This is a genomic window from Mesorhizobium sp. B2-5-3 (assembly GCF_006441005.1).
GTDB lineage: Bacteria > Pseudomonadota > Alphaproteobacteria > Rhizobiales > Rhizobiaceae > Mesorhizobium.
In genome coordinates this window covers 56,937-114,135 of record NZ_VFUS01000005.1, presented here as the reverse complement: position 1 = coordinate 114,135, position 57,199 = coordinate 56,937, and the positions used below count along the sequence as shown (strand labels likewise).

General features: G+C 65.0%; 49 protein-coding genes (2 of these 49 only partly in view). 24 read left to right on the top strand and 25 right to left on the bottom strand.

The genetic code is table 11. The features are described 5' to 3' along the window. The 5 genes from FJ867_RS13475 to FJ867_RS13450 form a co-directional block, all read right to left on the bottom strand. Positions 1–194, bottom strand: partial view of an ABC transporter permease gene (locus FJ867_RS13475; protein ID WP_140523673.1) — the 5' portion only. 622 nt of this gene lie to the left of the window's left edge; the window shows 194 of its 816 coding nt (coding positions 1–194); it begins with the start codon at positions 192–194; the stop codon falls past the left edge of the window. Continuing rightward, a complete protein-coding gene (locus tag FJ867_RS13470) occupies positions 184–1,149 on the bottom strand; it encodes an ABC transporter permease (RefSeq protein ID WP_140817619.1) in 966 nt (321 codons plus the stop codon). Before FJ867_RS13470 ends, FJ867_RS13475 begins: the two co-directional genes overlap by 11 nt. 223 nt (positions 1,150–1,372) lie before the next feature. Next, positions 1,373–2,371: an ABC transporter ATP-binding protein gene (locus tag FJ867_RS13460; RefSeq protein ID WP_140817617.1), complete on the bottom strand. Its 999-nt coding sequence runs from the start codon at positions 2,369–2,371 to the stop codon at positions 1,373–1,375. Between the two features lie 199 nt (positions 2,372–2,570). Next, entirely contained in the window at positions 2,571–3,725 is a 1,155-nt protein-coding gene (locus FJ867_RS13455) for an ABC transporter substrate-binding protein (RefSeq protein WP_140513012.1), read from the bottom strand. 125 nt (positions 3,726–3,850) lie between these two features. After that, the gene (locus tag FJ867_RS13450) at positions 3,851–4,777 is read right to left on the bottom strand and encodes a LysR substrate-binding domain-containing protein (protein WP_140513010.1); all 927 of its coding nucleotides are present in this window, start codon (positions 4,775–4,777) and stop codon (positions 3,851–3,853) included. A gap of 89 nt (positions 4,778–4,866) precedes the next feature. Between FJ867_RS13450 and FJ867_RS13445 the strand changes: the two genes are divergently transcribed. Continuing rightward, entirely contained in the window at positions 4,867–5,316 is a 450-nt protein-coding gene (locus FJ867_RS13445; RefSeq protein ID WP_140497064.1) for an Rrf2 family transcriptional regulator, read from the top strand. Then, positions 5,306–6,205 (top strand): NAD(P)/FAD-dependent oxidoreductase, encoded by a 900-nt coding sequence (locus FJ867_RS13440; RefSeq protein ID WP_140817615.1) that lies wholly within the window; start codon positions 5,306–5,308, stop codon positions 6,203–6,205. The genes FJ867_RS13445 and FJ867_RS13440 overlap by 11 nt, the downstream gene beginning before the upstream one ends. Position 6,206: 1 nt before the next feature. On the opposite strand, the gene FJ867_RS13435 is transcribed toward FJ867_RS13440, so the two are convergent. Continuing rightward, the gene (locus tag FJ867_RS13435; protein WP_140556827.1) at positions 6,207–6,977 is read right to left on the bottom strand and encodes a DeoR/GlpR family DNA-binding transcription regulator; all 771 of its coding nucleotides are present in this window, start codon (positions 6,975–6,977) and stop codon (positions 6,207–6,209) included. A 443-nt stretch (positions 6,978–7,420) separates the two neighbouring features. On the opposite strand from FJ867_RS13435, the gene FJ867_RS13430 reads away from it, so the two are divergent. Next, the gene (locus tag FJ867_RS13430) at positions 7,421–8,299 is read left to right on the top strand and encodes a phosphotransferase family protein (protein WP_140497071.1); all 879 of its coding nucleotides are present in this window, start codon (positions 7,421–7,423) and stop codon (positions 8,297–8,299) included. 4 nt (positions 8,300–8,303) lie between these two features. Next, on the top strand, positions 8,304–10,757 hold the full coding sequence (locus FJ867_RS13425; RefSeq protein WP_140817613.1) for an FAD-dependent oxidoreductase: 2,454 nt from the start codon (positions 8,304–8,306) through the stop codon (positions 10,755–10,757). Here the strand turns inward: FJ867_RS13425 and FJ867_RS13420 are convergent, their stop codons facing one another. After that, entirely contained in the window at positions 10,758–11,390 is a 633-nt protein-coding gene (locus tag FJ867_RS13420; protein WP_181165288.1) for a class I SAM-dependent methyltransferase, read from the bottom strand. Between the two features lie 104 nt (positions 11,391–11,494). Here FJ867_RS13420 and FJ867_RS13415 point away from each other — a divergent pair, with 104 nt between their 5' ends. Further along, positions 11,495–12,397: a phosphotransferase family protein gene (locus tag FJ867_RS13415; protein ID WP_140497077.1), complete on the top strand. Its 903-nt coding sequence runs from the start codon at positions 11,495–11,497 to the stop codon at positions 12,395–12,397. On the opposite strand, the gene FJ867_RS13410 is transcribed toward FJ867_RS13415, so the two are convergent. From FJ867_RS13410 to ilvD, 3 genes are all read right to left on the bottom strand, one after another. Beyond that, complete coding sequence (locus tag FJ867_RS13410; RefSeq protein WP_140497079.1) at positions 12,394–13,317, bottom strand: DMT family transporter; 924 nt, start codon at positions 13,315–13,317, stop codon at positions 12,394–12,396. The two genes, FJ867_RS13415 and FJ867_RS13410, sit on opposite strands and share 4 nt — an antisense overlap. Before the next feature lie 207 nt (positions 13,318–13,524). Beyond that, positions 13,525–14,805 (bottom strand): amidohydrolase family protein, encoded by a 1,281-nt coding sequence (locus FJ867_RS13405; protein WP_140817611.1) that lies wholly within the window; start codon positions 14,803–14,805, stop codon positions 13,525–13,527. A gap of 273 nt (positions 14,806–15,078) precedes the next feature. Next, positions 15,079–16,923 carry a dihydroxy-acid dehydratase gene (ilvD, locus tag FJ867_RS13395; protein WP_140559734.1) on the bottom strand — a complete coding sequence of 615 codons (1,845 nt, stop codon included), beginning with the start codon at positions 16,921–16,923 and terminating at the stop codon, positions 15,079–15,081. 270 nt (positions 16,924–17,193) lie between these two features. On the opposite strand from ilvD, the gene FJ867_RS13390 reads away from it, so the two are divergent. Continuing rightward, entirely contained in the window at positions 17,194–17,661 is a 468-nt protein-coding gene (locus FJ867_RS13390) for a VOC family protein (RefSeq protein ID WP_140497085.1), read from the top strand. Positions 17,662–17,839: 178 nt separating this feature from the next. Here FJ867_RS13390 and FJ867_RS13385 read toward each other — a convergent pair whose 3' ends face one another. After that, complete coding sequence (locus FJ867_RS13385; RefSeq protein ID WP_140497087.1) at positions 17,840–19,432, bottom strand: peptide chain release factor 3; 1,593 nt, start codon at positions 19,430–19,432, stop codon at positions 17,840–17,842. A gap of 140 nt (positions 19,433–19,572) precedes the next feature. Here FJ867_RS13385 and FJ867_RS13380 point away from each other — a divergent pair, with 140 nt between their 5' ends. Continuing rightward, entirely contained in the window at positions 19,573–20,640 is a 1,068-nt protein-coding gene (locus FJ867_RS13380) for an FAD-binding oxidoreductase (protein WP_140817609.1), read from the top strand. A gap of 41 nt (positions 20,641–20,681) precedes the next feature. Here the strand turns inward: FJ867_RS13380 and FJ867_RS13375 are convergent, their stop codons facing one another. Both FJ867_RS13375 and FJ867_RS13370 read right to left on the bottom strand, forming a co-directional pair. After that, a complete protein-coding gene (locus FJ867_RS13375) occupies positions 20,682–21,476 on the bottom strand; it encodes a class II glutamine amidotransferase (protein ID WP_140817607.1) in 795 nt (264 codons plus the stop codon). 14 nt (positions 21,477–21,490) lie between these two features. Further along, positions 21,491–21,739, bottom strand: coding sequence for a DUF6356 family protein (locus tag FJ867_RS13370; RefSeq protein ID WP_140523640.1), 249 nt, complete (start codon positions 21,737–21,739; stop codon positions 21,491–21,493). Between the two features lie 115 nt (positions 21,740–21,854). Here FJ867_RS13370 and FJ867_RS13365 point away from each other — a divergent pair, with 115 nt between their 5' ends. The 5 genes from FJ867_RS13365 (at position 21,855) to FJ867_RS13345 (ending at position 25,532) form a co-directional block, all read left to right on the top strand. Further along, positions 21,855–22,325, top strand: a complete 471-nt coding sequence (locus FJ867_RS13365) for an Lrp/AsnC family transcriptional regulator (RefSeq protein WP_140817605.1) — start codon at positions 21,855–21,857, stop codon at positions 22,323–22,325. A gap of 97 nt (positions 22,326–22,422) precedes the next feature. Beyond that, positions 22,423–22,908, top strand: a complete 486-nt coding sequence (gene dut / locus FJ867_RS13360; RefSeq protein WP_140624875.1) for a dUTP diphosphatase — start codon at positions 22,423–22,425, stop codon at positions 22,906–22,908. After that, positions 22,908–23,567 (top strand): HAD family phosphatase, encoded by a 660-nt coding sequence (locus tag FJ867_RS13355; RefSeq protein WP_181167621.1) that lies wholly within the window; start codon positions 22,908–22,910, stop codon positions 23,565–23,567. The genes dut and FJ867_RS13355 overlap by 1 nt, the downstream gene beginning before the upstream one ends. Before the next feature lie 152 nt (positions 23,568–23,719). Next, complete coding sequence (locus tag FJ867_RS13350) at positions 23,720–24,520, top strand: oxaloacetate decarboxylase (RefSeq protein ID WP_140523629.1); 801 nt, start codon at positions 23,720–23,722, stop codon at positions 24,518–24,520. A gap of 13 nt (positions 24,521–24,533) precedes the next feature. Further along, entirely contained in the window at positions 24,534–25,532 is a 999-nt protein-coding gene (locus FJ867_RS13345; protein WP_140564931.1) for a proline racemase family protein, read from the top strand. Positions 25,533–25,543: 11 nt separating this feature from the next. Here FJ867_RS13345 and FJ867_RS13340 read toward each other — a convergent pair whose 3' ends face one another. Beyond that, a complete protein-coding gene (locus FJ867_RS13340; RefSeq protein WP_140564932.1) occupies positions 25,544–26,257 on the bottom strand; it encodes a sulfate transporter family protein in 714 nt (237 codons plus the stop codon). 416 nt (positions 26,258–26,673) lie between these two features. Next, positions 26,674–27,576, bottom strand: coding sequence for an EamA family transporter (locus tag FJ867_RS13335; protein WP_140497107.1), 903 nt, complete (start codon positions 27,574–27,576; stop codon positions 26,674–26,676). Positions 27,577–27,775: 199 nt separating this feature from the next. On the opposite strand from FJ867_RS13335, the gene FJ867_RS13330 reads away from it, so the two are divergent. Both FJ867_RS13330 and FJ867_RS13325 read left to right on the top strand, forming a co-directional pair. Beyond that, positions 27,776–28,768, top strand: coding sequence for an adenosine kinase (locus FJ867_RS13330; protein WP_140523618.1), 993 nt, complete (start codon positions 27,776–27,778; stop codon positions 28,766–28,768). Positions 28,769–29,238: 470 nt separating this feature from the next. Beyond that, positions 29,239–29,934: a hypothetical protein gene (locus FJ867_RS13325; protein WP_140564934.1), complete on the top strand. Its 696-nt coding sequence runs from the start codon at positions 29,239–29,241 to the stop codon at positions 29,932–29,934. Between the two features lie 48 nt (positions 29,935–29,982). Here FJ867_RS13325 and FJ867_RS13320 read toward each other — a convergent pair whose 3' ends face one another. Next, positions 29,983–32,262, bottom strand: a complete 2,280-nt coding sequence (locus tag FJ867_RS13320; protein WP_140497115.1) for an NADP-dependent malic enzyme — start codon at positions 32,260–32,262, stop codon at positions 29,983–29,985. Positions 32,263–32,479: 217 nt separating this feature from the next. On the opposite strand from FJ867_RS13320, the gene mutS reads away from it, so the two are divergent. Next, complete coding sequence (gene mutS / locus FJ867_RS13315) at positions 32,480–35,242, top strand: DNA mismatch repair protein MutS (protein WP_140523612.1); 2,763 nt, start codon at positions 32,480–32,482, stop codon at positions 35,240–35,242. A gap of 255 nt (positions 35,243–35,497) precedes the next feature. On the opposite strand, the gene FJ867_RS13305 is transcribed toward mutS, so the two are convergent. The 3 genes from FJ867_RS13305 to FJ867_RS13295 form a co-directional block, all read right to left on the bottom strand. Further along, on the bottom strand, positions 35,498–36,343 hold the full coding sequence (locus FJ867_RS13305) for an aldo/keto reductase (RefSeq protein ID WP_140512968.1): 846 nt from the start codon (positions 36,341–36,343) through the stop codon (positions 35,498–35,500). Between the two features lie 78 nt (positions 36,344–36,421). Continuing rightward, on the bottom strand, positions 36,422–36,814 hold the full coding sequence (locus FJ867_RS13300) for a DUF305 domain-containing protein (protein WP_140523609.1): 393 nt from the start codon (positions 36,812–36,814) through the stop codon (positions 36,422–36,424). Positions 36,815–36,857: 43 nt separating this feature from the next. Further along, positions 36,858–39,362, bottom strand: coding sequence for a heavy metal translocating P-type ATPase (locus FJ867_RS13295; RefSeq protein WP_140817603.1), 2,505 nt, complete (start codon positions 39,360–39,362; stop codon positions 36,858–36,860). A gap of 187 nt (positions 39,363–39,549) precedes the next feature. On the opposite strand from FJ867_RS13295, the gene FJ867_RS13290 reads away from it, so the two are divergent. The 5 genes from FJ867_RS13290 to FJ867_RS13270 all read left to right on the top strand — a co-directional run bounded on the left by FJ867_RS13290 (position 39,550) and on the right by FJ867_RS13270 (position 46,688). Then, complete coding sequence (locus FJ867_RS13290; RefSeq protein WP_140559740.1) at positions 39,550–42,351, top strand: [protein-PII] uridylyltransferase; 2,802 nt, start codon at positions 39,550–39,552, stop codon at positions 42,349–42,351. A 46-nt stretch (positions 42,352–42,397) separates the two neighbouring features. Then, positions 42,398–44,005: a murein biosynthesis integral membrane protein MurJ gene (gene murJ, locus FJ867_RS13285; RefSeq protein ID WP_140556847.1), complete on the top strand. Its 1,608-nt coding sequence runs from the start codon at positions 42,398–42,400 to the stop codon at positions 44,003–44,005. 172 nt (positions 44,006–44,177) lie between these two features. Next, positions 44,178–45,245 carry a tryptophan--tRNA ligase gene (trpS, locus tag FJ867_RS13280; RefSeq protein WP_140497129.1) on the top strand — a complete coding sequence of 356 codons (1,068 nt, stop codon included), beginning with the start codon at positions 44,178–44,180 and terminating at the stop codon, positions 45,243–45,245. Positions 45,246–45,348: 103 nt separating this feature from the next. Further along, positions 45,349–45,840, top strand: coding sequence for a universal stress protein (locus FJ867_RS13275; RefSeq protein WP_140497131.1), 492 nt, complete (start codon positions 45,349–45,351; stop codon positions 45,838–45,840). 278 nt (positions 45,841–46,118) lie between these two features. Beyond that, positions 46,119–46,688 carry a NifU family protein gene (locus FJ867_RS13270; RefSeq protein WP_140497133.1) on the top strand — a complete coding sequence of 190 codons (570 nt, stop codon included), beginning with the start codon at positions 46,119–46,121 and terminating at the stop codon, positions 46,686–46,688. Between the two features lie 148 nt (positions 46,689–46,836). On the opposite strand, the gene FJ867_RS13265 is transcribed toward FJ867_RS13270, so the two are convergent. Then, positions 46,837–47,454, bottom strand: coding sequence for a L,D-transpeptidase (locus FJ867_RS13265; RefSeq protein ID WP_140624882.1), 618 nt, complete (start codon positions 47,452–47,454; stop codon positions 46,837–46,839). 223 nt (positions 47,455–47,677) lie between these two features. On the opposite strand from FJ867_RS13265, the gene cueR reads away from it, so the two are divergent. The 3 genes from cueR (at position 47,678) to FJ867_RS13250 (ending at position 49,245) form a co-directional block, all read left to right on the top strand. After that, positions 47,678–48,097, top strand: a complete 420-nt coding sequence (cueR, locus tag FJ867_RS13260; protein ID WP_140497137.1) for a Cu(I)-responsive transcriptional regulator — start codon at positions 47,678–47,680, stop codon at positions 48,095–48,097. Between the two features lie 50 nt (positions 48,098–48,147). Next, a complete protein-coding gene (locus tag FJ867_RS13255; protein WP_140817601.1) occupies positions 48,148–48,567 on the top strand; it encodes an OsmC family protein in 420 nt (139 codons plus the stop codon). 177 nt (positions 48,568–48,744) lie between these two features. Then, positions 48,745–49,245 carry an MmcB family DNA repair protein gene (locus FJ867_RS13250; RefSeq protein ID WP_140497303.1) on the top strand — a complete coding sequence of 167 codons (501 nt, stop codon included), beginning with the start codon at positions 48,745–48,747 and terminating at the stop codon, positions 49,243–49,245. Between the two features lie 242 nt (positions 49,246–49,487). Here the strand turns inward: FJ867_RS13250 and nhaA are convergent, their stop codons facing one another. The 5 genes from nhaA to FJ867_RS13215 all read right to left on the bottom strand — a co-directional run bounded on the left by nhaA (position 49,488) and on the right by FJ867_RS13215 (position 56,543). Further along, positions 49,488–50,684: a Na+/H+ antiporter NhaA gene (gene nhaA, locus FJ867_RS13240; RefSeq protein ID WP_140817599.1), complete on the bottom strand. Its 1,197-nt coding sequence runs from the start codon at positions 50,682–50,684 to the stop codon at positions 49,488–49,490. A 298-nt stretch (positions 50,685–50,982) separates the two neighbouring features. Further along, positions 50,983–51,546, bottom strand: a complete 564-nt coding sequence (locus FJ867_RS13230) for an ActR/PrrA/RegA family redox response regulator transcription factor (protein ID WP_140497143.1) — start codon at positions 51,544–51,546, stop codon at positions 50,983–50,985. 63 nt (positions 51,547–51,609) lie between these two features. Continuing rightward, on the bottom strand, positions 51,610–52,941 hold the full coding sequence (locus FJ867_RS13225) for an ActS/PrrB/RegB family redox-sensitive histidine kinase (RefSeq protein WP_140817806.1): 1,332 nt from the start codon (positions 52,939–52,941) through the stop codon (positions 51,610–51,612). Positions 52,942–53,013: 72 nt separating this feature from the next. After that, positions 53,014–55,605, bottom strand: coding sequence for an ATP-dependent helicase HrpB (gene hrpB / locus FJ867_RS13220; RefSeq protein WP_140817597.1), 2,592 nt, complete (start codon positions 55,603–55,605; stop codon positions 53,014–53,016). A gap of 47 nt (positions 55,606–55,652) precedes the next feature. Next, the gene (locus FJ867_RS13215) at positions 55,653–56,543 is read right to left on the bottom strand and encodes a DMT family transporter (protein WP_140564946.1); all 891 of its coding nucleotides are present in this window, start codon (positions 56,541–56,543) and stop codon (positions 55,653–55,655) included. Between the two features lie 27 nt (positions 56,544–56,570). Here FJ867_RS13215 and FJ867_RS13210 point away from each other — a divergent pair, with 27 nt between their 5' ends. Further along, positions 56,571–57,199: the 5' portion of a PIG-L deacetylase family protein gene (locus FJ867_RS13210; RefSeq protein ID WP_140649460.1), read on the top strand. The gene runs 61 nt beyond the window's last position; the window shows 629 of its 690 coding nt (coding positions 1–629); it begins with the start codon at positions 56,571–56,573; its stop codon lies off the right edge, out of view.

Genomic DNA, 57,199 nt, shown 5'->3' with positions numbered 1-57,199 from the left:
CACACGTCCGGCCGGTTCCAGGTGACGGCGAACCACTGCGTGGTGAGCCCCGGCGGCGGCCAGACGAAGCTCTTCTCTTCGGTCGTGAAGGCATAGACGAAGATCAGCAGGATCGGTAGATGCAGGAACAGCAACCCGCAGGCCGCAGCGATCTTCAGGCCAAGCGGAGCCGATTGGGCACGGTCAGAGCGCATCGAAGGCCCCCATGCGCTTGGCGCCCCAGAGATAGAAGCCCATGATGACGATCGGCACCACCGTGAAGGCGGCGGCGAGCGGGATGTTGCCGGCCGTGCCTTGCTGCGAATAGACGGCCTGGCCGATGAACAGGCGCGACGTGCCGATGATCTGCGGGATGATGTAGTCGCCCAATGTCAGCGAAAAGGTGAAGATCGAGCCGGCGACGATGCCGGGCAGCGCCAGCGGGAACAGCACATTGCGAAAAGTCTGGCCGGGCGACGCGCCAAGGTCGGAAGAGGCTTCGACCAGATTGCCGGGCACGCGCTCGAGGGCTGCCTGCACCGGCAGGATCATGAAGGGCAGCCAGACATAGACGAAGACGATGAAGGTGCCGGTGAACGACACCGACAGCGAGTTGCCGCCGACGACCGGCAGCGACAGCCACGCATCGAGCAACCCCAACAGCTTCAGCTTGGCGAGCAGCCAGGTGAGAATGCCTTCCTTGGCCAGGATCAATTTCCAGGCGTAGATCTTGACCAGGTAGCTCGACCACAGCGGCAGCATGACGCCGAGATAGAACAGCGCTTTCCAGCGGCCGCGCGCATAGCGCGCCGCGTAATAGGCAATGGGGAAAGCGACGACAGCCGAGGCCAGCGTCACCAGGGCCGCCATCGTCACCGTGCGCAGAATGATGTCCAGATTGGCGGCCTGCAACAGGTCGCCATAGGTCTTCAACGTGAACTCACGGTTGATAAGCCCGGAGAACTCGTCGATCGAGAAAAAGCTCTGCGCCAAAAGAGCGAACAACGAGCCGATATAGACGATGCCGAGCCACAGGACCGGCGGCAGCAGCATAAGCAGAAGGAGCAGTTGCGGCCTGCGCCAGAAGAGGTCGGAGAGCGCGCCGCGTATGCCGCCGCTGCCGGGCAGGATGGCAGGGGCTGGGCTGGGGTTGAGCGCGGCAATGGTCATGGGGCCGCCGTGTGCTGAAGAGAATTATATGAGAGGCCGCGTTCTGCGTCGCCCCCCTCTGTCCTGCCGGACATCTCCCCCTCACGGGGGGAGATTGGCAATTTCTCAGCCTCGCCAATTCTGCGACGTTGGAAATTGGCGAAACCCGAAAGGGCAGCCAATCTCCCCCCTTGCGGGGGAGATGTCCGGCAGGACAGAGGGGGGTGCTTCGCGCAAGCCTTCATCACACCGCCTCGTCCATCAAATGCAGGCTCTCCCGGTTGAAGGTGAGCACCACCGCCTCGCCTTCCCTGGGCAAGGCCGTGCCGGCAGGCACGATGGCGTGCAATTTCAGACCGTCGGCATCGAGCGCCAGCCTGGTGGTCGCCCCGAGATAGTTAGTTGAGACGAGGCGCGCGGCGACGCCCTCGCCTTTCGCGGCGCGGCCGACGCGGATGGATTCGGGTCGCAGGCTGCCCCAGCGGCGCTGGCCGCAATAGCGCTGGACGAAATCCGGCGGCAGCACGTTGGAGGAACCGACGAAATCGGCGACGAAGCGAGTGCTCGGCCGCTGGTAGATATCTTCCGGCGTGCCGATCTGCATGATCCTGCCGTCGTTGAAGACGGCGACGCGATCGGCCATCGACAGCGCCTCGCCCTGATCGTGGGTGACGAAGACGAACGTTATGCCGAGCGCCTTTTGCAGCGACTTCAGCTCTTCCTGCATGTTCTCGCGCAATTTGAGGTCGAGCGCGCCGAGCGGCTCGTCGAGCAGCAGCACCTTGGGCTGGTTGACCAGTGCGCGGGCCAGCGCGACGCGCTGGCGCTGACCGCCGGAAAGCTGGCCAGGGCGGCGGGCGCCGTAGCCGGGCAGCCTGACCAGCGACAGCGCCTCTTCCGCTGCCTTGTGCCGCCCGGCCTTGCCGACGCCCTTGACCATCAAACCATAGGCGACATTGTCGAGCACATCGAGATGCGGGAACAGCGCATAGTCCTGGAAGACGGTGTTGACGTTGCGGCGATAAGGCGGAACGCCCTCGGCGCGCTCGCCGAAGATCGAAATCGAACCCGCCGTCGGCTGCTCGAAGCCGGCAATGAGGCGCAGGCAGGTCGTCTTGCCGGAACCGGACGGCCCGAGCATGGCGAAGAACTCGCCAGGCACGATTTCGAGGTCGACCGTGTCGACGGCGCGCACGCTGCCGAAATGGCGCGAGACTTTTTGAAAGGAAACGGCTGAGGTCATGGGGTGTCAGTCTCTTGCCGATTGGGTTCTCTTCGGTCGCCCGCAATCGTGGCTGGACGGCGAACGCGCGCCACTTACCTCCTCTCGATGCGGGAGGTCGCGGCGAAGTCGCGGGTGGGGGTGCTCTGGCACAGACCGCCGCGACGCCCCGCCCCGACGCTGCGCGTCGACCCTCCCCACAAGGGGAGGGTGAAGAAAATCATCGCCCGCCGATGACGCCGATATAGTCCGACACCCAGCGGTAATAGGGCACGCACTGGTCGTTCTGGGTGGCGCATTTGGTCACCGGCGTCTTCCAGAACTTGATCTTGTCGAAGTTTTCGTAGCCGTTGGTCTTGCAGCCTTCGTCGGTCAGGAGCTCGTTGCCCTTGCAGGCGGCGGGGACGACCGGCAGCGAGCCGAACCAGGCCGAGACGTCGCCCTGCACCTTGGGCGAAAGCGAGTGTTCGAGCCACATATAGGCGCAGTTCGGATGTGCCGCGTCGGCCTCCATCATAGTGGTGTCGGCCCAGCCGGTGACGCCTTCCTCCGGCACGGTCGAGGCGATGGGCTTCTTGGCCGCGATCAGCGTGTTGACCTGGTATGGCCACGAGCCGGAGGCAACCACGCCTTCGTTCTGGAAATCGTCGACCTGGATGGCGGCGTCGTGCCAGTAGCGGCCGACCAGCGTGCGCTGGACGCGCAGCAACTCAAGCGCGGCCTTGTACTGGTCCTCGTTCAACTCATAGGGGTCCTTGATGCCGAGCTCCGGCTTGTGGAACATCAGGTAGTTGGCGGCATCGGCAATGTGGATCGGGCCGTCATAGGCCTGGACGCGGCCCTTGTTGGACTTGCCGTCCGGCAGCTTCATCTCCTCGAAGACGATGTTCCAGCTCTTGGGCGCTTCCTTGAAGACATCGGTATTGTACATCAGCACGTTCGGCCCCCACTGGTAGGGAACGCCGTAATGCACCTTGTCGACGGTGAACCAGGGGGCGTCCTTGATGCGGTCGTCGACCGTCTTCCAACTCGGGATGAGATCGGTATTGATCGGCTGCACGCGCTTGCCGGCAACGAGGCGCAGCGATGCATCGCCCGAAGCGGTGACGAGGTCGAAGCCGCCCTCGTTCATCAGCGAGACCATCTCGTCCGACGTGTTGGCGGTCTTGACGTTGACCTTGCAGCCGCTTTCCTTCTCGAAGGCGGTGACCCAGTCATAGCCCTTGTCGGTTTCGCCACGCTCGATATAGCCCGGCCAGGCGACGATATCGACCTCGCCTTCACCCTTGCCGAGTTCCGTGACCTGAGCGATGGCCTGGCCGGAGAAGGTCAGCGCGACCGTCAATGCAGTGCATGACTTCAGGAATGAATTCATCATCGATCTCCCATTGATAGGCCCGCGCTTCGGCGGCGGCTTTGTTCCCTGAAGCGAAGTTGCTGTGAAAATCCCGGTTTCGCAAATTCATTTATCAGAAGGGGGATATCGGTTTTTCCGATAGATTAGCGGCCGTTCTTGTCGGGGCGCTGGCGAACCATGCGCTGCGACTGCGCCAGACCGATGAAATCGCGCGCAGCCTGCGGCAGGCCGGAGCCGCGGCGCCAGACCATCCCGACCTGGACGACGGGTAGGGCACCGGAGACGTCGCGCGACTCGATGCGGTCGCCTTCCAGCGACCACGGCCGGTAGACGAGGTCGGGCAGCAGCGCCACGCCCGCGCCGGTGGCGACGAGGCTGCGCACCGCTTCGACCGAACGGGTGCGGAAGGCGACATGCGGCTTGGCGCCGATTGCCGTCAGCAACTTGCCGGTGTTCTCCTCGATCTCGTCGACGGTCAGCATGATCAGCGGCTCCGAAGCGATGTCGCCGATGCCGATGATGTCGGCGCCGGCGAGCGGATGCCCGAGCGGCAGCCACAGGCGGTAAGCCGAGACTTCAAGGATTTCCGATTGCAGCGCGGTTCGGTCGCGCAGATTGGACGTGACCATCACGGCGATGTCCAGCTTGCCGCCGATCAGCAGATGCTCGAGATAGTCGCCATTGTCCTCGATTGCCGAGACCTCGACGCCGGGATAGGCACGACGGTAGCGGGAAAGCAGGTCCGACAGCACATAGCCGGCGACCAGCGAGGTGACGCCGAGCTGCAGCCGGCCGCCCGCTGTCGCCTGCTCGCCGAGGAAGGCGCGGCGCGCATCGGACACATCGGCCAGGATCTTGGTGGCATGACGCAGGAACTGGTGGCCCTTGTGGGTGATGTTGAGGCCGCGCGGATGGCGGTCGAACAATTCGACGCCGAGATCGCCTTCGAGCTCCTTGATCGCTTCGGTGACCGAGGATTGCGAAATGGAGAGGTTCTGCGCGGCACCCGACACCGTGCCCTGCTCGGCGACGGCGATGAAGAACTGCAACTGGCGGATGGTGAAAGCCATGGCCGGACTAAACACGGCGGGGACGACACTGGGAAGTGGAAACGGATCGGCAACTTGACGGCCCCCAGAATTGTAACTAAATAAGTTACATGAAACGCAACAGCCGGCTGTCTTCCACCTTGCACATTCTGGTCCACATGGCCGAGAAGCCCGAGCGGGCGCTGACCTCGGAGCAGCTTGCCACCTTCATCCATACCAATCCGGTCGTGGTGCGCCGCAACATCGCCGGGTTGCGGGATGCCGGCATCGTCACCTCTTCACGCGGACATGGCGGCGGCTGGCTGCTCGGGCGCCCGCCCGACGAGATCTCGCTGGCCGAAATCAGCGCCGCGCTTGGCGAGACGCTGCTGCCGTTCGGCACCGAGCCGGAGAGCCCCGGCTGCCTTGTCGAGCAGGCCGTGATCGCCGTCCTCGACGATTTTCGGATCGCGGCGGAGAAGCTGCTGGCGGAGAAGCTCAGCCGTATCACGCTGGCCGACCTGACCGCCGACTTCCGCCGCCGTTACGACCTCATCGGAGTCTCCAGCCATGCAGTATGATCTTGCCGTCGTCGGCGGCAGCTTTGCCGGCTTGTCCGCCGCCATCCAGGCGGCCCGGGCCCGGCGCAACGTCCTGGTGATCGACGCCGGCCAGCCCCGAAATCGGTTCGCCGCGCATTCGCACGGCTTCCTCGGCCAGGACGGGCGCACGCCAGGCGCCATCCTGGAGGAGGCAAGACGGCAGTTGCTAGCCTATCCGACGGCTCGCCTTGTCAACGGACGTGCGGACAAGGCGGTCGCCAATAGCAGCAGCGACTTCGAAATCAGCACAGAGGGCGGCGAGACCTTTGGCGCCGCGCGGCTGGTTCTGGCCACCGGCGTGCGCGACATCCTGCCGGAAGTTCCCGGGCTTGCCGAGCAGTGGGGCAAGACCGTGCTGCACTGCCCCTATTGCCACGGCTACGAGGTTTCCGGCGGGCCGCTTGGCGTGCTGGCGACCGGGCCCATGTCCCTGCATCAGGCGCAGTTGATCGCCGACTGGGGCGACGTCACGCTGTTCGGCAATCGCCTGATCGAGCCCGATGCCGAACAGATGTCTGCCCTGGAAGGCAAGAATGTGAGGTTCGAACCCGCTGCGGTCGCCGAACTGCGGGAGGATGGCACGGGCGGCTTGACGGTGATCCTCGACGGCGGCCGAAAGGCCGGGGTTCGCGCGATATTCACCGCCCCGCGCAATAGCATGGCGAGCCCGATGGCCGAACAGCTCGGTTGCGGCTTCACGGACGGTCCACTCGGCCCGGTGATATCAATCGATGACAGGCAGCAGACGACGGTCCCCGGCGTCTTCGCCGCCGGGGACGCATCACGCGCGATGCACAACATCGCCTTCGCCGTATCGGGCGGCGCCTTCGCCGGCATATGCGCCCACCAGTCACTGGTATTCGGTTAGCTCAGGCTGCGTTGCCCGCGACGCTGAGCCGCGCGCCGGCCTGCGCCAGGCCAGCAGCGATGTCGCGCGGCGGCGGCCGGTCGGTGGCGAGCTCGGAAAAGCCATCGAAGCCGCAGACCTGGACCAAGCCCTGGCGCCCGAACTTGGAATGATCGGTGACGACGAGCGAACGCTGGCCGCGCGACAGCACCATGCGGGCGAACTCGGCCTCGTCGAGATCGTAGTCCATGACACCCGTCACCGCATCGACGGCACCCGTCGAGATCACCGCATGGCTGACCGAGAAGCGGCTGACGAAGTCGATGGCCGAGGCGCCGAAGGCTGCGCCGGAATCGCTGCGCAGCTCACCGCCGGCCATGTAGACCTTGTTGCCGTTGACGGTGGCCAGCGTGCGGGCGATGTCGGATGAGTTGGTGACGACCGTCAGCCGCCGATGGCCGAGCAGTTCACGCGCCAGGAACGAGGTGGTCGTTCCCGTGTCGAGCATGATCGATTCGCCGTCGCGGATGGTGGCGGCGACCATGCGGGCGATGAGGCGCTTGGCCTCGGCGTTCTCTCGCATGCGCCGTTCGAACGGCGCTTCGCCGATCGTCGACGGCAGGCCGACGGCGCCATGCATCTTCAGGAGCGAGCCGTCGCTGGTGAGGGGCTTGACGTCGCGGCGCACGGTCTCCAGCGAAACGCCCAGCCGGTCGGCCAGGCTGGCGATGGTGACGGTGCCTTCCTCCTGCAGAAACCGCAGGATTTCGCCGTGCCGCTTGGAATGGCTCATCGGGTCATTTCCAGTCGCGCCATGATGCAGTGACCGCTTCTATGGCAAATCTGCCGCATATTACAAGGAATCTCGAAAGAATACGGGCAGGAAAGCAGAAAAAGCCACAGAATCTCGTTGACAACGTGGCTTACCCGGCGTGACACTGATGCCGTGTCAGGCTCGCACTGCCACGGAAAAGCGATAGCGGAGCCTGATCCGAATTTGTGTGCCCCAAGGTCTGGAAACTGCCTGACGCGAGGGCGACTGGAAGAATTTTCTCATCCGCGGGGGCGGATGCCGGCCTCGAAGAGCCCGGCACGTGGGGCTCGTCGGTGCGGCGCGGGATACCGATCCCGAATGCCGCGCCGGCGAGGTCTTTGCCAGAACGAGCGTCCGGACAAACGGCGGGTCGCCACGGCGGCGCCGCCCCGTCGGCGCCTTGCCGTACGAAGGGCGAATTCATGACGGCCGAGGACCGCATCCGCGCCCTGCCTTGCTGGACAGGCAGCGTCGAGATCGAGCCGCTGCCCGGCGGGCTGAGCAATGCCAATTATCGGGTTAAGGACGCCGCCGGGAGGCATGTCGTGCGTTTCGGCAGGGACTATCCCTTCCACCACGTCTTTCGCGAGCGTGAGGTGATGACCGCACGCGCCGCGCATGCCGCCGGTTTCGCGCCGGCGGTCCGCCATGCCGAACCCGGCATTCTCGTGACGGAGTATCTCGGCGCCAAGACCTGTCTGGCTGAGGACGTGCGCGCCAATCTCGGCCGTGTCGCCGCCCTGATGCGCGGCTTCCACCGCGAGATGCCCAACCACGTCTCCGGTGCCGGCTTCATGTTCTGGGTGTTCCACGTCATCCGCGACTATGCGCGCACGCTGGAGGACGCCGGCAGCCGCAAGGCGAGCGACCTGCCGCGTCTGCTGATGCTGGCCGACGAGCTCGAACGCGCCCAGAAACTGCTGCCGATCGTGTTCGGCCACAATGATCTTTTGCCGGCGAATATTCTCGACGACGGCAGCAGGCTATGGCTGATCGACTTCGAATATGCCGGCTTCAATACCGCGATGTTCGACCTTGCCGGCGTCGCCTCGAACGCGGGCATGAGCGACGAGGAATCCTTCGCCTTCCTGACCGCTTATTTCATGAAGGAGCCGGACGAGGCGATCCGCCGCTCGCATGCAGCCATGCAATGCGCCTCGCTGCTGCGCGAGGCGATGTGGAGCATGGTTTCGGAACTCTACCTCGACGTGCCCGGCATCGACTACGTCGCCTACACGGAAGAGAACCTGACGCGGCTCGATGCCGCGCTGGAAAACTACCGGACAAAATACGGGACCTGAATTCATGACCTTGCCAACCCAGGCAGCGATCGTCGTCATCGGCGGCGGCATTATCGGCTGCTCGACGGCCTACCATCTGGCCCGCGACCACAAGGCAGATGTGGTGCTGCTCGAACAGGGCAAGCTGACTTCGGGCTCGACCTGGCACGCCGCCGGCCTGGTCGGGCAGCTGCGCTCGTCGGCCTCGATCACCCGCGTGCTCAAATATTCGGTCAACCTCTACAAGGGGCTGGAGGCCGAGACCGGCCTCGCCACCGGCTGGAAGATGAGCGGGTGCCTGCGCCTTGCCACCAATGCCGACCGCTGGACCGAGTACGAGAGGCTGGCGACGACAGCGAAGAGCTTTGGCATGGACATGCAGTTGCTGTCGCCGGCGGAGGTCAAGAACATGTGGCCGCTGATGGAAACCGGCGATCTCGTCGGCGCTTCCTGGCTGCCGACCGACGGTCAGGCGAGCCCATCCGACGTCACCCAGTCGCTGGCCAAGGGCGCGCGCATGCATGGCGCAAGGCTTTACGAGGAAGTGCGCGTCACCGGCTTCGAGATCAAAGGCGGCCGCATCATTGCGGTGAAGACCAACATGGGCGACATCGCCTGCGACAAGGTGGTGAACTGCGCAGGACAATGGGCACGGCAGGTTGGCGCCATGGCCGGCATCAACGTGCCGCTGCAGCCGGTGAAGCACCAGTTTATCGTCACCGAGAAGATCGACGGGCTGGCGACCGATGTCCCGACCATCCGCGACCCGGACCGGCGCACCTATTTCAAGGAAGAGGTCGGCGGGCTGGTGATGGGCGGCTATGAGCCAAACCCGCAGGCCTGGACGCCTGATCTCCCCGGAGGCGACGTGCCCAATGACTGGGAGTTTCGGCTGTTCGACGACGACTATGATCATTTCGAACAACATATGAGCCAGGCGATCGCGCGCGTGCCGGCGCTGGAAACCGTCGGCGTCAAGCAGATGATCAACGGGGCCGAGAGTTTCACGCCGGACGGCAATTTCATCCTCGGCGTGGCGCCCGAATGCGCCAACATGTTCGTCGGCGCCGGCTTCAACGCCTTCGGCATCGCTTCGGGCGGCGGCGCCGGCTGGGTGCTGGCGCAATGGGTGGTCGATGGCGAGGCGCCGTTCGATCTGTGGGTCGTCGACATCAGGCGCTTTTCCAGCCTGCACCGCGACCGGCATTGGGTCCGCGAGCGCACGCTGGAAGCCTATGGCAAGCACTACACGATCGGCTTTCCACATGAGGAGTATCTCTCCGGCAGGCCGCGCATCGTTTCGCCGCTGTACAATAGGCTGAAACAGCATCGCGCCGTGTTCGGTTCGAAGCTCGGCTGGGAGCGGCCGAACTGGTTCGCCCCCGAAGGCGTCGAGCCGCGTGACGTCTATTCCATGGGCCGGCAGAATTGGTTTTCAGCCGTCGGCGACGAACATCGCCATGTGCGCGAGAAGGTCGGCATCTTCGACCAGTCGTCCTTCGCCAAATACGAGCTGACCGGGCCCGACGCGCCGAAGGCGCTGGACTGGATTTGCGCCAATGACGTCAACAAGCCGGCCGGCCGGCTGACCTATACGCAGCTTCTCAACACGCGCGGCGGCATAGAGGCCGATCTCACCGTGTCGCGGTTCGGCGAGGACAGGTTCTATATCGTTACCGGCACGGGCTTCCGCACCCATGACCTGTCCTGGATCAGCGACCATGTCGAAAAGGAGCTCGACATCACGCTCACCGACGTCACCGAGGATTTCGGCACGCTGTCGCTGATGGGACCGCGCGCCCGCGAAGTGCTGGCCGGCGTGACCGATGCCGACGTTTCCAACAGCGGTTTCCCATTCGGCCATGCCCGCGAGATTGTCGTTGCCGGCCACACCGTGCGGGCGTTGCGCGTCACCTATGTCGGGGAACTCGGCTGGGAGCTGCACGTGCCGATCTCCGCAACCGGCGAGATCTTCGACGCGTTGATGTCGGCAGGCAAGCAACATGATATCCGCCCGGTCGGCTACCGGGCCCTGGAATCGCTGCGACTGGAAAAGGGCTATCGCGCCTGGGGCTCCGATATCACCCCCAACGACACGCCGCTGGAAGCCGGCCTCGGCTGGGCGGTGAAGCTTCGCAAGAACACGGATTTCGTAGGGCGGCGCGCCTTGGAGAAAATCACTGGCGGGCCATTGAAGAAGCGTTTCGCCGGCTTCACGGTCGACGATCAGGACATCGTGCTCGTCGGGCGCGAGACGATCCTGCGCAATGGCGAGCCGGTCGGCTATCTCAGCAGCGGCGGCTATGGCTACACCGTGGAGAAGAACATCGGCTACGGCTATGTGCGCAATGCCGACGGCGTGAGCGACGATTTTCTCGCCTCGGGCCGCTATGAGCTGGTCGTGGCGATGCAGCGCACGCCGGCAAAGATCCATCTCGAGCCGATGTATGATCCGGCCGGGAACAGGATCAAAGCCTGATCAGTTCACACGCAAGGCGAGGCAGCGGCTGGGCACCGTGTCGGCCTCGCCCGGCATCGAGACGTACGGGCGCGTTTCCTCGATGCGGGTGACCAGCCCCTGCGCCTCCAGCTCCGCGACCCGCGCGTTAAAGCCCAGATCCCAGATCGTATTCTTGACCGTCAGCACGATCACGCCGCCCGGCCGGCAGATGCGGATCAGTTCGTCCAGCCCTTCGGCACCGACATGGCCCGAGGTAAAGACGCCGGCCGAGATCACCCCGGCATAGGCATTGTCGGCAAAGGGCAGCGGCCCGCCAAGCGCCAGGCAATGCAGGGCCGAATAGACGCCCTTGCGCTCTGCCTGATCCAGCATGCCTTGCGAGATGTCGAGCGCCTCGACCTCGGGATAGCCGGCAATGTCGAGCCATTCGCCGATGAGCCCGGTGCCGGCCCCGGCATCGAGCAGCGGGGCCGAGCCACGCGGCAGATGCCTTGCCAGCAAGGCCAGGCAGATGGTGGGATGACGATAGCCGGCGGCCGACATGTCGCTGTCGTAGGTCTGCGACCAACGGTCATAGAGCGCCGCCACGTCTTCCGGGCGCTTGGCCGCGTAGGCAGCGCCAAGCGCGCCCTTATGCTTGCTGTCGGTCACTTTCGTCCTGTCCGCCATGCCCTAAATTGGTCTCGCACGGATGATAGCCAAAGCACGAATTTTGTGGAACCGTCTCTGCGACAAATAACAGCGGGGGAGCGGGCATGACAATGGACGAGGCACGGACAAAACTTGCCGCCATTCCCATGCTGGCCGGCTATAACGGGACGCTGGAGCGGCTTGGCGGCCTCACCAACCTGGTTTTCAAGGCCGGGGACTTCTGCCTGCGCATTCCAGGCAAAGGCACCGAGGAATATATCAACCGCGCCAATGAGGCGGTGGCGGCGCGCGAAGCGGCTAAGGCAGGTGTCAGCCCCGAGGTGCTGCATGTCGATCCGGGCACCGGCGTGATGGTGACGCGCTTCATCGCCGGCGCCGTAACCATGTCGCCGGAAAAATTCAGGGTTCGGCCGGGCAGCCCGGCGCGTGCGGGAGAGGCCTTCCGCAAGCTGCATTCGTCCGGTGCGGTGTTTCCGTTCCGTTTCGAACTGTTCGCGATGATCGATGACTATCTGAAGGTGCTGTCGACCAAGGAGGTCGCCCTGCCCGCCGGCTATCACGACGTGGTGCGCGAGGCCGGTGGCGTGCGCGCGGCGCTGTCGGCCCACCCGCTGCCCGTCGTCGCCTGTCATTGCGACCCGCTGTGCGAGAATTTTATCGATGCGGGTGACAGGATGTGGATCGTCGACTGGGAATATTCAGGAATGAACGATCCGCTCTGGGATCTTGGCGACCTCTCCGTCGAAGGCAAGTTCGATGCCGCGCAGGACGAGGAGATGATGCGCGCCTATTTCGGCGGCGAGGCGAAACCGGCGGAGCGCGGCCGCATCGTCATCTACAAGGGGATGTGCGACCTGTTGTGGACACTGTGGGGACTGATCCAGCTCGCCAACGACAATCCCGTCGACGATTTTCGGGCCTATGCCGACGGCCGCTTCGCGCGCTGCAAGGCGCTGATGGAGACGCCGGAATTTTCACGGCACCTGGCGGCGATCCGCGAGGGCTAATTCACGCCCTTCGGCACGTTTTCAGGCGGCACCGTCGTGTCGACCACCTTCTGGCGATGGAAGATGAACAAGCCGGCCAGCACGACGATGACCGAGCCGATGAGGATGCGCGGGCCGGGAACGTCGCCGAAGAACGCCAGCCCGAAGACCACCGCCCATAGAAGCAGCGTGTAGTGCAGCGGCGCCAGCGTCGAGGCCGGGGCCAGCTTGAGCGCCCGCGTGATCATCAGATGGGCACCGCAGGAGACGATGCCGAGCAGCAGCATGGCGCCGAAATCGAGCGCCGACGGCGTGTGCCAGGCGCCGATGGTCAGGGCGCCGCCGACCAGCAGCGTGCCGATGGTCTGCCATGTCACCAGATTGGTGTCGCTGGTGCCGCGCAAGCGCCGGTTGAGGATGATGGCGAAAGCGAAGGCAATGCTGCCCGCCAGCGCGAAGCCCGACGACAGCGAGAAAGCCGCCGAGGAGGGCTTGAGCATGATCAGCACGCCGCAGAAGCCGAGCAGGATCGCCATCCAGCGGCGCCAGCCGACCTTCTCGCCAAGCAGGAGATGGGAGAGTGCCGCCACATAGATCGGCCCGGCCATATAGAAGCTCATCACATCCGCAAGCGGCAGATAGACGACGGCGGCATAGAAGAGCCCGGTATCGAGCGTGGTCATGATGACGCGCAGGACCTGCAATTCGGGCCTTTCCATGCGGAACAGCTTGGCGGCGCCCTGGTGGGCGATCATCGGACCGAGCACGAAAAACGCGCCGATCGACCTGATCAGAACCACCTGGCCGACGGAAAAGCTGGCGACCAGCCATTTGCCCATGGCGTCGTTGAGCGCAAACAGGAAGTCGCCGGCCAGCATCAGCAGAATGCCGGCCAGAAGCACGTTCCTGATTGTGGTATTCTGCGCCACGGGTTGCGTCATGCCGATCCCGATTCCTTGCCTGTCTAGAGCGGTTCACCGTTTACGAAAACGGCGAACCGCTCTATCTCTTTATTTCGCGCAATTCCGGACGGAAAACCGTACACACTTTTCCTGGAATTGCTCCAGGCCGCGTCGTAGACGGAAGCGGCCGCTTTGACGAGGAGAAATCCGGGAATCGGCAAGGCCAGCGCCGGGAATCGGCTGGGTCTAGGACGATGTGTGCCGCCGGTTCACCAGTGCCGGCCTGCCGGGGATGGCAAGCCTGGTGTCCTGCCTGGTTCGTTCCGCCACCACTTTGCCCCTGGCGATGACGCAAATGCGTTCAGGGCGCAGGCGAATGGCCTCGACCGGATTGCCGGCGTCGAGGACGACCAGGCTGGCGCGCTTGCCGACGGCGAGGCCTAGATGATCGAGCCCCATGATGGCGGCATTGACGTTGGTGACCATGTCGAAACAGCGCGCCATGTCGGCCGGGCTCGACATCTGGGCGACGTGAAGCCCCATGAAGGCGACGTCGAGCATGTCGGCGGAGCCCAGCGAATACCAGGGATCGAGCACGCAATCCTGGCCCCAGCCGACGCGGATGCCCAGCGCCAGCATCTCCTTGACCCGAGTCATGCCGCGGCGCTTGGGAAACGTGTCGTGGCGCCCCTGCAGCATGATGTTGATCAGAGGATTGGGGATGGCGGAGACGCCCGCCTCGGCGATCAGCGGCAGGAGTTTCGAGACGTAGTAATTGTCCATCGAATGCATCGAGGTGAGATGCGAGCCGGCCACCTTGCCCTGAAGGCCGAGACGCTGCGTCTCATAGGCCAGTTGCTCGATGTGGCGCGACAGCGGGTCGTCGGTCTCGTCGCAATGCAGGTCCACCATCAGGCCGCGTTCTGCCGCGATCTCGCAAAGCTCGGTCACCGAGCGCGTGCCGTCGGCCATGGTGCGCTCGAAATGGGGAATGCCGCCGACGATATCGACGCCCAGATCCAGCGCGCGGATGGTGTTTTCCCGTGCACCGGGCGAGCGGTAGAGCCCATCCTGTGGAAAGGCGACCAATTGCAGGTCGATATAGGGCGCCACCGTCTTCTTGACATCGAGCAGCGCCTCGACCGCCAGCAGCCTGTCGTCGCAAACGTCGACATGGGTGCGGATGGCGAGCAATCCCATCGACACCGCCCAGTCGCAATAGGCGAGCGCGCGATCGCGCACCGCCTCATGCGTCAGGAGCGGCTTCAGTTCGCCCCACAGAGCAATGCCTTCGAGCAGCGTGCCCGAGGCGTTTATCCGCGGAATGCCGTAGGAGAGCGTCGCATCCATATGGAAGTGCGGGTCGACTAACGGCGCAGAGACCAGATTGCCCCGCGCGTCGATCGTCGTGCCGGCGTTGCCATCGAGCTTCGGCTCGATCGTCGCGATCGTCTCGCCGACGATGCCGATGTCGGCAACCCTGCCGTCAGGCAATGTGCCGCCGCGAACGATAAGGTCGAAATCCATCTGTGTCGTCCCCGAAGAATCAGCACCTGTCGGCTGCCGCCGTGATCGCGGCGGGCGAAAAATCTTGCCACGTGGCGCCGCCTCTCATCCGCCTGCCGGCATCTTCTCCCCGTATAGAGACGGGGAGAAGGGAGATGCTGCGACCTCGCCGCCATTTTTGCAACGTCTACAATTGGCGAAATCTTTGGTTATAGCCCTTTCTCCCCGTCACTTACGGGGAGAAATGTCCGGCAGGACAATGAGGGGCAGCACGAAACCTGGCCGATTCGAGCGCTACTCCGGAACGTGCCTCACCGCACCCTTGTCGGCGCTGGTGGCGAAGGCGGCGTAGGCGCGCAATGCGGTCGTCACCTTGCGCTTACGCTTCTCTTCGGGCTTCCACGCCAGAGCGCCCTTGGCCGCCATTGCCGCCCGGCGGCTGGCGAGCTCCTCATCGCTCACGGCGAGGCGGATCGAGCGGTTGGGGATGTCGATCTCGATCGTGTCGCCTTCCCGCACCAGCCCGATCGTGCCGCCTTCGGCGGCTTCGGGCGAGACATGGCCGATCGAGAGCCCCGACGTGCCGCCGGAGAAGCGCCCGTCGGTGATCAGCGCGCAAGCCTTGCCCAAGCCCTTCGATTTCAAATAGCTGGTCGGATAGAGCATTTCCTGCATGCCGGGGCCGCCGCGCGGTCCTTCATAGCGGATGACGACGACGTCGCCGGCCTTGATCTCATTCGACAGGATCGCCTTGACCGAGGCATCCTGGCTTTCGAACACCCGCGCCGGGCCGGTGAATTTCAGGATCGACTCGTCGACGCCGGCCGTCTTCACGATGCAGCCGTCGAGCGCCAGGTTGCCCTTGAGCACGGCAAGGCCGCCGTCTTTGGAAAAAGGCGTCTTCGCCGAGCGGATAACGCCCGTCTCGCGGTCCAGATCGAGCTCGTCCCAGCGACGATCCTGGCTGAAGGCGACCTGCGTCGGCACGCCGCCGGGCGCGGCGAGGAAGAAATCTCGCACGTTCTGGCTTGAGGTGCGCGAAATATCCCAATGATCGAGCGCCTCGCCGAGGCTTGATGTGTGCACGGTCGGCAGGTCGCGGTTGATCAGTCCGGCTTGGTCGAGCTGGCCGAGGATCGCCATGATGCCGCCGGCGCGGTGGACGTCCTCCATGTGCACGTCGGACTTGGCCGGCGCCACCTTGCACAGCACGGGCACCCGCCGCGACAGCCGGTCGATATCCTCCATGGTGAAGTCGACCTCACCCTCATGCGCCGCGGCCAGGATGTGCAGCACGGTGTTGGTCGAGCCACCCATCGCGATGTCGAGCGTCATGGCGTTCTCGAACGCGCCCTTTGAAGCGATGCTGCGCGGCAGCGCCGTCTCGTCGTCCTGCTCGTAATAGCGTTGGGCGAGATCGACGATCAAGTGTCCGGCCTCGACGAACAGCCGCTTGCGGTCGGCGTGCGTCGCCAGTGTCGAACCGTTGCCCGGCAGCGACAGGCCGAGCGCTTCGGTCAGGCAGTTCATCGAATTGGCGGTGAACATGCCCGAGCAGGAACCGCAGGTCGGGCAGGCGGAGCGCTCGATGACCTTGACGTCCTCGTCGGAGATCTTGTCGTCGGCGGCGGCGACCATGGCGTCGACCAAGTCGAGCGCCTGCGCCTTTCCGGCGAGCACCACCTTGCCCGCTTCCATCGGCCCGCCGGAGACGAAGACGGTCGGGATGTTGAGGCGCAGCGAGGCCATCAGCATGCCGGGCGTGATCTTGTCGCAATTGGAGATACAGACCATGGCGTCGGCGCAGTGGGCGTTGACCATGTACTCGACGGAATCGGCGATCAGTTCGCGCGACGGCAGCGAATAGAGCATGCCGTCATGGCCCATGGCGATGCCGTCATCGACGGCGATGGTGTTGAATTCCTTGGCGACGCCGCCGGCCTTCTCGATCTCGCGCGCGACCAGCTGGCCGAGATCCTTCAGGTGGACGTGGCCCGGCACGAACTGGGTAAAGGAGTTGACCACGGCGATGATCGGCTTGCCGAAATCGCTGTCCTTCATGCCGGTGGCGCGCCAGAGGCCGCGGGCGCCGGCCATGTTGCGGCCATGGGTGGTGGTGCGGGAGCGATAGGCAGGCATGAACTTTCCTTAGCTGGCTGGCTGCGCCCGATGCGGAGCGTCGCGGCCCTGAATATGGATCGCAGGCGTTATAGACCGGCAATTATTGTCTGGCCACATTTTTGCAATGCGCCAGATTCTCCAGAAAAATTCAGAGTTTGCGAAAAAAGATGGCCTCCCGTGTCGGATCGCCTACCGGGCGCCCGTCCTTGGATCAACGGCAAGGGAGTGGGACCATTTTCTCAGACGGCCGTTCCATTGTAGCAGCAAGAAGCAACCGAGGAGCACGACATGCAAAAGATCACCACCTGCCTGTGGTTCGATGGACAGGCCGAAGAGGCGATGAACCACTATGTCTCCATCTTCAAGAATTCGAAGGTGCTGAGCGTCATGCGTTGGCCCAAGGGCCACGCCGATGAAGGCAAAGTGCTGCTGACCACGTTCGAGCTCGACGGCGTGCCGTTCCAGGCGCTCAACGGCGGACCGCAATTCAAGTTCAACGAGGCGATGTCGCAGTCGATCGACTGCAAGACGCAGGAAGAAGTCGACTATTTCTGGGAGAGGCTCACCGAGGGCGGCGAGCCCGGCCCGTGCAGCTGGCTGAAGGACAAGTTCGGCGTCTCCTGGCAGGTCGTGCCGGAACAGCTGCCGCGCCTGCTCCAGGATCCGGACCGGGAAAAGGCCGGCCGGGTGATGAGTGCGATGATGAAGATGGGCAAGATCGACATCGCCAAGATCGAAGAGGCGGCGAAGGGGTGAGAAGTGGTCCGCGTAAGCGGACGGAAAGCCAATTGATTGGCTTTTCCGAGCTTCGAACGCCCTGAGCCTGCGAAGGGCAGGGCTGTCCATTGATTTTTGAGGCCGGCGCTGCCCCTCATCCGTCGCCTTCAGCGACACCTTCTCCCACAACAAGGGGAGAAGGAAAAAGGCAGCGCCGCTACGCCGCCTTGTCGCGGACCTGGTAGTCCTTGATCGTGGCGAAGCGGATCGCCTTCCAGCGCTCGGCCTCGTAATTCAGCGAGAAGGCGTGCTGGGCGAGGAACACCGGGTCGTTGTCGAGATCGCGGGCAATGTCGCCGCGATGGGCTTCGATGAAGCGCTGCACTTCCGTCTTGTCGTCAGCCGATATCCAGCGGCAGACCGAAAAACGCGACATCTCGAATTCGACCGGCAGCGTGTATTCGAAGTTCAGCCGCTCCTTCAGCACGTCGAGCTGCAGCGCACCGACGACGCCGACGATGGCCGGCGAGCCGTCCTCGGGCGAAAACAGCTGCACGACGCCCTCCTCCGCCATCTGGTGCAGCGCCTCCTTCAGCTTCTTGGCCTTCATCGCATCACCGAGGCGCACACGACGCAGGATTTCCGGGGCGAAGTTCGGCACGCCGCGGAACAGGATTTCCTCACCCTCGGTCAGCGTGTCGCCGATGCGCAGCGTGCCGTGGTTGGGGATGCCGACGACGTCGCCGGCAAAGGCCTCGTCGGCGGTGACGCGGGTGCGGGCGAAGAAGAATTGCGGCGCAGACAGGCTCATCGGCTTGCCGGTGCGCACCAGCTTGGCCTTCATGCCGCGCTCGAGCTTGCCCGAGCAGACGCGCACGAAGGCGATGCGGTCGCGGTGGTTGGGATCCATATTGGCCTGGATCTTGAAAACGAAGGAGGTCATCTTGTCCTCGGTCGCCTCCACCATCCGGGTGTCGGCATCCTGCGCGCGCGGCGGCGGCCCGAAAGCGCCGAGCGCCTCGATCAGGTCGCGCACGCCGTAATTGCGCAGCGCCGAGCCGAAATAGACCGGCGTCAGATGGCCCTCGCGAAAGGCGTCGATGTCGAGCGGACGGCAGGCTTCGCGCGCGAGTTCCAGCTCCTCGATGAAGGCCTCGCGCTCGTTTTCCGGCAACAGGCCGGCGACGCGGTTGGAATCGGGACCGTTGACCGGAGTGCGTTCCTTCTCGTCATCGCCCTTGCGCACGGCGTTCAGCGCCAGGTGGTAAGTGCCCGAAAACGTCCTGCCGCGGCCGATCGGCCAGGTGATGGGCGCGGTATCGAGCGCCAGCTTCTGCTCGATTTCGTCTAGTATCTCGAAGGGATCGCGGCTCTCGCGGTCCATCTTGTTGACGAAGGTGATGATCGGGATGTCGCGCAGCCGGCAGACCTCGAACAGCTTCAGCGTGCGCGGCTCGATGCCCTTGGCGGCGTCGATGACCATGACCGCTGAGTCGACCGCCGACAGCGTGCGGTAGGTGTCGTCGGCGAAATCCTCGTGGCCGGGCGTGTCGAGCAGATTGAAGACATTGTCCTCATACTCGAACGTCATCACCGAGGTGACGACCGAAATGCCGCGTTCGCGCTCGATCTTCATCCAGTCCGATCGGGTCTGGATGCGGTCCTTCTTGGCCTTGACCTCGCCGGCAAGCTGGATGGCGCCACCGAACAGCAGCAGCTTTTCGGTGAGCGTCGTCTTGCCGGCGTCCGGGTGGGCGATGATCGCGAAAGTACGGCGGCGCGATACCGCCTGTTCGATGTCTTCAGCCAATTTATGGAATCCTGTCTGTGGCGCGGGCTTCTAGCAGCGCTTTCCCGGCCTGTCGAACAGATTTGCCCGGATTGGTCCGCCGGCTCTTGAGATAGGGACGACGCGATGGCATCAGAAGACCTGTTCGATGGAGATCCTGCATGAGCAAGAAAGTGATCGTCATCGGCGCCGGCATCATCGGCGCCTCGATCGCCTGGCACCTGGCCAAGGCGGGCGCGCAGGTGACGGTCATTGCCGACAGCGCTGCCGGCAGCGTGGCGACGCCGAACTCGTTTGCCTGGATAAATGCCAGCTGGGGCAATCCGGAACCGTATTTCCGGCTGCGCATCCGCTCCATGGCGGAATGGTCGCGGCTGGCGCAGGACCTGCCCGGCCTTCCGCTCGCCTGGTGCGGCGGGCTGTGCTGGGACTTGCCGGCGGACAAATTGGAGGCCTATGCGGCGGAGCATTCGTCCTGGGGTTATGGCATCAGGCGGGTCGACCGCGCCGGCGCGGTCGGCATCGAGCCCAATCTCGCCGGGCTTTCCGACTTCGCCTTGCATGTCGCCGAGGAGGGTGTCGCCGAGCCGGTCGCAGCGACGAACGCGCTGCTGGCCGACGCCGAACGGCGCGGTGCGCGCTTCGTCTCCAGCACGGTTACGGCGTTGGTCCAAACCGGCGGCAGGACGACGGGCGTGGACACGTCGCATGGGCTGTTTGCAGCCGACGAGGTGGTGATCGCGGCCGGCGTCGGCTCGCCGGAGATTGCCGCGACGGCCGGCATAAGGCTACCGATCGAAATGCCGCCCGGCCTGATCGTCCATTCGCGACCTTACAGAAAATTGCTCAACGGTCTGGTGCTGGCCGAGCGGCTGCACATGCGCCAGACGGCGCAAGGCCGCATCATCGCCGGGTCGGACTTCGGCGGTGCCGATCCCGGGATGGATGCGGCTGCGACGGCGCGCGAACTGTTTGCGGCGGTGCAAGCCATGCTGCGCGGCGGCGATGGCCTGGAACTCGATTTCCATACGGTCGGTTACCGGCCGACGCCGATCGACGGCTTCCCGATCATCGGCCGCGCCGAGGGCATGGACGGCCTCTATATCGCGGTCACGCATTCCGGCATCACGCTGGCGCCGGCGGTCGGCTTGTTCGCGGCGCGCGAAATCCTCGACGGCGAGCGCGATCCGCTGCTGGCGCCCTATGGATTGGGTCGGTTCGCTCAATAGCTTGGTGACGGCTCTCTACGGCAATTCGCGCCGCGAGGAGGCTACCCGGCCAGCGCCAGCTTCGCCGGGGCCGGCGCAAACGGCTGAATATTCACGCCATCCCTGGTCATGGTGACGAAGCTCGATGGCGGGATCGCCTGCCAGTCGCCGCCTTCACGGTCGAAGGGTTCGGAGACGATGCAGCGGCCGCCGCCCTTGGCAGCGGTATAGAGGGTGGGCGCGTGGTCATCCGTGGCGTAGCGGACCGCGTGGAGGGCCTGCCCGTCGGAAAAGGCGGCCGTCAGCTTCAGCGCCGGCTCGATGCCGGCACGCCGCGAAGCCTCCAGCACGCGGCTGGTGGCACGGGCGACGGCGCCTTTCGGATCGGCGGCCAACCCTTCGTCGATCATCAGGAGAAAAAACAGCTCGGAATCGGTGGTGCCCTCGCGCTGGTCGAAGACGGCGTCGGACAGCGAATTTTCCAGCGCGCGGCGGATCTTCTCGAAGCCGCCGATCTGGCCGTTGTGCATGAACGACCAAGGGCCCGAGATGAAGGGATGGCAATTCATGCGGCTGGTGGCGCCGCCGGTCGAGGCGCGCACATGGGCGAGAAACAATCCGGATTTGATCTGTCGGCACAAGCTCTTCAGATTGGGATCGGACCAGGCCGGCAGGATGTCGCGGTAGAGGCCGGGCTCGGACCGGTCGCCATACCAGGCAAGGCCGAAACCATCGCCATTGGTCGGCGACTTGGCTTCCTCGGCGCAATGGCTCTGGGCGATCAGCGAGTGGCAGGGCGCCGTGAGGATGTCTTCGAGGAAGACCGCTTCACCGAGATAGGCCGCCCACCGGCACATCGCTTCTTCCGTTCCTAGGCGTGGTCCGGAAGGGCCTTGGGCTCCTTGACCGCGTGCGAACCTCTGTTGTGCGTCCGCTCGTAAAGTTCGCGGACGATTCGGCTGGCGGTAGTCTCGAACAGAAATGGCAAGAAAGCGTGAACGAGGGCGGCCCCGGCGGCCGTCAGCAGGCGCGAGGAAAACCAGGCGGCAAAGGCCATGTGACCGAAATAGGTTTCGCCGACCTTGGCCGGATGGGAGGTGAAAATCCTTGCGACCGACATGCTGCTCCCCTTCAGCGCTTAAAGTTCCTGATATGGGGTATCCTGGCACGGTTCGTCGGTTCATCGGTCTCAAAATGTCCTTGTATTTTGCTTGTTCGTGGGACAAACATCCCACATGGCCATCGAAATCGACGAAATCGATCGGAAATTGCTCGCCGAATTGCAACGCGACGGCACGTTGTCGGTCGATCAGCTGTCCGAACGGGTAGCCTTGTCGCGCAACGCCTGCTGGCGGCGCGTCAAGCGGCTGGAGGAGGATGGCGTCATCACCGGCCGGGTGGCGTTGGTCGATGCCGAGAAGCTCGGGCTCGGCCTCTCCGTGTTCATCCTGGTTCGGACCTCAAATCATGATCCCGAGTGGTTGCAGAAATTCCGGGCGGCGGTGACCGGGTTTTCCGAGATCACGGGAGTCTACCGCATGTCCGGCGACCTCGACTATGTCTTGCGCGCCCGCGTCGCCGACGTGAAGGCCTATGACCGGCTCTACCAGCGGCTGATCGCCAAGGTGGCGCTGTCGGACGTTTCGGCGTCCTTCGTGATGGAGGAGATCAAGGAGACGACGGTGGTGCCGATGGAAATGCGCTAAGGATTGGCTCCGGCCATAGTGATGCCCGAAAGAAAGCCGTTGATAGGGTCGCGGGCGAATTGACCGAATCGGCAATCGCGCCGATAGGATCGATTTTATGCGCGCAGCCATCCAAAATTCCTCCGTCATCGGTCCGACCGTCGGCTTCGTAAGGTTACCGCATGCGGAAGGACTCCCCCTCCCTGCCTATGAAAGCCCCGGCGCCGCCGGCATGGACCTGCGCGCGGCGGTGCCCGACGATCGGCCGCTGCTGATCCTACCGGGAAAACGTGCGCTGGTGCCGACCGGACTGATCCTGGAAATTCCCGAAGGCATGGAAGGCCAGGTGCGGCCGCGCTCCGGCCTTGCCTTCAAACACGGGCTGACCGTCCTCAACACGCCGGGCACGATCGACAGCGACTATCGCGGCGAGGTGAAAGTGCTGCTGGTCAATCTCGGCGACGAGGATTTTGCGGTGACGCGCGGCATGCGCATCGCCCAGATGGTGTTCGCCGCGGTGACGCAGGCGGGCGTCGAAGAGCGCGACCTGGCCGGCGGCACGGCGCGCGGTTCGGGCGGGTTCGGCTCGACCGGCACGGCCTGATGAACATACCGAAACTTGTCATCTTCGACTGCGACGGGATTCTGGTCGATACCGAGAACCTGGCCAACCGGCGTCTCGCCGAATGGCTGAGCGAAGCCGGGTATCCCACCAGCTTTGAATATTGCCGCAAGAACTTCTCCGGCCGCAGCATGGTCTCAGTGCAGAAGCAGATCGAAGAAGAGACCAGCGTCAGGCTCGGCGCAGACTTCGTCGAGCGCTGGAATGCAGGGCTGCCGGACCTGTTCGCCCATGGGGTCGAGGCGATTCCCTATGTCCGGGAGTTCGTCGAGGCTGTCCGCGCGGCCGGCATCGCCTATTGCGTCGCCACCTCGGCCAGGGTGTCGAAAATGCACATCACGCTTGGCCAGACCGGCCTGCTGCCGCTGTTCGAACATGCGATGTTTTCCTCGACCATGGTCGCGCGCGGCAAGCCGTTTCCGGACCTCTTCCTGCATGCGGCCAAGACGATGGGCTTTGCGCCTGCCGACTGCATCGTCATCGAGGACAGCGTCGCCGGCACGCAGGCCGGCATCGCCGCCGGCATGCGGGTATTTTCCTATCATGGCGATCCCTACAGCGACCGTGACGGCTTGATGCGAGCCGGCGGCATCCTGTTCGACGACATGCGCACACTGGCCGGACTGGTGCCGATCCACTGATCTGGACCGTTTTTCTGGGGTTGCGAGGACGCGCCGGACGAATTGTCAGCAGAGAACGCGAAACGCTTCTGAGCCAACCGCATTCGTTTGCCCGGGCAAGGCGGGCAAGCTAAAATCCGCGCCATCGCACTCAACACGATGGGGGAACTTCCATGGACAAGGGCAAGATCTTTCGCGACCTGCATGCCTCGACCTTCGTCATGCCCAACCCTTGGGACGTCGGCACGACGAAGCTGCTTGGATCCTTCGGTTTCAAGGCGCTGGCGACGACCAGCGCCGGTTTCGCCTTCTCGCGCGGCCTGCCGGACGGCGCGGTGACCTTCGACCAGATGATCCATCATTGCCGCGAGGTGACGGCGGCAACCGAGCTGCCGGTTTCGGCCGACCTCGAACGCGGCAAGGGCGACAGCGCCGAGCAGGCCGCCGAAACCATCTTCGCGGCTGAAGCCGCCGGCCTTGCCGGCTGCTCGATCGAGGACCACACCGGCGACCCGAACAAGCCGATCTATGATTTTTCGCACGCGGTGGAGCGCGTTGCGGCGGCGGCGGAAGCGGCCCGCGCGCTGAAACGCGATTTCGTCTTCACCGCGCGGGCGGAGAACTTCCTCTGGGGCAAGTCCGACCTCGACGACACGATCAAGCGGCTGCAGGCATTCGAGAAGGCGGGCGCCGACGTGCTCTACGCGCCGGGCATCGGCGACGTCGAGATGGTGCGCACGGTCTGCTCGGCGGTGAGCAAGCCGGTCAACGTCATGGCAAGGCCCGACTTCACCATTGCCGATCTGACCGCGGCCGGGGCAAAGCGCGTTTCGCTTGGGCCGTGGCTCACCAACTTCGCCTATGGCATGCTGGAAACGGCGGCGCGCGAGATCCAGCAGGACGGCACGTTCGGCTTCGCCCGCGCCGCCATGCCCTTCGGCAAGTTGCAGGCGCTGTTTGGCAAATCGGGATAAGCGGGCCGGACACATGACGCTGACCGTCGTCGACATGCACACCGGCGGCGAGCCGCTGAGGATCGTCACCGGGGGTTATCCCGATATCCCGAAGGGCACGATCCTGGAAAAGCGCGCCTATGTGCGCGACCATCTCGATCATCTCCGGAAAATCCTGATGTTCGAGCCACGCGGACATTACGACATGTACGGCGCGCTGCTGGTCGAGCCCGATTTGCCGGGCGCCGACCTTGCCGTGCTGTTCATGCACAATGAGGGCTATTCGACCATGTGCGGCCACGCCATCGTCGCGCTCGGCCGCTATGCCGTCGACGAAGGGCTGGTGGCCAAGCAGGAACCGGTGACGATGGTCAACATCGAGGCGCCCTGCGGCATGGTCGTCGCCTCGGTCGAGGTGCGCGACGGCAAGGCGGGTGCTGTGTCGTTCGACAGCGTGCCGGCTTTCTTGTTCGCACGCGACCGCAGGATCGAGCTGCCCGGCTACGGCGCGATCGGCTTCGGCATCGCCTATGGCGGCGCCTTCTACGCGCTGGCCGACTGCCACCAGTTCGGATTGGAATTCGGCCGCGATCGGGTGCGCGATTTCGTCGATGCGGCGACGGCGCTGACCGAAAGGCTGAAGCAGGAATTCCCCCTGTCACACCCCGACCATGTCGACCTCGCCTTTCTCTACGGCACCATTTTGACGGACGGGCGGGATACGTTTTCGGGTGAGCCGACGAAAAACGTCTGCGTCTTCGCCGAGGCGCAGGTCGACCGGTCGCCGACCGGCTCCGGCGTCACCGCCCGGCTGGCGGCGATGCATGCCAAGGGCGAGATCGCAACAGGCCAGACACGCACTTTCGAGAGCATCGCCGGCTCGCGCTTTTCCGGCGCGGTGGCGCGGACGGCGAAAGCCGGACCGCATGAAGCGATCATCGCCCGCGTCGGCGGCCGCGCCTACTATTGCGGCCGGGCGGAATTCATCGTCGAGCCCGACGACGAACTGGGGCGCGGCTTTCTGCTGCGGTAGGGACTGGCGCATCAACGGGACGGCTTGCTCCCCCGATCGGGCCGGGCCGAGATCGCCTTGTGCAGATGCACCATCATGGCTGCGGCGAAGAGCGGCGTCACCAGATTGAGCACCGGCACGGCAAGGAAGGCCGCTATCACCAGGCCGGCGAGAAAGACCGTCCCGGCATGGTGCCGGCGCAAGGCCCTGGCCTCTTCTTCCGGACGGAAGCGCATAGCGGCGAATTCGAAGAACTCGCGCCCAAGCAGGTAGCCGTTGACGATGAAAAAGGCGGCGATGTTGATGCCCGGCACCAGCAGGAGCAGCAGGGCGACGATGTTGCCCAAAACGACGACGCCGAAGAACTTTATCGCCAGCACCAGCGAGCGCAGCGCCGGCATGGCGCGGCCGGGCGGATCGCCGGGATAATCGGTACGCTCCACCACTTCGGCGACATCGTCGAGGAACAGACCGGCGATGACGGCCGTGACCGGCGCGACGAGCAGCGCCATGCCGAAAGCAAGCGCGATGGCCGCGATGATGCCGCCCAGCCAACCGGCCCAGGACGGCAGGCCGGGAAAGAGCGTCTGCAGCCATGGCAGCGCCAGCCACTCGACGAGGCTGGTCAGCCCGAACCACAAGGCAACCAGAGCAAGCACAGTCAAGCCCAGCGTCTTGAGGAAGACGGCGCGGAATTCGGGCGACAACAACTGGCCGGCGGCGGCACGGGCGGCGCTGGAGATCACGGTGCTTCCTCGCTTCGGCGGATTGCCCCTGGGAGGATAGGCAGCAGGTTCGCCGGTCACAAGCTCTATTGCCTGCCGTGGGTCAAGGCGGTCGTTTCAGGTTTCGAACTCTCCGCATCACCCCTCTTGCGAGCGCCGGCGCCGCCCCTCACTGTCCTGCCGGACATCTCTCCCCGTAGAACGGGGAGAGAGGAGCTGGCGGCAACCCCGGTGCCTCCATCGCAACGTGGTGATTGGCGAAACCAGTGATGACAGCGCCCTTCTCCCCGTCACTTACGGGGAGTTGAGGAGCGTCCGCGAAGCGGACGAAAAGCCAACTGCTTGGCTTTTCGAGTGACGAACGCCGGCAGGCGGATGAGGGGCGGCGCTACCTCGACAATCGGAGCCATGTGGTCTGAGGCGATTGCCCTGTCTGCCTATTGTGCGAGCGCCGGCTTGCGGGTGGGAATGGTCATGGCCGCGACGCCGGCGACGACGAAGGCCATGCCGAGCCAGGCCGTGGAACCCAGGCTTTCGCCAAGGAAAACGGCGCCGATGCCGACGCCGATCGGCACGCGCAGATAGGCCTGCGAGGTCGTGCCGACCGAGCCCAGCGTGTGGATCAGGCGGAAATAGATGACGAAGGCCAGCGCGGTCGAAAACACCGACAGGCCGAGCAAGGCCAGGATCGACGCCGTCGACGGCGCCAAGGTCCAGGGCTGGTCGACGGCGAGGCTGAGCGGCACCAGGATGACGGCGCCGCAGAGCATCGAGCCGGCGGCGGGCAGCATCGGGTCGAGGCCCTTGAAGCCTCGGCCGAAGATCGCCGCCCCCGCATAGCAGACCGTTGCAAGGACGATGGCAAGCTGCGCCCAAAGTTCATGGCCGAGACCGCCCAGCGCCTGTGTGCCCACGATGAGGCAGATGCCGGCAATGCCGGCGCCGACGCCGATCAGTTTGCGCAGCGTCACCGGTTCATGGCGGGTGATGAGCGCGGTCAACAGGAAGGTGAAGATAGGCGACGTCGCGTTGAGGATGGTGGCGAGGCCGGCATCCACCGAGCGCTCGGCGGCGGCGATCAGGGTGAACGGGATGACGCTGTTGAGGCACGCCTGGAAGGCGAAACGACGCCAGCTCGCTGCATCGCCCGGCATGGCGAGCCCGCGCCAGCGGATGATGGCCAGCAGGATCGCGCCCGCGATCAAGGTGCGGGCGGCGATGAACGTCACCGGCGGGATCGTCTCGACGCCGATCTTGATGAACGTATAGGAGGCGCCCCAAAGCACCGCCAGGAGGGCGAGCAGCGCCAGATCGGTGTTCATGTCGTTTCTTGCAGGCATGGGCTTGCCGCCTTCGGACCGGGATCGAACGGCCCTTTTTAGGCAAAGCCGCGGTAAAATGCTTCGGCCACGACCGAATTGTCGTAGCGCCTAGGCGTCAGGCGATATGAACATGGCCTAGGCAAACCGGTTGCAAATCGCTAGACCCGCGCCCGGCCGGCATGGCAAGAAGCCGGCGCGGATTTTGGCGGAGACATTGATGCCGGACTATGACGTGCTTTGCATCGGCAACGCGATTGTCGACATCATCGCCCAGTGCGAAGAGGAATTCCTGGAGACCAATGGCATCATCAAGGGCGCGATGAACCTCATCGACACGCACCGCGCCGAACTGCTCTACAGCCGCATGGGCCCGGCGATCGAGGCGTCCGGCGGCAGCGCGGGCAACACGGCGGCCGGCGTTGCCTCCTTCGGCGGCCGCGCCGCCTTCTTCGGCAAGGTCTCCAACGACGCGCTCGGTGAGATCTATGCGCATGACATCCATGCCCAGGGCGTCGCCTTCGACACCAAGCCGCTTCAGGGCGAGCCGCCGACGGCGCGCTCGATGATCTTCGTCACCCCCGACGGCGAGCGCTCGATGAACACCTATCTCGGCGCCTGCGTCGAGCTCGGGCCGGAGGATGTCGAGGCCGACAAGGCGTCGGGCGCCAAGGTTACCTATTTCGAGGGCTATCTGTGGGATCCGCCGCGCGCCAAGGAGGCGATCCGGCAGACGGCCAAGCTGGCGCACGCGGCGGGCCGCGAAGTGTCGATGACCTTGTCGGATTCGTTCTGCGTCGACCGCTACCGCGACGAGTTCCTCGAGCTGATGCGCTCGGGCACCGTGGACATCGTCTTCGCCAACAGCCACGAGATCAAGTCGCTCTACCAGACCTCGTCCTTCGACGAGGCGCTGGCCCGGATCCGCAAGGACTGCAAGGTCGCCGCCGTGACGCGCTCGGAAAAAGGATCGGTCATCGCGCGCGGCGACGAGACCGTCGTCATCCAGGCGACCGCCATCAAGGAGCTGGTCGACACGACAGGCGCCGGCGATCTCTACGCTGCCGGTTTCCTGCATGGCTACACGCAAGGCCGCGACCTCAAGACCTGCGGCGATCTCGGCTCACTGGCGGCCGGCCTGGTGATCCAGCAGATCGGGCCGAGGCCAAGGCAGAATCTGCGTCGCGAGGCCGAACTGGCGGGGCTGCTGTAGGGGGGCGGTGAAGCTGCCGATCTCCCCCCTCGTGGGGGAGATCGCCGGCAGGCCAGAGGGGGCGCTGTCCCGCTGGCATCTCCAGGGTTCTACACTGCCGCCAAGCCCGAAATGAACGGCATGAGCGTACTGTCATGTCGGGGCGCCAGTTCGAAGAGTATGGGCACGCGGAAGGGAACCACCGCAACCTAGCGATCCTTCGCGCCCCCCTCTGCCCTGCCGGGCATCTCCCCCACGAGGGGGAGATCGGCAGCTTCACCGTCGCGCGGCTGTCACACATCGCACCTACACGCAATCGGGGCGTCCTTGACTGACATTTGGGCGCCCTCAGCCAGTTGGGGTGCCAAGATGCAAGACAGCAAGCTGTCGGGCGGCCGGATTTGTTGCCGCCGCGATTTCCGCTTTCCACATTAGAAATTCAGCAACGGGCCGCGATCGGGGAGGAGCGCTCGCGGCCAGAAGACAGACGCATGAACAGATTTCATACAACCAAACAAGACGACTTCGCGGACATGGTCGCGGAGAAGGTCGAGCGGGCGCTTGCCCACTATGACGAGGCCATCAACAAACCCACCATGGTCTCGGTCGGCAAGATCGCTGGCAGCATAGCGTCCGCCCTCACCTTGTTGCCGCCGAAGCATCAGCGCGCCATCGATGCCATCCATGCCGACCTTCCGGGGCTGGCGTCGAAATTCGTGCGTGCGCTGGCCGCGGAAGCCGCGCGCCGCAGCGAAGCCGGCACCGCGGGCGCCACAAATCCATCGGCGGGTTTCGACGGCCCCGCCTCCCCGCTTCCGCGCACCCAGTCCGACGATCTCGAATCGATGCTGATCGAAGACTGGGCCGGGCGGGTCGCCGGTTCGACCTATCTGGAGGAACACCTGCGCATTGCCCGCTCGACCCTGCACCGCTGGCAAAGGCGGGGCGAGGTGGTCGCCTTGCGCAAGGGCGGCCGCAAGCACGTCTTCCCGCTGGCGCAGTTCGTGGACGGCAGGCCGGTGGCGGGCATTCGAGACGTGCTGTCGTTGATCGGCAATCCGAGGCTGGCATGGCTGTGGCTGACCCGCCCCTCGGCGCTGCTCGACGAGCGCATTCCCATCGACCTGCTGCGGCAAGACCAGGTCAAGGAGGTCGTCGAGGCGGCGCGGGTGTTTTCCGCGGATTAAGCGCGACCAGATCCGCCGCAGCTTTCGCATCCGACGCGCGGACCTTCCTCAGGTCCCCGCCGTGTAGGCCGCGATCGCCGCCATGTTGACGATATCGCTGTCCTTAGCGTTCAGCGAGACGATCTGCACCGGCTTGTTCAGCCCGACCAGCAGCGGGCCGATGACCGTCGAGCCGCCGAGCTCCTGCAGCATCTTGGTGGAGATCGAGGCGGAGTGGAAGGCCGGCATGATCAGCACATTGGCCGGGCCGGTCAGCCTCATGAACGGGTATTGCGCCATGGCACGGGCGTTGAGCGCGACGTCGGCGGCCATCTCGCCGTCATACTCGAAATCGACGCGGCGCTTGTCGAGGATGCGCACGGCTTCCTGGATGCGCTCGGAGCGCTCGCCGTGGGGATGGCCGAAGGTGGAATAGGCGAGCATGGCGAGCCTCGGCTCATAGCCCATGCGGCGGGCAAAGCCTGCCGCTTCCTCCGCGATATCGGCGATCTGCTCGGCGTTCGGCATGTCGTGCACGGCGGTGTCGGCGACGATCACGGTGCGGCCGCGCGCCAAAACGATCGACACGCCGATGACGCGATGGCCCGGCTTGGCGTCGATGACGCGCCTGACATCGTCGAGCGCGGTGGAATAGTTGCGGGTGACGCCGGTGACGATGCCGTCGGCATCCCCCAGCGCCACCATGCAGGCGGCGAAATGGTTGCGGTCGTTGTTGATCAGGCGCTGGCAGTCGCGGAACAGGAAGCCTTTGCGCTGCATGCGCTCGTAGAGATAATCGGTATAGACCGAATTGCGGCGCGACAGGCGAGCATTGATGATCTCCAGCCCCTGCTTGTCGAGGTCGATGCCGGCGTGCCTGGCGTTCTCCTTGATGACGTCGTCGCGGCCGAGCAGGATGGCGGTGCCGAGCCGCTGGTTCACATAGGAGACGGCGGCGCGCATCACTTGCTCCTCCTCGCCCTCGGCGAAGACGATGCGCTTGGGCTGGCGGCGCACACGGTCGTAAATGCGCTGCAAGGTCGAGGCGATCGGATCACGGCGGGCCGACAGCTCCTGCGCGTAGCGGTCGAGATCGAGGATCGGCTTGCGGGCGACGCCAGAATCCATCGCCGCCCTGGCGACGGCCAGCGGAATGGCCGAGATCAGGCGCGGATCGAACGGCACCGGGATGATGTAGTTGGGGCCGAATTTCGGCCGGTTGCCCTGGTAGGCTGCGGCGACGTCGTCGGGCACGTCCTTGCGTGCCAGGTCGGCAAGCGCACGCGCGGCGGCGATCTTCATGTCGTCATTGATGGTGGTGGCCCGCACATCCAGCGCGCCGCGGAAAATATAGGGGAAGCCGAGCACGTTGTTGACCTGATTGGGATAATCCGAACGCCCGGTCGCCATGATGGCGTCGGTGCGGATCTCCGCCACTTCCTCGGGCGTGATCTCGGGATCGGGGTTGGCCATGGCGAAGATGATCGGGTTCTTGGCCATGGAACGCACCATGGCGGTGGTCAGCGCGCCCTTGGCGGAAAGGCCGAGGAAGACGTCGGCGCCGTCCAGCGCCTCGGCCAGCGACCGCGCGTCGGTCTTGACCGCATGCGCCGACTTCCACTGGTTCATGCCTTCGGTGCGGCCCTGGAAGACCACGCCCTTGGTGTCGCACAGGATGATGTTTTCGGGCGCAAAGCCCATCGCCTTCATCAGCTCGATACAGGCGATGCCGGCCGCACCGGCGCCGTTGCAGACCATCCTGGTGGTCTTCATGTCGCGGCCGGTGATCTCCAGCGCGTTGATCAGGCCGGCGGCCGAGATGATGGCGGTGCCGTGCTGGTCGTCGTGGAAGACCGGGATGTCCATCAGCTCGCGCAACCGCTGCTCGATGATGAAGCATTCCGGCGCCTTGATGTCCTCCAGGTTGATGCCGCCGAAGGAGGGCCCAAGGAAGCGCACGCAGTTGATGAACTCGTCGGCGTCCTCGGTGTCGACCTCGAGGTCGATGGAATCGACGTCGGCGAAGCGCTTGAACAGCACCGCCTTTCCCTCCATGACCGGCTTGGAGGCCAGCGCGCCGAGATTGCCCAAGCCCAGGATCGCGGTGCCGTTGGAGATGACGGCGACCATGTTGCCGCGCGACGTGTAGTCGAAGGCGCGGCTGGGATCCTCCGCGATGGCCAGCACCGGCACGGCGACGCCAGGCGAATAGGCGAGGCTCAAATCGCGCTGCGTGGCCATCGGCTTGGTGGCGACGATCTCGAGCTTGCCGGGCCGCCCCATGGCGTGGAATTCGAGCGCTTCCTGCGCGCTGACGGACGGACCGCTGTTTTCGGTTTTCCTTGCCATGATGCTTTTGATTTCCTCGCCATGCGGCACCTCCTTGAGGCGGGTGCCTTGTGTGATTCCGAATTAAGACTACGCGCCGCCGCGTGTAAACCGCCAAGCGTTACCGAACTGGCGTCGGAAGGACGCATGGCGTTCAATGGTGGTTGATCTCCGTTCTTCCCCTGCTTTTCCAATGGCCGGCATTAAACCCCGCCGCCACATCTGCTAGCGTGAGCGCATGAACATGCACATTCAAAACGAACCGGACGCTCCCGAGGCGATCACGCCGGCAGCCGCTGGCGGCGTCACGCCGATGATGGAGCAGTTCATCGAGATCAAGGCGGCGAACCCGGATTCGCTGCTGTTCTACCGGATGGGCGATTTCTACGAGCTGTTCTTCGAGGATGCGGAGAAGGCGAGCCGGGCGCTCGGCATCGTGCTGACCAAGCGCGGCAAGCATCAGGGACACGACATCCCGATGTGCGGCGTGCCAGTGCATGCGGCGGACGACTATCTGCAGAAACTGATCGCGCAGGGTTTCCGCGTCGCCGTCTGCGAGCAGATCGAGGATCCGGCCGAAGCCAAGAAGCGCGGCTCCAAATCGGTGGTGCGCCGCGATGTGGTGCGGCTGGTGACGCCTGGCACCATCACCGAGGACAAATTGCTGGCGCCGTCGGAATCGAGCTTCCTGATGGCGCTGGGACGGGTGAAGGGCAGCAGCGATGCAAGAGGCGGGGAGCGCGGCGGCGCGACCGGGAACCAGGGGAGCTTTGCCCTAGCCTGGATCGACATTTCGACCGGCGCTTTCCGGGTCACAGACACCACCGCAGACCGGCTGCTCGCCGACATCTTCCGCGTCGATCCGCGCGAGCTGATCGTCGCCGATCCGGTGTTCCACGATCCCGAATTGCGACCGGTATTCGACATGCTCGGCCGCGTCGCCAACCCGCAGCCGCCGAGCCTGTTCGATTCGGCCTCGGCGGCCGCGCGCATCGCCCGCTTCTTCGAGGTGGCGACACCGGACAGCTTTGGTGCGTTTTCCCGTGCCGAGCTGTCGGCGATCTCGGGCGCCATCGCCTATGTCGAAAAGACGCAGAAGGCCGAGCGGCCGCCGCTGTCGCGCCCCGAGCGCGAGGAGGCCGGCTCGACCCTGTTCATCGACCCGGCGACGCGCGGCAACCTGGAACTGCTGCGCACGCTGTCGGGCAGCCGTGAAGGCTCATTGTTCAAGGCGATCGACCGCACGGTGACCGGCGGCGGCGCCAGGCTGCTCGCCGACCGGCTGATGGCACCGCTGACCGATCCGGCGGCAATTGCCGCGCGGCTGGATTCGGTGTCGTTCTTCCGTTCCGAGACGCGGCTTTGCCAGGCGGTGCGGGCGAGCCTGAAGAGCGTCGCCGACATGCCGCGCGCGTTGTCGCGGCTGGCGCTCAACCGCGGCGGCCCGCGCGACCTCGGCGCGCTGCGCGCCGGCTTCGAGGCGGCCGGCACCATCGCGGGGATATTTGCCGCGACCGCCCTGCCCCAGGAATTGGCGGCGGCGCTCGCCGCCATCCGGGCGCTGCCGCACGCGCTTGCCGGGCATCTGACGCAGGCACTTGGCGAGGAACTGCCGCTGCTGAAGCGCGACGGCGGCTTCATCCGAGGCGGCTACAACGCCGAGCTCGACGAGATGCGGGCGCTGCGCGACGAGTCGCGAAAAGTGATCGCCGGGCTGGAGCGTTCGCTGATCGAGGAGACCGGCATTCGGTCCCTGAAGATCCGGCACAACAATGTGCTCGGCTACTACATCGAGGTGACCGCCAACCACCACGCGGTGATGACCGGCAGCGACGGCGCCAAGGCGCGCTTCATCCACCGCCAGACCATGGCCAACGCCATGCGCTTCACCACGACGGAGCTGGCGGAGCTGGAAACAAAGATCGCCAATGCCGCCGACCGGGCGCTGAGCATCGAGCTTGCGGCCTTCGACGCGCTGACGGCGGAAGCGGTCGGCGAAGCGGAGAAGATCCGCGCCGGGGCCGATGCGCTCGCCGTGCTGGACGTGTCGGCGGCGCTCGCGCTTTTGTCGGAAAGCGAGGCCTGGTGCCGGCCGCTGGTCGATGCCAGCCTTGCCTTCGAGATTTCGGGTGGGCGCCATCCCGTGGTCGAACAGGCGCTGCGGCGCTCCGGCGAAGGGCCGTTCGTGGCCAATGACTGCGACCTGTCGCCGGAGGGCAGCGCCAAGAACGGCGCGATCTGGCTGCTGACCGGCCCCAATATGGGGGGTAAATCAACATTCCTGCGGCAGAACGCGCTGATCGCCATCCTGGCCCAGACCGGCTCTTTCGTCCCGGCGACATCGGCCCATATCGGCGTCGTCGACCGCCTCTTTTCCCGCGTCGGCGCCTCGGACGATCTGGCGCGCGGCCGATCGACCTTCATGGTCGAGATGGTCGAGACGGCGGCGATCCTCAACCAGGCCGGCCAACGGGCGCTGGTAATCCTCGACGAGATCGGCCGCGGCACCGCCACGTTCGACGGCCTGTCGATCGCCTGGGCCGCGGTGGAATATCTGCACGAGAAGAACCGCTGCCGGGCGATCTTCGCCACGCATTTCCACGAAATGACCTCGCTTGCCGGCAAGCTGGCGCGGCTCCACAACGTCACCATGCGGGTCAAGGAATGGGAGAACGACGTCGTCTTCCTGCACGAGGTCGGCAAGGGCGCGGCCGACCGCTCCTACGGCGTCCAGGTGGCGCGGCTGGCCGGCCTGCCGGAGGCGGTGGTGGACCGTGCCAAGGAAGTGCTGCACCAGCTCGAGGAAGGCGAGGTTTCGGGCAAGACCAACCGGCTGGTCGACGACCTGCCGCTGTTTTCAGTGGCGGTGAAGCGGGAAGCGCAGAAGCCGGTCAAGAGCGACGCGCTGGGCTTCGCACTCAGTGACATCAATCCCGATGAGATGACGCCGAGGGAAGCGCTGGAAGCGCTTTATCGGTTGAAGGGGTTGGCGGGGACGTAAATTGAACCTGCTGGCACGGCGGTATCGCCGAAACCGCCAATCTCCCCCCTTGAGGGGGAGATGTCCGGCAGGACAGAGGGGGGCCTCGTAGAGTGCCGGCCTTGATTAACTTGCCCCCTGACGATGCCCGCCGGAGCATGCCAGCGCGGAAGCCGTCGTTGTAAAAATTAATATGTTGGCGGGACAGCGCCCCCCTCTGCCCTGCCGGGCATCTCCCCCTCGAGGGGGGGAGATTGGCAGCTTCACCGACAACGCTCAGATCATCTCCAGCCCGCGTTTGCGGCTCGGCGGCGGGAAGGCGCGGTCGAGGTCGGCGAGGTCTTCGCGCGTAAGCTCGATGTCGAGTGTCGCGACATTCTGGCGGACATGGTCCTGGCTGCTGGCCTTGGGAATGGCGATGACGCCATCCTGGTGCATCACCCAGGCCAGTGCGATTTGCGCCGGTGTCACGCCATGGCGGGCTGCGACCGCGTCTAAACTGGCGTTGCGCGCCAAGGCGCCCTGCTCGACCGGCGAATAGGCCATCAGAGGAATTCCGCGTTTCCGGCTCCAGGGCGCCAGATCGAACTCAAGGCCGCGCCGGACCAGATTGTAGAGCACCTGGTTGGTCTGGACGTTGCCGCCGTCGGGCAGGCCGACCAGCTCTTCCATCTCCCCTGTGTCGAAATTGCTGACGCCCCAGTGGCGGATCTTGCCGGCTTTCTTCAGCGCCTCGAAAGCTTCGACGGTTTCGGCCAGGGGCACGCTGCCCGGCCAATGCAGCAGATAAAGATCGATACGGTCGGTGGCGAGGCGCTTCAGGCTGTTTTCGCAGGCGCGCTGCACGCCGGCGCGCGAGGCGTTGGACGGCAGCACCTTCGAGACCAGGAAGACCTCGGCACGCTGCCCGGCAATGGCTTCGGCCACCACCTCCTCGGCGCCGCCGCTGGCGTACATTTCGGCGGTGTCGATCAGCTTGACGCCGAGATCGAGACCAAGCTTGAGGGCATTCACCTCCTCCGCGCGGCGGCGCGAATCCTCGCCCATTTTCCAGGTGCCCTGGCCGAGAACGGGGATGGCTTCGCCGCAGGGCAGCGTGGTGGTTCTGACGCTCGATGGCATGGCAGGCTCCAGTTGAGACGGGATCGCATCACAGGCCGGACGAGAAATTCAGAGGCGTTCTCGCCGAGCCGCGAAAGCTTACTTCACCGGATGGGCGGCGAGCCAGTCCTGCATCTGCTTGATCTCGGCTTCCTGCGCCGCGATGACCGCCTCGGCCAGCTTGCGGATCTCGGGGTCCTTGCCGTTGGCGAGTTCGACCCTGGCCATGTCGATGGCGCCCTGGTGGTGAGGGATCATGCCGCGGACGAAATCGACGTCGGCATCGCCGGTGTATTTGGAGGCCATCATGTCGGCGTGCATCTTGTTCATCGCCGCCTTGTAGCCTGCGGTCGACGGGCCTTCCGCCCCCGTCGCCATGCCGGCCATGTCGTGCTTCATCTCCTCGCTTTGTGCGGGAACGCTTTCGAGAAAGACGGCAACCAGCATTCCAGCCGCCATCAGCAGCAGCACGATTTTTTTGGCCAAGGTCATTGATGGTCTCCTGTTGATCGGGTTTCGTATTTGGGGGATCGGCTCAAAGTTTCAATGTCCTCAGCCGCAACGCATTGGCGATCACTGAAACCGAGGACAGGCTCATCGCCGCCGCCGCCAGCATCGGCGACAACAGCGTGCCGGTCAGCGGATAGAGCACGCCGGCCGCAACCGGCACGCCAAGCACATTGTAGAGGAAGGCGAAGAACAGGTTCTGCCTGATATTGCGGATGGTCGCCTGGGCCAGTGTGCGGGCACGCACGATGCCGTTGAGGTCGCCCTTGACCAATGTGATGCCGGCGCTTTCGACGGCGACATCGGCGCCGGTGCCCATGGCGATACCGACATCGGCGGCGGCCAAGGCCGGTGCGTCGTTGACGCCGTCGCCGGCCATGGCGACGCCGGCGCCCTTGCCGCGCAATTCCTCGACCAGCGCGCCCTTCTGTTCCGGCAACAGGCCGGCGCGGACTTCGTCGATGCCGAGACTGCTGGCGATCGCGTTTGCCGTGCGCTCATTGTCGCCGGTCGCCATGATGATCCTTAAGCCGCTGTCGTGCAGGGCCTTGATCGCCTCGGCGGTGGTCGCCTTGACCGGATCGGCGACGGCGACGATGCCGGCCAATTTCCTGTCCACGACGACGAACATCGCCGTCTTGCCATCGCCTTGTAGCGCCTCGGCCACGGCCGAAACGGTGGACACGTCGACACCGAGATCACGCATCATCGCGGCGTTGCCGAGCGCTACATTCCTGCCCGAAACGGCACCGGAAACACCCTTGCCGGTGACCGCCTCGAAGCCATTGGCTTCGGCGACCCTTACACCGCGGGTCGCGGCGCCTTCGACAATAGCCTCGGCCAGGGGATGCTCCGAGCCCTTCTCCAGGCTCGCGGCGAGGCCCAGCAATTCCTCCTCCGAAAACCCATCGGCCGCCACGACATCCGTCAGTTTCGGCCGGCCTTCGGTCAGTGTCCCCGTCTTATCGACGATCAGCGTATCGACGGAAGCGAAGCGTTCGAGCGCGGCGGCCTCCTTGATCAGCACGCCGGCGTGGGCGCCGCGTCCGGTAGCGGTCATGATCGACATCGGCGTGGCGAGGCCCAGAGCACAGGGACAGGCGATGATCAACACCGAGACCGCCGAGACGATGGCGAAGATCAGGCTGGGCTCTGGGCCGAAGACCGCCCAGGCGGCGAACGCGGCGATGGCGACCAGAACGACAGCCGGGACAAAGTAGAAGGAAACGCGGTCGGCCAAGCCTTGTATCGGGGCGCGCGAACGCTGCGCCTTGGCGACCAGCTCGACGATGCGCGAGAGCGTGGTCTCGGCGCCGATGCGGTCGGCGCGCATGATCAGCGAGCCATTCTTGTTGAGCGTGCCGCCGGTGAGGGCATCCCCTTCGGCCTTCTCGACCGGCAACGGTTCGCCGGTGATCATGGATTCGTCGATGGAAGAGCGGCCTTCGAGCACGGTACCGTCGACCGGCACGGCATCGCCGGGCCGGATGCGCAGGCGCTCGCCGGCCTTGACGCTGTCCAGCGGCACATCGCTCTCGGAACCGTCCTCTCCTATGCGGCGGGCGGTCTTGGGCGCAAGGTCGAGCAGGGCGCGGATCGCCGAGCCGGTCTTTTCGCGGGCGCGCAGTTCCAGCACCTGGCCGAGAAAGACCAGCGCGACGATGACGGCTGCGGCCTCGAAATAGACCGGCACCGCCCCGCCATGGCCGCGGAACTGATGCGGAAAAATGTCCGGGAACAGCGTCGCGACGACGCTGTAGAGATAGGCCGCACCGACGCCGAGCGAAATCAGCGTCCACATGTTCGGGCTGCGGTTGCGGATCGAATCCCAACCACGATGAAAGAACGGAAATGCGGCCCAAAGCACGACCGGGCTCGCGAGCGCCAGCTCGATCCAGACCTTTGTCCGGTCATCTATCAGGTTCTCGAGCGACAGACCGATCATCGGCGCCATGGCGACGATGAGAAGGGGCACCGAGAGCACCGCACTGACCCAGAACCGCCTGGTGAAATCGACCAGTTCGGGATTTTGCCCCTCATCGCCTGTCGGCACGCCCATCGGCTCGAGCGCCATGCCGCAGATCGGACAGGAGCCGGGCTTGTCGCGGATGATCTCGGGATGCATCGGGCAAGTGTATTGCGTGCCCTTCGGCATCGCTTCCGGCGCCGGTCTGTCGCCGAGATAGGTTTGCGGCGCCGCCTCGAATTTCGACTTGCAGCCGGCGGAGCAGAAATAGAAGCCCTGGCCGTCATGGCGCAGAAAATGCTTTGCCGTGGCGCGGTCCACGCTCATGCCGCAGACGGGGTCGGTGGCGGTCAGGTATGTTTCCGGCTTGGCCCGGAATTTCGAACGGCAGCTTTCGCTGCAGAAATGATAGAGACGGCCAGCATGCTGCGATGTCGGCTTGCCGGCGGCTGGATCGACAGTCATGCCGCAGACCGGATCGCGTGTGACGGCGCCCGCATCCACGGCCGCACCTTTTGCCGCGCAGCAACCACCATGCGCGTGATGATCGTGATCTGAATGCGTCATTTCGAATGCCTCTATCAAACTGCTTCGAGCCGGAGGTAGTCCTTCCAGTAACTGGAAGGTCAAGGACTGGCTTGAATTTTATTGTCGCGGGTGTCCCGCACCATGGAAACGCGTCAACCCGCCCCCATACCCAGCGCCGCGGAAACGCGCTATAGACGCCGCCCAAAAGGCAAGGCCAACCGGTACCATGGCGAAAATCTCCTTGAAGCTCGATGAACTGATCGACGGCGACGCCTTGCGCCGCGAGATGACCGCGCTGACGGCGGCCACGACCGGGGACGGCTCCGGATCGGCCGCCCGCGCCGGGGTTCTCCAGCTTCTCAAGGGCCGGCTCGCCGCGGGCCGCAAAACAGCCGAGGCCATGCTGAAGCAGGATGGCGGCGGCAATGCCTGCGCCGAGCGGCTGTCGCATCTGATGGATGAGCTGATCCGGGCGCTCTACGATTTTGTCGCGACCCATGTCTACCGGGTAAAGAACCGGTCGGTGGCCGAACGCATGGCCGTCGTCGCGGTCGGCGGCTATGGGCGCGGCACGCTGGCGCCGGGATCCGACATCGACCTCCTGTTCCTGCTGCCCTACAAGCAGACGCCGTGGGGCGAACAGACAGTCGAATACATGCTCTACATGCTGTGGGACCTCGGGCTGAAGGTCGGCCACGCGACCCGCAACATCGAGGAATGCCTGCGGCTGTCGCGCACCGACATCACCATCCGCACCTCGATCCTGGAAGCGCGCTTCCTGTGGGGTGAGCAGAAGCTCTACGACGAACTGATGCTGCGCTTCGACCATGAGGTGGTGCGCACCACCGGACCGGAATATGTGCAGGCCAAGCTCGCCGAACGCGACGAGCGCCATGCCAAGGCCGGCGAAAGCCGCTATCTGGTCGAGCCCAACGTCAAGGACGGCAAGGGCGGCCTGCGCGACCTGCAGACGCTGTTCTGGATCGGCAAATATTTCTACCGGGTGCGCACCGGCGAGGAGCTGGTCGAGAAGGGCGTCTTCACGCAGGCCGAATACCGCGAATTCCAGAAGGCCGAGGATTTCCTGTGGGCCGTGCGCTGTCACATGCATTTCCTCACCGGCAAGGCCGAGGAGCGGCTGCATTTCGACATCCAGCGCGAGATCGCGGAGCGGCTGGGCTACACCACGCATCCCGGCCTGTCGGCGGTCGAGCGCTTCATGAAGCACTATTTCCTCGTCGCCAAGGATGTCGGCGACCTGACCCGCATCTTCTGCGCCGCGCTCGAAGAGGAGCAGGCCAAGCATGTGCCGGGCTTCAACCGCATCTTTCTCACCTTCCAGCGCCGCAAGCGCAAGCTTGCCGGCACGTCGGATTTCATCGTCGACAACCACCGTATCAACATCGCCGACGACCAGGTGTTCGAGCGCGATCCGGTCAATCTGCTCAGGCTGTTCTGGTTCGCCGACAAGCACGGGCTGGAGTTTCACCCCGACGCGCTGAAGCTGCTCACCCGCTCGCTCGGCCTGGTCAACAAATCGCTCCGACGCGACGAGGAGGCCAACCGGCTGTTCCTCGACATCCTGACCTCGGACCGCAACGCCGAGCTCAATCTGCGCCGCATGAACGAGGCGGGGCTGCTGGGCCGGCTGATCCCCGATTTCGGCAAGATCGTCGCCATGATGCAGTTCTCGATGTACCACCACTACACGGTCGACGAGCATCTGATCCGCTGCATCGGCGTGCTGGCCGAGATCGAGCGCGGCGACGGCGAGAAGGTGCATCCGCTGTCGCATTCGCTGATGCCGGGACTGAGAAAGAGCCGCGAAGCGCTCTACGTCGCCGTGCTGCTGCACGACATCGCCAAGGGCAGGCCGGAGGACCATTCGGAAGCCGGCGCGCGGATCGCCCGGCGCATCTGCCCGCATATGGGACTTTCGACCGCCGACACCGAAACGGTGGCCTGGCTGGTCGAGAACCATCTGGTCATGTCGATGACGGCGCAGACGCGCGATCTCAACGATCGCAAGACGATCGAGGACTTCGCCTCGATCGTGCAGTCCGTCGAGCGGCTGAAGCTGCTTCTCATCCTCACGGTCTGCGACATCAGGGGCGTCGGACCGGGCGTCTGGAACGGTTGGAAGGGCCAGTTGCTGCGCACGCTGTACTACGAGACCGAACTGCTGCTCACCGGCGGCTTCTCGGAAGTGTCGCGCGCCCAGCGCACGGCGGCGGCGCGCGAGTGCCTGGCCGAAGCCCTCGCCGGCTGGCCCGACAAGATCCGCAAACGCTATGTCGGCCTGCACTATGAGAATTACCTGTTGACCGTCGACCTGCCGGACCAGCTTCGCCACGCCGAATTCATCCGCGAGGCGGATGCGTCCGGCAACAAGCTCGCCACCATGGTCAAGACGCACCAGTTCGAGGCGGTGACCGAGATCACCGTTTTGGCGCAGGACCATCCGCGCCTGCTGTCGGTGATCGCCGGCGCCTGTGCGGCGGCCGGCGGCAACATCGTCGACGCGCAGATCTTCACCACCTCGGACGGCCGCGCGCTGGACACGATCCTGATCTCGAGGGAGTTCGACCGCGACGAGGACGAGCGCCGGCGTGCCGAGCGCGTCGGGCGGCTGATCGAGGACGTGCTGTCGGGCAAGAGCTGGCTGCCGGAGATGATCGAGAAGCGCACCAAACCCAAGCGCGGCGCCAAGGTCTTCCGGATCGCGCCGCGCGCCGAAATCCGCAACACGCTGTCGAACCGATTTTCGGTGATCGAGGTCGAGGGGCTGGACCGGCCGGGCCTGTTGTCGGAGATCACCGGAACGCTGTCCGACCTGTCGCTCGACATCGCGTCGGCCCACATCACTACCTTCGGCGAAAAGGTGATCGATACGTTCTATGTCACCGACCTCACCGGCCAGAAGATCGACAGCCCGTCACGCACCACCACCATCCGCAACCGGCTGACGGCGACGCTCGAGGGCACGGCCTCCGAACGCGGCAGCAGGACCAGGGCCGCCGCCGAGTGAGCGCCACCATCACTTTGTCCCAATCGCGCAGGCAGTCTCCAAACGCATGAGCCTCGTCAAGAAATTCGCTACGGTCGCTTCCGGCACGCTGATGAGCCGCGCGCTCGGTTTCGGCCGCGAGATGCTGATGGCGGCAGCACTGGGCACCGGACCGGTGGCCGACGCCTTCAACGCCGCCTTCCAGTTTCCCAACACCTTTCGCCGGCTGTTCGCCGAAGGCGCCTTCAACGCCGCCTTCGTGCCGCTGTTCGCCAAGGAGATCGAGACGCACGGCACCGACGGCGCCAAGCGCTTTTCAGAGGAAGTGTTCGGGGTGCTGTTCACGGCGCTGCTGGCGCTGACCATCGCCATGGAACTGGCGATGCCGCTGATCGTGCGCTACCTGGTGGCGCCGGGTTTCGCCGACACGCCGGGCAAGTTCGAGACGACCGTCACTCTGGCGACGATCATGTTCCCCTATCTCATCTGCATGTCGCTGGCCGCCATGATGGCGGGCATGCTGAATTCGCTACGCCGCTATTTCGCCGCGGCGATCGCGCCTGCCTTTCTCAACATCATCCTGATCAGCGTGCTTGGCTATGCCTGGTATCATGGGCTGGATGCGCATGCCGTCGGCTTCAGCCTGTCCTGGGGCGTTCTGGCGGCGGGCCTCGTGCAGCTCGCCATCGTCTGGGTGGCGGTTCGCAACGCCGGCATCTCGATCGGTTTCCGCCGGCCGAAGATGACGCCGAACGTGAAGCGGCTCCTGATCCTGGCGCTGCCGGCGGCGATCACCGGCGGCATCACCCAGATCAACCAGCTGATAGGCACCGCCATCGCCTCGGCGCAGGACAGCGCCGTCTCCTCGCTCGCCTATGCCGACCGCGTCTACCAGCTGCCACTTGGCGTGGTCGGCGTCGCTGTTGCGATCGTGCTGTTGCCGGAACTGTCGCGGGCGCTGAAGTCGGGCAATCTGATCGAGGCGGCCAATCTGCAAAACCGCTCGGTCGAATTCACCCTGTTCATGACCTTGCCGGCTGCGGTGGCGCTCTGGGTCATGTCTGAGCCGATCGTGCGGCTGGTCTATGAGCGCGGCGCGTTCGCCGCCAACCATTCGACGCCTGTCGTGGCGGCGATCCTGGCGATCTTCGGGCTCGGCCTGCCGGCCTTCGTGCTGATCAAGGCGTTCACCCCGGGCTATTTCGCCCGCGAGGACACACGCACGCCGATGATCTTCGCCGCCATCTCGGTGGCGGTGAACGTCGCCACCGCGCTGACGCTGTTTCCGAGGATGGGCGCGCCCGGCATCGCCGTGGCCTCGGCGGTGGCCGGCTGGGTCAACGCGCTGATGCTGCTCGGGGTGCTGATCCGGCGCGGCCATTGGGGCCGCGACGTGCCTCTTTTGAAGCGCATTCCGCGTCTGGTGCTCTCGGCGGCGGTGATGGGCGTCGCCCTCTATTTCGCCGAACACTGGCTGAGCGCCAGGCTCGGCTCCGGCTCGCCGCTGGTCGTCAAGGCGACGACGCTGCTGGGGCTGGTGGCCGGCGGGGCGCTGCTCTACTTCGTCACGGCCTTTGCCAGCGGCGGCGCCGATTTCGGCATGATCCGCCGCAATGTGAAGCGCGGCTCAGGCAAGGCGACACCACCAGCCGTAAACGCCGAGCTGGACGAGTAGGCCGGGCAGCCCGACTGCAATAGCAGTCTTGATCGCAGCGTCATGTTCGTCCATAAGCGCGCCGTCGCAAGACTTTCGCCGCACGCGGTTTCCAGCCGCGTGATTGGCTCCGAAAAGTCTGCAACTTTTCGGAATCGCGCTTATACGGCCCTCCACAAGCCACGAGGAAACCATGTCCGCCTTCAAGCCACTCGTCTTCTCCGGCGTCCAGCCGACCGGCAATCTGCATCTTGGCAACTATCTCGGCGCCATCAAGAAATTCGTCGCCCTGCAGGAGACGTCCGACTGCATCTACTGCGTCGTCGACCTGCATTCGCTGACGGCCCAGCTGGTTTATGACGATCTCAAGGACCAGACGCGCTCCATCACCGCGGCATTCCTTGCCTCCGGCATCGATCCGAAGAAGCACATCGTGTTCAACCAGTCGCGGGTGATGCAGCACGCCGAGCTCGCCTGGATTTTCAACTGCGTGGCGCGCATCGGCTGGATGAACAAGATGACGCAGTTCAAGGACAAGGCCGGCAAGGACCGCGAGAACGCCTCGCTCGGCCTGCTTGCCTATCCCTCGCTGATGGCAGCCGACATCCTGCTCTACCGCGCCACCCATGTGCCGGTCGGCGAGGACCAGAAGCAGCATCTGGAACTGACGCGCGATATCGCCCAGAAATTCAACAACGACTTTTCGGACCGCATCGCCGGTCTTGGCGTCGGCGTCGAGATGCAGGTCGGAGAGGAAATTGTGAACGGCTACTTTCCGATCACCGAGCCGGTCATCGGCGGGCCGGCGGCGCGCATCATGTCGTTGCGCGACGGCTCCAAGAAGATGTCGAAGTCGGACCCGTCGGATCTGTCGCGCATCAATCTGACCGACGATGCCGACGCCATCTCCAAGAAGATCCGCAAGGCCAAGACCGATCCGGAAGCCTTGCCGAGCGAAGTGGACGGCCTCGCCACCCGGCCGGAAGCGGAAAACCTGGTCGGCATTTATGCCGGCCTTGCGGACATATCGAAAGAGGCGGTGCTGAAGGAGTTCGGCGGCCAGCAGTTTTCGGTGTTCAAGCCGGCACTGGCCGACCTGGCAGTCGAAAAACTGGCTCCCGTCGCCGCCGAAATGCGCCGCATTTCCGATGACCGCGCCTATGTCGACGCGGTGCTGAGGGACGGCGGCGAGCGCGCCGGCGTGCTGGCCGAAGCGACGATGAAGACGGTGCGCGACATCATCGGGCTGCTGCAGGACTGATCCGCATCCTTATGCCCCGCACCATACCGGCCAAAGACCGGCGGCTTGCCGCCGGTCAGCCGCAGTGGCAGATTGCGGCCGAAATGACATCGAGTAAATAGACATGGTCTCCAAACGCCTCAGCCGCGAAGCCGGACATCGCCGGAAGTTCCTGGCGATCATCGACGATACGCCCGAATGCGAGCGCGCCGTCGCCTACGCCTCGAAGCGGGCGCTGAGCACCAGCGGCGTGCTGGTGCTGCTCTATGTCATCGAACCGGACGATTTCCAGCACTGGCTGGGCGTCGAGAAGATCATGCGCGAGGAGGCGACCGCCACCGCACGCACCGCGCTCGACAGCTACGCCAACAAGGTGCGCCAGAAGCTCGGCATCGAACCCGAGATGGTGGTGCGCGAGGGCAAGCCCACCGAAGAGATCCACAAGCTGATCGAGGAAGATCAGGATATCGCCATTCTGGTGCTGGCGGCCGGCGCCGGCAAGGAAGGGCCCGGGCCGCTGGTCGGCGCCGTGGCCGGCAAGGGCGCCGCCTTCCCTATCCCGGTGACCGTGGTGCCGCAAAACCTTTCGGACGAGGAAATCGACAGCCTCGCCTGAAGTGTATCGATATTCGGGTGATGCCGGCCTACAAATGCCGGGTTCCTGCGCTTCCGGTGCTCACGTACTTCAAATACGCTCCGCTCCGGTTCTCGGAAACCACCATTTTCGACTCGGCCTGACCCGAATCTCGACACACTTCATAGTGCTTGGCAGGAGTCGCAAAAACATTCCGCCAGCCAGCCATTCGGGCGATGCGTTTCGCTTGAATGTCCAGCCGATAGAGCTTATTTAGAATTATTCCAAACTATCTGCCCGAGACGGGCACGGAGACGGCCATGTTCATCCAGACCGAATCGACGCCAAACCCGGCGACGCTGAAATTCCTGCCCGGCAAGGAAGTGCTTTTGGAAGGCACCGCCGATTTCCGTGATGCGGATAGTGCGGCGACGGCCTCGCCGCTGGCCGGCCGGCTGTTCGAAATACCGGGCGTCACCGGCGTCTTCTTCGGCTACGACTTCATCACCGTGACCAAGGACGGCCCCGACTGGCAGCATCTGAAGCCGGCGATCCTGGGCGCGATCATGGAGCATTTCATGTCCGGCGCGCCTGTCATGGCCAATGCCGGCCCGGCCGCAGAGACCAGCCAGACCGGCGAGTTCTACGACAAGGCCGACGAGGAACTCGTCATCACCATCAAGGAACTGCTTGACACGCGGGTGCGCCCGGCAGTGGCCCAGGATGGCGGCGACATCACCTTCCGCGGCTTCGAGAACGGCACCGTGTTCCTGCACATGAAGGGCGCCTGCGCCGGCTGCCCGTCATCGACGGCGACGCTGAAGCACGGCATCCAGAACCTGCTCCGCCACTTCGTTCCCGAGGTCCAGCAGGTCGAACAGGTCGCCTGACCGTTCGCCTTCGCCGAGCGCGGCGACGATTCTCACATGCAAGCAACAAAAAACCGGGCCGAATTGCCCGGTTTTTTGTTGGGGACGTCCGTTGTTGCCTAGACGGTCCGCGTACGAACGGTGTTGACCATGAACCTCGCGGTCACGGTCAGAGAACGATGACCTTGGCGCCGACCTCGGCGCGATCGTAAAGGTCGATGATGTCCTGGTTCATCAGCCGGATGCAGCCCGACGACATCGCCTTGCCGATCGAGTTCCATTCCGGGCTGCCATGCAGGCGATAGCCCATGTCACCGCCCTTGTTGAACAGGTACAGAGCGCGCGCGCCGAGCGGGTTCTTCAGGCCCGGCTCCATGCCGCCGGCGAACTTGGCGAGTTCCGGCTGGCGCTTGATCATCTGCGATGGCGGCGTCCAGGTCGGCCATTCGCGCTTGATGGCGACATGGGCGGTGCCATGCCACTCGAAGCCCTCGCGGCCGACGCCGATGCCGTAGCGAATTGCCCGGCCGTCACCCTCGACGAAGTAGAGGAACTTGTTCTGCGTATCGACGATGATAGTGCCCGGCTTTTCCTTGGTGTCGTAGCTCACCTCCTGGCGGTGATACTTCGCGGGCACCTTTTCGATCGGGATGCGCGGCAGCTGGTAGCCGGCGTCGGTCACCGCGCCATAGTCGTTGGAGAATATCTGCCCGCCAATGGTGCTGCAACCGGCGAGTGCGGTCGACAGCGCCAGTGCGGCAATTACTGCAAGCGACTTCATGCGCATGAGGTGATCCGTGCCCCGCCAAACATCCGCGGCACGAGTCGGCCGCTTTCTTGCCATCATTCATGCTGGCATTTGCTTTGCTTGCCAAGTACGCGATGCCTATATGCAAGACCTCACCTGCCGGTAAGCCAGCAACTGCGGCATTTCGGCAACAGCCTTCACCGGATTGTGAAGGAAATTCAATGGCCATGACTCTCGGGCCAGCAGGAATCGAGGAACAACCATGAATGTCGGCGACGCCGCCCAGCGTTCCGGTCTGCCAGCCAAGACCATCCGCTACTATGAGGAAATTGGCCTGATCGCGCCTGCGCGTGCCGGCAATGGCTATCGCGACTATTCGGGCGACGACATCCATCGGCTGACCTTCCTGCGCCGTGCCCGCAACCTGGGCTTTTCCATCGACGATTGCCGCCAGTTGATGGCGCTTTACCAGGACCGCAGCCGCGCCAGCCACGACGTGCGCGAGATCGCCACCGCCCATGTCAGGGCGATCGAGGAGAAGGTGCGCGAGCTGCAGTCGATGCGATCGACCCTGCAGAAGCTCGTCCAGGCCTGCCATGGCGACGACCGGCCGGACTGCCCGATCATCGATGACATTGCGGGAACCGCGCCGCTCGGCGATAAAGCCGTCACGGTCGCATAGATCCGTGCCGGCCAGGCCCGACGCCTCTCGGCTACGGAGGGAGGATGCCGATGGCCTCGATGACTGTCGAACTGCACAATGTCGAAGGCACCGAAGCCGCCATGGGCTGGGCCGGCGGCCACACGATCGTCGTCGACCGGCCCGAGGGCAAGGCCGGCGGCATGGGCCTGGGCTTCAATGGCGGCCAGCTGCTGGCGCTGGCGATTGGCGGCTGCTTCTGCAACGACCTTCGCTATGTCGCCGACGAGATCGGCGTGAAACTCGGCAGGATCGCCGTCTCGGTGAGGCTTGACCTCGACGGCAAGCTCCTGCTGGCGACCGCGGCAAGGATGACGGTTTCCTGCGAGACCTTGGACGGGTCCGATCCCCAAAGGATCATTGACCGTGCAAGCGTGGTTTCCACGGTCAGCAACTCGTTGCGCCAGGGCGTGCCGGTTACGATCGAAACGACGGGGCCTGGTCGCTCATAAACGCCAGGACTTCTCCCGCGCCGTAGGTCGTCCCGCCACGTTCACCCATCACGGAAAGTGAAGGTGGCCATACGGTTCTCCGTGCCTGCTCATGCCATCGAGCACCCATTGATTTGGGTGGCCACCAAATGAGCGGTACGGGTTCAAATCGTGAACAAAATCTGGCATGGTCCCGTCATGCCAATCATCTCACCGATTCCCCTGAACCCGCTCATCGATGGTCGCCAGTCCGAACGCGCCATGCTGGTGCGGCGCGGGGTGCAGCGCCTGCTCCGCGAAATGGGCGCGCATGTGCTGCCCGAACTGTCGCTGGCGACCGGCCGCCGCGCCGACCTCGTCGCGCTGACCCGCCACGGCGACATATGGATCATCGAGATCAAATCCTCGGTCGAGGATTTTCGTGTCGACCGCAAATGGCCCGACTACCGGCTGCACTCGGACCGCTTCTTCTTCGCCACCCATCCCGGCGTGCCGGCGGAGATTTTTCCCGAAGAATGCGGCTTCATCCTCTCCGACGGCTATGGCGCCGAGATTTTGCGCGAGGCGCCCGAGCACCGCATGGTGGCGGCGACGCGCAAGGCGCTGATGCTGCGGATCGCGCGGGCCGGCGCCGCGCGGCTGCTGGCGGCGGAGCTCGCCGGGGTGGCCGTGCCTGCGCTGGAGGGGGAGAGCGAATAGGCTGACAGGCAGGAGATAGAACGCAACCGACGGCGCCGCCCCTCATTGTCCTGCCGGACATTTCTCCCCGTATAGAGACGGGGAGAAAGGTGCTGTCGTCGGCGATTCGCCAACTTATGGAAGAAAGCGCCAAGGGGTCGCGTCACCCCTTCTCCCCGTCTCTATACGGGGAGAAGATGCCGGCAGGCAGATGAGGGGCAGCGCGACCTCGAAAAGAGTGCATTGAAGTCGCTGATAGGCCCCTACTCCTCGCCCTCATCCACCTCAGTCGCCGCCGGCGCCATCAGCAGGACGGCCGCGCCGAGCAGCGCTGCGACCAGGGAGCCGGAGAGAATGCCGACCTTGACCGCGTCCTGCAGCGCGACGTCGCTGGCGAAGGCGAGCAGGCCGATGAACAGGCTCATGGTGAAGCCGATGCCGCACAGCAGCGAGATGCCGATCATGTGCAGCCAGCCGGCATGGGCCGGCAGGTCGGCGAGACCGAAGCGGATGGCGAGCGCGGAGGAACCGAACACGCCGACCAGCTTGCCGACGACGAGGCCGGCGGCGACGCCGAGCGTCAGCGGCTCGAACAGCGCGCCGACGCTGAGGCCCGCCAGCGAAACGCCGGCGTTGGCAAAGCCGAAGATGGGAATGACGACGAAGGGCACTATTGCGTGCAGGCCGTGCTCGAGCCGGTGCAGCGGCGAATGATCGAGATCGTGTTCGATGCCGGCGGTGCGTTCGAGCGGAATGGTCAGCGCCAGCGCCACGCCGGCAAGCGTGGCATGCACGCCCGACTTCAGCACCAGCACCCACAGGATAGCACCGAGCACGAGGTAGGGCACGAGGCTCATCACCCGCATGCGGTTGAGCACGACAAGCGCGGCGATGACCGCGAAGGCGGCGCCCAGATAGGCAAGCGACAGGCCGCTCGTGTAGAAGATCGCGATGATGATCACCGCGCCGAGATCGTCGATGATGGCAAGGGCGGTGAGGAAGATCTTCAGCGAGGCCGGCACGCGGCTGCCAAGCAGCGATAGCACGCCGAGCGCGAAGGCGATGTCGGTAGCGGTCGGGATCGCCCAACCGGACAGCGCGCCCGCATTGTCACGGTTGATGGCGACATAGGCCAGCGCCGGCACCACCATGCCGCCGGCCGCCGCGATGCCGGGCAGCACCCTGCGCGGCCAGGTCGAGAGCTGGCCGTCCAGCATCTCGCGCTTGATCTCCAGGCCGACGAGCAGGAAGAATACCGCCATCAGCCCGTCATTGACCCAATGCGACACGCTGAGCGGGCCGAGATAGGCGTGGAGGACGGCAAAATAGGTTCCGGAGAGCGGTGAGTTGGCGACGATCAAGGCCAATGCCGCCGCTACCATCAGCATGATGCCGCCGGCCGCCTCGCTGTCGAGAAATTCGCGCAAGACGGAAACCGGCCGCTGTTTCAAGTCCCGCATGTCACCCTCCGTTATGCCGCCTGTTCGGCAGGCTTATTGTCGAGGCCGGCGGCGCCCCTCATTGCCCTGCCGGGCATTTCTCCCCGTATAGTGACGGGGAGAAAGAGGCTGGCCGCAGCGTCGGCGCCTTTTTGCAACGCTGGTGGTTAGCGAAATCGGCGATGACAGCGCCCCTCTCCCCGTCACTATACGGGGAGAGGATGCCGGCAGGCAGGTGAGGGGCGGCGCCGAGTTCGACAATTGGATGCTTCCCCGTAAGCAGAAACCGGTCCGAAGGAATTGCTCAGCGCGCACACTCCTAGCGCGGCGCGCGCTTGGCCAGGATGCGCTGCAGGGTGCGGCGATGCATGTTGAGGCGGCGCGCGGTCTCGGAGACGTTGCGCTCGCACATTTCGTAGACACGCTGGATGTGCTCCCAGCGCACGCGGTCGGCCGACATCGGATTTTCCGGGGGCGCGGCGCGCTCGCCGGCCGTGCGGGTTAGCGCGGCAAAGACGTCGTCGGCGTCGGCCGGCTTCGACAGATAGTCGACGGCGCCGAGCTTCACCGCCGTCACCGCGGTGGCGATGTTGCCGTAGCCGGTCAGGATGATCGCGCGGGAATCCTCGCGCTTCTCACGGATAGCGGCCACGACGTCGAGGCCGTTGCCGTCGCCAAGCCGCATATCGACCACCGCGTAGGCGGGCGGATTGGCGCGTGCCTTGCCGACCGCCTCCTCGACGCTCTCGGCCGTTTCGACCACGAACCCCCTGGTTTCCATGGCGCGGGCCAGACGGGTCAGGAACGGTTTGTCGTCGTCGACGATCAGAAGCGAGGTGTCCTCGCCCTCAACCATTGCGCCACTGTTTTCATCGCCTGTCATCGTCTTGAAATTCCTGCTGCCTTAATTTTACGCAGATATAGTTTTGCGTCGCGATTGTCCAATTTACGCGGTGTCAAACATCGTCGCGGGCGCCGATTCCGGGTTCAGGAAAACATTTCTAGGCCATGAAATCCGCACCATGGCGCCCTCGCCCAGTCCGCTCGAATTGCGAAAGTCGAGCGTGGCGCCCGATCGCTCGAGCAATGTCTTGGCGATGAACAGGCCCAGCCCCAGCCCGCCGCCGGCCTCCGTGCCCTGGCGTGTCGACATATAGGGCTCGCCGATGCGGTCGATGATCTCGGGCGGAAAACCGGGACCGTCATCGATGATCGAGAAGGAGACGGTGGCCTCGTCCCAGCTCCAGCGCACGGTGACGCTCTCGCGGGCGAAATCGACGGCGTTCTCCACCAAATTGCCAAGGCCGTAGATGACGCCGGGATTGCGGCGCCCGACCGGCTCGGGGCCGCTGCGCTCGCCGGGCCTGAGCTTGATCGAAATGCCGAAGTCGCGGTGCGGCGCGGTGACCTCCTCGACCAGCGAGGTCAGCGGCAGGCGGGACAAATGCGCCTCTCCCTCGGACGACAGGCTGGTCAGGCGCTTGAGGATCTCGCGGCACCGCTCGCTCTGGGAGCGCAGCAGCGTCACATCCTCCCCGTGTTTCGCGTCCTTGCCGAGCGCCTTTTCCATCTCCTTGGCGACAAGCGTGATGGTGGCGAGCGGTGTGCCCAGCTCATGCGCGGCGGCGGCGGCCAGCCCGTCGAGTGCCGACAGATGCTGCTCGCGCTGGAGCACCAGTTCGGTGGCGGCGAGCGCATTGGCCAGGAGGCGGGCTTCCGCGGCCACGCGGAAGGCGTAAATGGCGGTGAAGGCGATCGAAGACAGCACCGCCATCCACATGCCGGCAACATAGATGAAGGGCATCGCCAGCGGCGCGCCTTCATGCCAGGGCAATGGCAAGTGGAAAAAGACCAGCAAGGTCGCCGTCGTCATCACCAGCCCCCCAAGCACCGCGGTCAGGCGCAAGGGCAGCGACGTCGCCGAAATGACCACGGGCACCGTCATCAGCAGCGAGAACGGATTGGTAAGGCCGCCGGTCATGTAGAGCAGGCCGGCAAGCTGGAGGCTATCAAAGATCAGGATGCCGAAGGCGGCGAACGGCGTGAGCCGGTGCGCGGCCGGGAACCGAAAGGCAAGGAGCAGGTTCATCCAGGCCGAACAGGCGATCAGGGCAAAGCACAGGCTGACCGGCAGTGGGAATTTCAGGCCGTAGGCGACGAAAAGCACCGTCACGCTCTGGCCGACAATGGCAAGCCAGCGCAGCCGGATCAGCGTGTTGAGGCGCAGTCGCTGGCTCTGCTGGAAGTCGGGAGAACGCAATACGTTGATCATGGCCATGAAATACAGCCGCGAAGCGGCCAGCGCTAGGTGGATGACGAAGCGATGGCGTTTGCGCCAATCGCCAAGCAACTACGTCCCGCGCGGCTTGGCGCGGCTGGTGGCGGCGGCGAGCAGCGGATTTTCCGGCCATACGTGTTTGGGGTAGCGGCCGCGCATGTCGGCGCGCACATCGGCCCAGGAGCCGCGCCAGAAACCGGGCAGGTCGCGCGTCGTCTGGATCGGCCGGTGCGCAGGCGACAGCAGTTCGAGCGTCAGCGGCACGGTGCCGCCTGCGATTGCAGGGTGCCGGTCGAGGCCGAACAGTTCCTGGACACGAACCGCCAAAACGGGCCATTCGCCGTCATAGCGGATCGGCACGCGACTGCCGGACGGCACGTCGAAATGGGTCGGCGCAAGCGCGTCGATCCGGCGCTGCAAATCGTGCGGCACAAGCGCCGTCAGCCCGGCCGGGACGACACCCGGATCGATGGCCGAGAAGGATGCGGCACCCGACAGGAACGGCAGCAGCCAGTCGTCGAGGCGATCGATAAGTGCCGTGTCGGACATATCGGGCCACGGCGCCCCAAGGCCGCGATGCAGCCAGGACAGGCGCTGGCGCAGCGTCTCGGCCTCCTTGCTCCAGCTCAGCAGCGAAAGTCCATGTTCGCGCAAGGCGTCAAGCATGGCGCGGTCGGCCTCATTGCCGGTTGGCGGAGGCAGCATGCGCTCGGCCAGCGTGATAGCGCCGAGGCGTACGGTTTCGCGCACGCGCACGGCGCGGCGCTCGCGATCGAAGCTCGTTTGCCTGCGGGTTTCGATCCTTTCCGCCAGTGCTGAACGAATATCGTCCTCGCTGATCGCCGCCGCCGCCGTGATGCGCGCATTCTGCGCCTTGCCCTGCAGGTCGGCGACAACCAGAAACGCCTCGCCGGCAAGCGGATCGGCAGCATCGAGCATGGCACCGGAGCCGTTGGCCAGCACGAAACGCCCGCGCTCGCCGCGCGCCTTGGCGACGCGGTCGGGCCAGGCATGGATGAGGAGAGGACCAGCGCTGCCACCCTCCCCCTTGTGGGGAGGGTCGGCGCGTAGCGCCGGGGTGGGGGTGCGGCGCCAAAGCCCCCCGCCCCGCTCCGCTTCGCGGATCGACGTTCCGGGGCGAGCCACGGGTCTCGCCCGTCCTTCGGACCCCCATAAGGGGGAGGGTGAAGAGGCCTGCCTCGCCAGGCGTTCGGCGAGTTGCCGCGCGGCGGTGGCGCGCGGCGATCTTTCCTGGCGAAAGCGCATCAGCCGGCGTTCGAGATCGGCGCCGTCACCGCCCAACCCGCGCTCGGTCAGCAGCACCGCGAGCATGGCCGCCTCGCCGGCATGGCCGCCGCGGGCCGCCTCGGCGACCATATGCGCCAGCCGCACCGGCAGAGCGAGCTTGCGCATCGCGGCGCCCGCTTCCGTCAGCCGCCCCGCCTCGTCGATGGCATCAAGCGCGCGCAGCAGCGCCCTTGCCTCGTTGAGCGCCGGGGCCGGCGGCGGATCGAGGAAGGCGAGGCTCGTCGGATCGGCGACACCGAAGGCGGCGCAGTCGAGCAGCAGGCCGGAAAGGTCGGCCTCGAGGATTTCCGGCGGGGTGAAGGCTGGAAGCGACGCCGTCTGTTCGGCGCGCCACAGTCGGATGGCGACGCCGGCCTGCGTGCGTCCGGCACGGCCGGCGCGCTGGTCGGCGGAGGCCTTGCTGGCGCGCACCGTCTCCAGCCGCGTCAGGCCGCTGGCCGGCTCGTAGCGCGGCAGCCGCGACAGGCCGGAATCGATGACGACCCGCACGCCGTCGATGGTGATGGAGGTCTCGGCGATTGACGTAGCCAGCACCACCTTGCGGCGGCCCGCCGGCGCCCGCCTGATCGCCGCGTCCTGCGCCTTGCCATCGAGCATGCCGTAGAGCGGCACGATATCGGTGTCGGCGCCGACCTTGCCGGCAAGCCGCTCGGCGGTGCGCTCGATCTCGCGCTGGCCGGGCAGGAAGGCAAGCACGCTGCCGCTTTCGTCGGCAAGAACGTCGCGGATCGCCTTGGCCATGGCGTCCTCGATTGCGGTGCCGGCCGGCCGCTCGTCGTAGCGAATGTCGACGGGAAAGGCACGGCCTTCGCTTTCGATCACCGGCGCGCCCGACAACAGCTTCGCGACACGGGCGCCGTCCAGCGTCGCCGACATCACCAAGACGCGCAGGTCCGGCCGCAGCGCGCCTTGCACGTCGAGCGCCAAAGCGAGGCCGAAATCGCCGTCGAGCGAGCGCTCGTGGAATTCGTCGAAGATCACGGCCGAGATTCCGGGCAGTTCGGGATCGTCAAGGATCATCCGCGCCAGCACACCTTCTGTGACGACCAGTATTTTTGTCCGGGCCGAAGTGTGGTTCTCCATGCGCATGGCATAGCCGACGGTGGCGCCGGGCTCCTCATCAAGCAATTCGGCCATGCGGCGGGCGGCGGCGCGGGCGGCGAGCCGGCGCGGCTCCAGCAGCACGATCTTGCCCGTGCCCAGCCATGGCGCATCGAGCAGCGCCAGCGGCACCAGCGTCGTCTTGCCGGCGCCGGGCGGCGCCACAAGCACGGCGCCGTTGCCGGAGCCGAGTGCATGGCCCAGCGCCGGCAGCACGGCGGATACCGGAAGCTCCGGCAAGACTTTTGTCGTCATCGCGCCCGCATATCAGCGCTCGTGGTCGCCATGCAACCGGCGCCAGATCAAAGCCGGGTGCGCGAAAACGGGTTCCAGCGCACCGTGCCCAACCGTACTTCCTCGCGCACCATGGTGAGCAGGCCGGACCCACCGACGACCGCGAGGCCGACCAGCGACAGCCAGTCAGGATATTCCCGGAAGAACAGCGCACCGAGGATGACCGCCCAGACCATCTGCGAATAATGCGTCGGCGCGATCCGGTTGGCGGGCGCGTATTTGACGGCCAGCAGCTGCAGCAATTGTCCGCATGCGGTGAAGGCGCCGGCCATCATCAGCCATGCAAGTTGCCTTGCGTCGGGAAGCGTTAACGAGGTGGCGGCGATGCCGATGCCGTTGAACAACAGGCCGTAGCCGATCAACACGCCGAGCATGGTCGTGCGCTTTTCCTGCTTTGCCAGCGAGCGCATCAGAATGACGCTGGCGGCAGCGAGGAAGGCAACGCCAAAGGCGGCGAGGTGCCCAAGATTGAGTTCGCGAAAACCCGGTCGCACCACCAACATGACGCCGGCAAAGCCGGCGACCACCGCAAGCCAGCGCCATGGACCCACCTTTTCCTTAAGGACGACCGTGGAGAGGATAGTGACGCAGAGCGGCGCCAGAAAGACGAGCGCGTAGACTTCGGCCAGTGGAATGGTGGTGAAGGCATAGACGCTGAGCACGCCCGAGGCGATGCCTGCCCAGGCGCGCGCCTGCACCGCCCAAGGCCGTTTGGTGCGCCAGAAATCACGCCAACGCTCGTCCGCCGGCCGGGTGAAGAAGAGAAAGCAGCCGGCAAACAATATCGAGAAGAAACCGATCTCGAACACCGTGAACTGCCCACCCAGGCTTTTGACAACGGCATCGCTGCCCGAATAGCTTGCATAGGCGATCAGGGCGAGCAGGATTCCGTTCGTCACGTTTTTCCATTTCCGGGGAGAGAAGCGTTGAAAATACTGGCGCTCGGCGCGCATCCTGACGACATCGAGATATTCATGTTCGGTACGATGGCGGCCTATGCGGCGCAAGGCGCAGAACTGACTTTTGCCATAGCCACGGATGGTGCCAGAGGCGGCAAGAGCGATCCCACGGTTCTCGCCCGTGCCCGTCGCGAGGAGGCGACGGCCGCGGCCGCGCTGCTCGGGGCGGCGCCGCGCTTCCTCGACTTTCCCGACGGCAGGCTGGTGGCGGATGCCGCGCTGATCGGCGCGCTGAAGACGCTGATTGGCGAAACCGGACCGGATCTGGTGATTACCCATGCGTCCAACGACTATCACGCCGACCACCGCGCGCTGTCGGACGCCGTGCGCATCGCGGCGTCGTTCGCCGTACCGGTGCTGCATGCCGACACGATGGGCGGCACCGGATTCTCCCCGACCCATTATGTCGAGATATCAGCCCAGGCCGAGATCAAGGCCAAGGCGATCCGCCTGCACCAGTCGCAGGATCCGGAGCGCTTCGTCGACATCGCCCGCACGCAGAATTTTTTTCGCGCCGGCCAGTGCAACGGCGCGCCGGGATCGCAGGCCGAAGCCTTCCGCTTCGAGCCGATGTTTCCGTTTGCAGACATTCGCGA

Excerpts from the sequence above, each read along its gene's own strand:
- FJ867_RS13470 (WP_140817619.1), bottom strand. The coding sequence starts at position 1,149 with ATGACCATTGCCGCGCTCAACCCCAGCCCAGCCCCTGCCATCCTGCCC.
- FJ867_RS13460 (WP_140817617.1), bottom strand. The coding sequence starts at position 2,371 with ATGACCTCAGCCGTTTCCTTTCAAAAAGTCTCGCGCCATTTCGGCAGC.
- FJ867_RS13455 (WP_140513012.1), bottom strand. The coding sequence starts at position 3,725 with ATGAATTCATTCCTGAAGTCATGCACTGCATTGACGGTCGCGCTGACC.
- FJ867_RS13450 (WP_140513010.1), bottom strand. The coding sequence starts at position 4,777 with ATGGCTTTCACCATCCGCCAGTTGCAGTTCTTCATCGCCGTCGCCGAG.
- FJ867_RS13445 (WP_140497064.1), top strand. The coding sequence starts at position 4,867 with ATGAAACGCAACAGCCGGCTGTCTTCCACCTTGCACATTCTGGTCCAC.
- FJ867_RS13440 (WP_140817615.1), top strand. The coding sequence starts at position 5,306 with ATGCAGTATGATCTTGCCGTCGTCGGCGGCAGCTTTGCCGGCTTGTCC.
- FJ867_RS13435 (WP_140556827.1), bottom strand. The coding sequence starts at position 6,977 with ATGAGCCATTCCAAGCGGCACGGCGAAATCCTGCGGTTTCTGCAGGAG.
- FJ867_RS13430 (WP_140497071.1), top strand. The coding sequence starts at position 7,421 with ATGACGGCCGAGGACCGCATCCGCGCCCTGCCTTGCTGGACAGGCAGC.
- FJ867_RS13425 (WP_140817613.1), top strand. The coding sequence starts at position 8,304 with ATGACCTTGCCAACCCAGGCAGCGATCGTCGTCATCGGCGGCGGCATT.
- FJ867_RS13415 (WP_140497077.1), top strand. The coding sequence starts at position 11,495 with ATGACAATGGACGAGGCACGGACAAAACTTGCCGCCATTCCCATGCTG.
- FJ867_RS13410 (WP_140497079.1), bottom strand. The coding sequence starts at position 13,317 with ATGACGCAACCCGTGGCGCAGAATACCACAATCAGGAACGTGCTTCTG.
- FJ867_RS13405 (WP_140817611.1), bottom strand. The coding sequence starts at position 14,805 with ATGGATTTCGACCTTATCGTTCGCGGCGGCACATTGCCTGACGGCAGG.
- ilvD (WP_140559734.1), bottom strand. The coding sequence starts at position 16,923 with ATGCCTGCCTATCGCTCCCGCACCACCACCCATGGCCGCAACATGGCC.
- FJ867_RS13390 (WP_140497085.1), top strand. The coding sequence starts at position 17,194 with ATGCAAAAGATCACCACCTGCCTGTGGTTCGATGGACAGGCCGAAGAG.
- FJ867_RS13380 (WP_140817609.1), top strand. The coding sequence starts at position 19,573 with ATGAGCAAGAAAGTGATCGTCATCGGCGCCGGCATCATCGGCGCCTCG.
- FJ867_RS13375 (WP_140817607.1), bottom strand. The coding sequence starts at position 21,476 with ATGTGCCGGTGGGCGGCCTATCTCGGTGAAGCGGTCTTCCTCGAAGAC.
- FJ867_RS13370 (WP_140523640.1), bottom strand. The coding sequence starts at position 21,739 with ATGTCGGTCGCAAGGATTTTCACCTCCCATCCGGCCAAGGTCGGCGAA.
- FJ867_RS13365 (WP_140817605.1), top strand. The coding sequence starts at position 21,855 with ATGGCCATCGAAATCGACGAAATCGATCGGAAATTGCTCGCCGAATTG.
- dut (WP_140624875.1), top strand. The coding sequence starts at position 22,423 with ATGCGCGCAGCCATCCAAAATTCCTCCGTCATCGGTCCGACCGTCGGC.
- FJ867_RS13355 (WP_181167621.1), top strand. The coding sequence starts at position 22,908 with ATGAACATACCGAAACTTGTCATCTTCGACTGCGACGGGATTCTGGTC.
- FJ867_RS13350 (WP_140523629.1), top strand. The coding sequence starts at position 23,720 with ATGGACAAGGGCAAGATCTTTCGCGACCTGCATGCCTCGACCTTCGTC.
- FJ867_RS13345 (WP_140564931.1), top strand. The coding sequence starts at position 24,534 with ATGACGCTGACCGTCGTCGACATGCACACCGGCGGCGAGCCGCTGAGG.
- FJ867_RS13335 (WP_140497107.1), bottom strand. The coding sequence starts at position 27,576 with ATGCCTGCAAGAAACGACATGAACACCGATCTGGCGCTGCTCGCCCTC.
- FJ867_RS13330 (WP_140523618.1), top strand. The coding sequence starts at position 27,776 with ATGCCGGACTATGACGTGCTTTGCATCGGCAACGCGATTGTCGACATC.
- FJ867_RS13325 (WP_140564934.1), top strand. The coding sequence starts at position 29,239 with ATGAACAGATTTCATACAACCAAACAAGACGACTTCGCGGACATGGTC.
- FJ867_RS13320 (WP_140497115.1), bottom strand. The coding sequence starts at position 32,262 with ATGGCAAGGAAAACCGAAAACAGCGGTCCGTCCGTCAGCGCGCAGGAA.
- mutS (WP_140523612.1), top strand. The coding sequence starts at position 32,480 with ATGAACATGCACATTCAAAACGAACCGGACGCTCCCGAGGCGATCACG.
- FJ867_RS13305 (WP_140512968.1), bottom strand. The coding sequence starts at position 36,343 with ATGCCATCGAGCGTCAGAACCACCACGCTGCCCTGCGGCGAAGCCATC.
- FJ867_RS13300 (WP_140523609.1), bottom strand. The coding sequence starts at position 36,814 with ATGACCTTGGCCAAAAAAATCGTGCTGCTGCTGATGGCGGCTGGAATG.
- FJ867_RS13295 (WP_140817603.1), bottom strand. The coding sequence starts at position 39,362 with ATGACGCATTCAGATCACGATCATCACGCGCATGGTGGTTGCTGCGCG.
- FJ867_RS13290 (WP_140559740.1), top strand. The coding sequence starts at position 39,550 with ATGGCGAAAATCTCCTTGAAGCTCGATGAACTGATCGACGGCGACGCC.
- murJ (WP_140556847.1), top strand. The coding sequence starts at position 42,398 with ATGAGCCTCGTCAAGAAATTCGCTACGGTCGCTTCCGGCACGCTGATG.
- trpS (WP_140497129.1), top strand. The coding sequence starts at position 44,178 with ATGTCCGCCTTCAAGCCACTCGTCTTCTCCGGCGTCCAGCCGACCGGC.
- FJ867_RS13275 (WP_140497131.1), top strand. The coding sequence starts at position 45,349 with ATGGTCTCCAAACGCCTCAGCCGCGAAGCCGGACATCGCCGGAAGTTC.
- FJ867_RS13270 (WP_140497133.1), top strand. The coding sequence starts at position 46,119 with ATGTTCATCCAGACCGAATCGACGCCAAACCCGGCGACGCTGAAATTC.
- FJ867_RS13265 (WP_140624882.1), bottom strand. The coding sequence starts at position 47,454 with ATGCGCATGAAGTCGCTTGCAGTAATTGCCGCACTGGCGCTGTCGACC.
- cueR (WP_140497137.1), top strand. The coding sequence starts at position 47,678 with ATGAATGTCGGCGACGCCGCCCAGCGTTCCGGTCTGCCAGCCAAGACC.
- FJ867_RS13255 (WP_140817601.1), top strand. The coding sequence starts at position 48,148 with ATGGCCTCGATGACTGTCGAACTGCACAATGTCGAAGGCACCGAAGCC.
- FJ867_RS13250 (WP_140497303.1), top strand. The coding sequence starts at position 48,745 with ATGCCAATCATCTCACCGATTCCCCTGAACCCGCTCATCGATGGTCGC.
- nhaA (WP_140817599.1), bottom strand. The coding sequence starts at position 50,684 with ATGCGGGACTTGAAACAGCGGCCGGTTTCCGTCTTGCGCGAATTTCTC.
- FJ867_RS13230 (WP_140497143.1), bottom strand. The coding sequence starts at position 51,546 with ATGACAGGCGATGAAAACAGTGGCGCAATGGTTGAGGGCGAGGACACC.
- FJ867_RS13225 (WP_140817806.1), bottom strand. The coding sequence starts at position 52,941 with ATGGCCATGATCAACGTATTGCGTTCTCCCGACTTCCAGCAGAGCCAG.
- hrpB (WP_140817597.1), bottom strand. The coding sequence starts at position 55,605 with ATGACGACAAAAGTCTTGCCGGAGCTTCCGGTATCCGCCGTGCTGCCG.